Raw genomic sequence first — 57,671 nt, 5'->3', positions numbered from 1 at the left:
CCACTGGTTCGCGCCCGCGCGGTATGGCTGTGGTCGCGTCGGCGAGGCATTGTCGCGGGGCTCTCGGCTGCCGCTGTCCACGGTGCCGAATGGGTGGACGCCACCGCGCCGCTTGACCTTCTGCATACCAACAGAAACCCGTCACCGGGATTGCGAATCCACAGTGACCGGATAGAAGACGATGAAGTAAGTCTGATCAGCGGCGTACCCGTGACGACGCCGGCCCGGACCGCTGTCGACTTGGGATGCTGGTATCCGCTTGACGACGCCGTGGCCGCGATCGACGACCTGCTCCGCGTGACCGACTGCAAGGTGGCTGAGGCTCAGTCGCTCGCCGAGCGGTATCCGGGCAGACGCGGAATTCAATCGGCGCGCAACGCGATCGGGCTCGCGGATGCCGGCGCGCAATCGCCTAGGGAAACGTGGCTGCGACTTTTGCTCACACGGGCGGGCTTGCCAAGAGCACAAACGCAGATCCCGGTTAGCGACGAGTTCGGCGACATAACTTACTACCTCGATATGGGCTGGGAGGATCTAAAAGTCGCTGTCGAGTACGACGGCGAGCAACACCGGCGAAATCGCCGACAATACACGTGGGATATCAGGCGGCGTGAAACCCTTGAGCGCTTGGGCTGGATTGTCATTCGAGTCGTTGTGGGGGATCGACCCGCCGAAATCATCAGCCGGGTACGAGGCGCCTTGGCGCGGCGAGTGTCGCGCTAGCGTGACGCTCGCTTGCGGCGGTCACGCTAGCGTGACGCTCGCCCAAAGACACTTGACGCCTAGCTGGTCTCGCGCGCCGCGGCCTTCTCCAGGTCGGTCAACGCCGGCTCGATCCGATCGGCCATGTCGTCGATGTCGTTGGCCACCTCGGGCGTCGTCACGAAACCGAAGTCCAGGTAGTCGGTGTAGGAGAAGCAGGTGATGTTCAGCGCGACGTCCATCACCGGCGGCCCCAGCGGCACCAGCGAATCCAGCTTGGCGCCGGCCATGTACAACGGGAACGGCGGGCCGGGCACGTTGGAGACAACCAGGTTGATGGGAGCCAGGTTTCGCGACAGCCCGCTGGCCGTGTAGGCCCGCGCGGCCAGCCCCAACAATCCCGGCGGCGTGGTCTCGGTCAAACCCATGATCTGATGCGCCGACAACGCCTTGGCCATCAGCTTGGCGTTCTGGGTGCTCTCGTGAATGGCCCGCAGCCGCTCCCCCGGATCGTCGACATCGGTGGCCAGCGAGACCGTCATCGAGCTGACCTTGTTGCCGACGTCGTCCTTGTCATCGTCGGTGCGGGTGGAGACGGGGATCTGCGCGATCAGCGGTTTGGCCGGCAGTTCACCGCGTTTCTGGAGATAGTCGCGGACCGCCCCGGCCACCAGCGCGAGCACGACGTCGTTGAGCTTGACGCCGTAGGCGTCCTTGACGACTTTGGCGCGGGCCAATTCGACGCGGCAGCCGGTGACGCGCCGGTGCGGCGAGACCGGTGCGTTGAAACGGGTTTTGGGCGCCTCGAAGTAGCGCGGCGGCCTGCTGCGCACACCCAGGGTGGCGATCTGCTGGCGCACGGTCTGCTCCATCAGCCGCGCGATGCGGAACGGCGTCTTGACGCCGACGTTGATCAGGGCGCCCACGGCGCGCCGTTCTAGTCCCGGGAGCTGGAAGCCCACCAGCGATCCCACCGTTTCCTGTTGCGGCGCACGGGGTTCCGGTGTGACGTCCAGCAGAATTTCGCCGAGCCCGGCGCCCGAGACCCCGTCGACGATGGCGTGGTGCATCTTGGTCAGCGTCGCGATCCGCCCGCCCTCGACGCCCTCGATCACCCACATCTCCCACAGCGGCCGGGAGCGATCCAGCTTGTAGGACATCAGCCGCCCTACCAACTCCTCCAGCTCGCGGCGGCCGCCCGGTGCGGGCACACCGATGCGGCGGACGTGGAAGTCCACGTCGAGCTCCTCGTCTTCGACGAACCACGGCCGGTCCAGTCCCAGCGGCGCGCCGGTGACCCGCCACCGCAACTGCGGGAGCTCAGGCAGGCGCTCGATCAATAATTGACGGAGACGTTGAAAGCTGTACTCGGAGCATTCCTTCGGGTCGCAAATCGCCAGCGCCCCCACGTGCATGTGCCAGCCCGCAGTTTCTGCAGACCAAAACGCCGCGTCAACACTCGAAAGCCGTTTCATCACCTGACCGTAGCCCCCCAACCCCAGTCGCCACCAGCAATGGCAAACAAACTACCGGTTGGCTCGGCCGAGGAGGCGTTCGCGTGGTCACCAGCCGGAGTCGCGATCTCATTGGCTTCGATCAACGGGAGCCGCTTGGGGACTCGGCGACGTCGGGCGCGGCATCGATCGAATCCACGCCTGCGGAACCGACAGAACTCCGATCGCCGCCCCGCTACCGAGGCTCGCACGTGGCGCCGCCTGATCCGTGCGGCCCCCGCCGGGCCGCAGAGACCACATGGCCGCGGCCCTCTTCAACGCGGTGGCCTTGTTGAGGGCACTCAGGTGGTTGAGTGCGAAGTCCAGCGGCGCCGACAAAGCACTCAACCTGGACAGAGGCGCCGTTATCGACGACAGGGACGCGTCGAAGGTCGCCAGCGGGGAGGAGGACAACGCATCGAGCGCCTCGGAGATGGTTGAGATCACTTGACAGCCAGTCGCTATGACCTCCGGTGCCACCGTCAGACGCCACTTGCGCGCCGGTGGAGTGACCCCCGCGAGCTCGCAGGGGCCGGTGGAGGGCGGGGGCGAATTGAACGTTGTCAGCTTCCAGATACCGGCAGAGGCGCGGGCATAGGCATACATGGCGGCGGCGTCTTCAGCCCACATCCTTTCGTAGTCAGCCTCGGCCTCCGCGATAGCCGCACTGCTCTGTCCTAGGCAGTTCGTCGCGGCCAGCGAGATCCGCTGCAGCCGGTTGGCATTGATCACCTGAGGCGCCACCACCGCCGCCAGCGTCAAACCGTAGGCGCTCGCGGCCTCCTTGGCCTGGATTGCCGTCTGCCGGGCCTGGGCAGCGGTAGCGTCGAGCCACGCGATATAGCCCGTGAAGGCTTGGTTTATCGCCGTGGCCGAGGCACTTCCCTGTTCCGAATCCAGCGAGGAGATCGCCGCCCGACAGGTCGCTGCCATGTCACTGAGCTGGGTGCCCAGCACACCCCAAGCCTTGGCGGCGTCCATCATTGACCCGGCGCCGGGGCCCGAATGCATCCGCCCGGAATTACTTTCCGGCGGTAGCGTACCGAAATCCATCACCAACCCCAGCTCAGCGGCGGGCGAATTGTGCTGCAACATCAGGCTTTTCTCTGAGGAGGAGTGAAGGAGATTGCTGTGGGTGATCATGCTTGTCGTGTAGTCGCGGATTATATTGCGGCGGTTGGCCTTCTGCGGCTCAGCCGCTTTTGGCACCAGGTCCCGCGGAAGCGTCGAGCTGTCGTGGGCAATACGCCTTCGCTGATATCGTCGCGAACTGGGCGGCGCCGTTGGTGGTCAGTGCGGGGTTGTTGTCCCGCAGATCGTTGAGGAGTTGCAGGCCGGATACACCCCGGGCGAGCAAGCCGCAGACCGCTTTCCCGGCGCTCACGGCTTGGCCCGGGTCCTGAAAGCTGATGCCCACCGTGTGTAGGTCGGCGATGAAGGCTTCGTTGTTGTCGTCGCCGGCCGCCTCATCCTCGCCTGGCATGGCGTGCGCGGGCACCGCGGTAACGATCGCCAGCAATACACCGAGTAGCGCTAACAGCAGTTTCATGCATCCTCCTTCGATGCGTCCGTTGATGGCGGTTTTCCCTGTTGAGGTGTGTGTCATCCTGAGTGGCAGCGGCGCGAAAACCATTGCGCTACCCCAGCTTCGATTCGGACGGCCCGACGCCGATCTCCTCGCCCTCGGTCACATGCACGGCGTGTACGCCGGGTGTTGTTCTGAGCTTGGCGACCAGGTCATCGAGGTCGGCCTCATCGACGTTCCAGTGCTGTACTTGATCGGGCATCTCCTGAAGTTGGGCAATGATGCGGTCCAGCTTGACCGGCCCCCTGCGGCGCTCACCGGTGATTGCACGGGCCTCGATGCCGGTCGAGCTGACGACCCGCGCCGCCGGGCTGCCCAGCGCGCCGCCCGCCAAACTGCCCAGGGTCGCCTCGTTGATGAGACCGGCGGGGATTTCCGCCGCAGCGGCCGCGGCCACGCTGGTGGCCGGTAGCGCGGTGGAGGCCACCGCGGTCGCCGGGGTGGCCGTTGCCCAGCTGGCGGGCACCGACAACTTGCCCACCGTCGGCGCGTTGCCCACCGCCGCCGATACGGCCTTGACCGGGACGGCGGTGGCAACATGCCCCGGAGACGACAGACCGGCGCCCAGCGACGTTTTCGCCATCGCGGCGCTCCACGGCGCATAGATGAAGAAGTTCTTCCACTGCGAGACGCCCAGGCCCGTACTGGCATTGACGACGTTGGTCCACGTCGCTTGCGTGCCGAATTGCGAAATGGTCGAATACAGCGTCTCCCAGAAGGGTGCTATCTCCGTACTCCCCGTAGCCCCCCCGATCAAGTTCTGCCAAAACTTGGTGTATTGGCCCGTGAGCGAGGTGATGTAGTCCTCGATCTGTTTGAGCCACGACGACAACGACTGCGACTCCGAGGCGGCGACGGCGGCAGCCTGGGCCGCCGAACCGGTGTCATTGGTGGTCGCTGGTGCCTCCTCGAACGGGGTCAGCTCTCCAGCGGACTCCGACGCGCCGGCATAACTGAACATGGCAGCGACATCTTGGGCCCACATCTGGCCGTACTCGGCTTCGGTGGCCGCGATCGCCGCGCCGTTCTGCCCCAAGATGTTGGTCTGCAACAGTACGGCCAATTGGCTGCGGTTCGCCGCGACGATCGCCGGCGGCACGGTGGCCGCCAACGCGGCCTCGTACGCGCCGGCCGCGGCGCGGGCCTGGGCGGCGCTCTGCTCGGCCTGGCCCGCCGTGGTCGATAGCCACGCCGCGTACGGTGCGGCCGCGGCGGCCATGGACTCCGATGACGAGCCTTGCCACGACTCGCCACTCAGCTCCGAAATCACCGATGCGTACGAAGCTGCGGTGGCGTGCAATTCGGCGGCCAGCCCGTCCCACGCCGCCGCGGCGGCCAGCAACGGCCCCGCGCCCGGGCCCGTATAGATCTGGGTGGAGATCACCTCCGGTGGTAGCGCTGCGAAATCCCCGAAAACCATTGCGCACCTTCCTTATTTCGCGTTCGGTGGTATCACGATGACGGTGGACGTGGTGGCGATGTCGTCGACGGCCACAGCGCCGGGCACGCGAACGGTTGACCCCACGGCGGCGCGAGTGGCGGTCGCGCCGACGGCGCGTCCCGCCAAACTGGACAGGGCGGTCGGGCCGAACATGCCTTGTTGACCGTTCACGGCCATCGCGGGAGCGGCGTCCAGCATGGTCTCGGGCAGCTCGGCGGCAAGCGTCCTGACCGCCGGGACCGCAGAGGCCCAGTTCGCCGGGACCGACAACGACCCAACCAGGCCGGCGCGGCCGGCCGTCGCCGAAACCGTCCCGGCACCCGACAGCGCGCCCGAACCGGTCAGCAGATCGCTATGCAGCAGCGGCGCCAAAACGCCGAGAAGCGGTTTCGGGTGAAGCAATGGACCAATGCCTTGGATTCCGGTACCCAGACTCGGAATGCTGATGGCGATCTGGTACCAGTTCTTCATCAGGTTCCCCAGGCCAAGCGGCGTGTACGGTCCGGAGACAACCCCCATGACACTGTTGAAGGTCTTCAGAATCCCGGTTATGTCCGTCAGGCTCAGCGGCAGGCTTGCAGCAGCCGTCACCGCATTGGCGTTCACGGCGAGGGTTTGCGCCGCTACCGGAGCTTGCGAAACCGACTGTGACAGAGCAGATTCGACGCCGGATGCCGTCGACGACTGTAGCGCGGAGCTGACGGCGGCCGACTGGTCGGCCACCGCATTGGCGTCGGCGGTCGTCGGTGGTACGCCGAACGGGGTCAGCCGGGTCGCGGCCGCCGAGGAACCGGCATAGGCATACATCGCGGCGGCGTCTTGGGCCCACATCTCGGCGTATTGGGCCTCCGTGGCCGCGATCGCCGGAGTGTTCTGGCCCAGAAAGTTGGTCGCGATCAGTGACGCCAACAGCGCCCGGTTGGCCTCGATCAGCGGCGGCGGGACAGTGGCCGCGAAAACGGCTTCATAGGCCGCCGCCGCCGCCGTGGCTTGGCCGGCCGTCTGTTCGGCCTGCACGGCGGTGCCGTCGAGCCACTCGATGTAGGGTGCTGCGGCGGCGGCCATCGCTGCGGACGACGGCCCACGCCAGGTGGTTCTCAACTCCGAGATCGCCGAACCGTAAGACGCTGCAGCCGAATGCAATTCGGCCGCCAACCCATTCCAGGCAGCAGCAGCTGCCAGCAACGGCGCCGACCCAGGCCCTGAGTAAACCCTGCCGGAGTTGATCTCCGGCGGCAACAACCCGAAATCCATGCCTTCCCTCCGCCTCTGACCCTGTGAGCACCGCCGGCCCCTGCGCCCCTACTTCCGCCGAATCGGATGCGAGTTTGCTGGGCGACGGGCATCCCTACGTGTAGACGAGACACTAGCCAGCGCTGACCGAAACGCCTTCCGCCAAAATCGGCCCGGATCGGCGACGGCGCAGCGTTGCAATGCGAGGGCTGCGAGTCGGCGTTTCAGCGAGCAGGCCGCCGATAAACGCCTCTACCTCGCGCAAATCCGACAAGACGACGCGGTGAATAAGCGATGAAACTCCAGAAAAGGCGCCGTCGAGTAGCCGTCCGTGAATAAAAATCTCCCCATCCAAAAATGATTTGGCGGCGGATGGCCTTAGCCAGAAACCCTCCCGGCCGGCGGCCCGCCTGATCATCCGGACGCAGGCCGCAGTCATAGGGAAGACGAAAAACAAGGGGTGAAGCGCCCGTTGCGGATAACACGGTCAATACGTCCTCGACTCATACCCTCCTCAAAGAGGGTATGCAACCGCTATGAATTTGCCACTGAAGAGCTTCCGCAACGAAGAAGTACCTTAGAATGCCGAATTTGCGTATCCACTCGCGGGCACGCACCTATAAATAGACTATGCGATTAAGCAACTCATATCCAACGTAAAGAAATCATGTAATTCATAGAATGTTGTACTGCAGGGACACGACACGACCGCGGAGCCGGGCTCAGCGCGGCCACGCTCGTCAAAACTTCTGGCCGACCGGGCAACGCGAGCGGCGCCGCCGCGGCGCGTCAGCGCTCCGCCAGGGCTTTGCCAGAGGCGGTCGGGACTAAGCGTCCTCCAACAAATCCGGCGTGACCGCCGACTCGGTATCGGGAATGCCCTCGACCTTCGCCTTGCGATCGGCCATCGACAGCAGCCGCCGAATACGGCCCGCCACAGCATCTTTCGTCATCGGCGGGTCGGCGAGGCGGCCGAGCTCCTCCAGCGACGCCTGCCGGTGCTCGACGCGCAGCTTGCCGGCCGAGGCCAGATGATCGGGGACGGTGTCGCCCAGGATCTCCAGCGCCCGCTCCACCCGGGCCGCGGCCGCGACCGCCGCACGCGCCGAGCGGCGCAGGTTGGCGTCGTCGAAGTTGGCGAGCCGATTGGCCGTCGCCCGCACCTCGCGCCGCATCCGGCGCTCCTCCCACACCAGCCGGGTGTCCTGGGCGCCCATCCGGGTCAGCAGCGCGCCGATCGCCTCGCCGTCGCGCACCACCACCCGGTCGGCGCCGCGCACCTCGCGGGCCTTGGCGCTGACACCGAGCCGTCGCGCCGCGCCCACCAACGCCAGCGCCGCCTCCGGGCCGGGGCAGCTGACTTCCAGCGCCGACGACCGCCCCGGCTCGGTCAGGGACCCGTGCGCCAGGAAGGCCCCTCGCCAGGCGGCCTCGGCGTCGCCGACGCTGCCGCCCACCACCTGCGCCGGCAATCCGCGCACCGGGCGGCCGCGGTTGTCGAGCAGGCCGGTCTGGCGCGCCAGCGCCTCACCGTCGTTGGCCACCCGCAACACGTACCGGGTGCTCTTGCGAATCCCGCTGGCCGACAACACATGTACAACGGCGTTGTATCCGTAGAGCTCGAAAATGTCCTTGCGCAACCGGCGCGCGACGTTGCCCAGATCCACCTCGGCCTCGACCACGACGCGGCCACCGACGATGTGCAGCCCGCCGGCGAACCTCAACAGGGACGTGACCTCCGCCCGGCGCGCGCTGACCGATTTCACGATGAGGCGGCTCAGTTCGTCTTTGACTTCGGTCGTCATCGCCACGCGTCGTCACCCCTTGGTCCGCTGCCGGCCGGTCCACTCCCCCCGGCTGGTGGGCTTGTACCGTCGACCCGAATATCCGCGGTGGCCGTGACCGAAGACGCTCCCGGAGCCTTGTGGGCCGCCCGGACCCCGTCCAGGGCCGCCGCGAGTTTGCCTGGATCATGTAAAGGTGTACCAGGTCTGGCCACGTCGGCGAAGTGGACCTCGGCCGAAAGCAGTGTGGCGGTACGGCGCAGTTGATCGCGTTCGCGCTCACTGGGCACCCGTTCGGCGTCGATGATGATGTCGTGCACGCTGAATTCCGGTGCGTGCTGGGCCAGCACGTGCAGATGACGCTCGACGGAGAAGCCGGCCGTCTCCCCCGGCTCGGCCACCAGATTGAGCACCAGGGCGCGCCGCGCGGTGGTCGCCCGCAGCGCCGCGGCCAGCCCGGGCACCAGCACATGCGGGATCACGCTGGTGAACCACGAGCCGGGGCCCAGCACCACCAGATCGGCGGCCATGATGGCGTCGACGGCCTGGCGGGTCGCCGGGGGGTTGTCCGGCAGCAGCCGGACGCGGCGCACCTTGCCCGGAGTGGTCGCGATAGCCACCTGGCCGCGGATCAGCCGGAACATCCGCGGGTCGCCTTCCAGACCGGAGACGTCGGCCTCGATCTGCAGCGCGATCGGGCACATCGGCAGCACCCGGCCCTTGACGCCGAGGATGCGTCCGAGCTCGTCGAGGGCGGCCACCGGGTCGGCCAGCACCTCGGACAGGCCGGCCAGCATCAGGTTACCGATCGGATGCCCGGCCAGCGCGCCGCTGCCGCCGAACCGGTGCTGAAGGATGGTCGCCCACAGCCGACCGTGTGGGCTGTCGGATGCCAAGGCCGCCAACGCCATTCGCAGATCACCCGGCGGCACCACGTCCAGTTCGCTGCGCAGCCGGCCGGAAGAACCACCGTCGTCGGCGACGGTGACCACCGCGGTGACGTGCGGAGTCAGCCGGCGGGCCGCCGACAGCGTCGCGTATAGGCCGTGTCCGCCGCCCAGCGCGACGATGCCCCGGTTCATCGGCTCGGTCATTCGCGGCCCAGATCCCGGTGCAGCACCCGCACCGACAGTTGCGCTTCACCCTTCTGGGCGTTCAGCAACTGCATCAATGCCTCCGCGATCGCGACGCTGCGATGCTTGCCGCCCGTGCAGCCGATGGCGACCGTCATATAGCGCTTGCCCTCCCGGCGGTAGCCGTCGACGACCAGAGACAGCAATCGATGGTAGGCGTCGAGGAACTCCGCCGCGCCGGGCTGGCTCAACACGTAATCCCGCACCGCGGGGTCCTGCCCGGTGCGGGGACGCAATTCGTCGACCCAGTGCGGGTTCGGCAGGAACCGCACGTCCATCACCATGTCGGCGTCCATCGGCAGGCCGTACTTGAAGCCGAAGGACTCGACCGTGACGCTGGTGGTCGCGCTGGCGACGCCGCCGAAGGCCCGCTCGATGGTCTCGCGCAAGCCGCGCACCGACAGCGTCGAGGTGTCGATGATCAGGTCGGCGGTGGCGCGAACCGATGCCAGCATGCGGCGCTCGGCGGCGATCCCCTCGGCCAGCGTCTGATCGCCCTGCAGCGGGTGGCTGCGCCGGTTCTGTTCGTAGCGGCGCACCAACATGTCGTCGGATGCTTCCATGAACACCACGCGCGGGGCGATGTTTCGGGTGGCCAGCTCGGTGCGCACCGAGTCCAGGTCGCCGGTGAAGCCGCGCGACCGGACGTCCATCACCACCGCGAGCTGGGTGATCCGCGAGCCGGCGGCCAGACCGAAATCGACCATCCGGGTGATCAGCTGCGGGGGCAGGTTGTCCGCCACATACCAGCCGAGGTCTTCGAGCACCTTGGCTGCGGTACCCCGCCCGGCGCCGGATAATCCGGTCACCAGAACGACATCGATACCGGCCGGGGCATCCACCGAGTGGCCGCCCGCGAACTTACCCGGGCCCGTCACCGGGCGGCCTCGGACTGATCGGGTCGCAGCGCCTCGAGGACGGCGGTGGCGGTTGCCACCCCGATGCCGGGAACGGCGGTGATCTGGTCGACGGTGGCCTCCTTGAGGCGGGCTATCGATCCGAAATGGCTTACCAGTGCCTTGCGGCGATGTTCTCCCAATCCTGGCACCGAATCCAGCACCGATGCCGTCATTCGCTTGGAGCGCTTGCTGCGATGGTAGGTGATGGCGAACCGATGCGCCTCGTCGCGGACGCGTTGGAGCAGATAAAGTCCCTCGCTGTTGCGCGGCATGATGACGGGATCGGGCTCCGACGGCACCCACACCTCTTCCAGCCGCTTGGCCAGGCCGATCACGGCGACGTCGGTGATGCCGAGTTCCTCCAGCACCGCGCTGGCCGCGTTGACTTGCGGCGCACCGCCGTCGACGACGTACAGATTCGGCGGGTAGGCGAACCGGCGAGACTTCCCTTCCGGCGAAAGCATATTCGGGTCGTTTTGTTCACTCAGGTGCCGCGCGAAGCGGCGCCGGGTCACCTCGGCGATGGAGGCGACGTCGTCGGAGCGTCCCTGTCCCGCGGCCTCCCGGATGGCGAAGTGCCGGTAGTCCGATTTGCGCGGCAAGCCGTCCTCGAACACCACCAGCGAGCCCACCACGTCGGTGCCCTGGACATGGCTGATGTCCACGCATTCGATGCGCAGCGGCGCGTCGGACAGGCCGAGGGCCTCCTGGATGTTCTGCAGCGCAGCGGATCTGGCGGTGAAGTCGCCGGCGCGCCTCAGTTTGTGTTGTTGCAGCGCCTCTTTCGCGTTGCGCTGCACGGTTTCGGCCAGCGCGCGCTTGTCGCCGCGCTGCGGCACCCGCAGCGCCACCCGGGATCCGCGCAAGCCGGACAGCCAACTGGTCAGCTCGCCGGCATTCGACGGCAGGCAGGGCACCAGCACCTCGCGGGGCACCGGGTTCACCGATTCGTCTGCGGCGCCGCCCAATTCGGCCTGCTCACCGTAGAACTGGGTAAGGAACTGCTCGACCAGCTGTTCCTCACCCGAATCACCGGGGTCGGCGGACTTTTCGACGATCCAGCCGCGCTGGCCGCGGACCCGGCCGCCGCGGACGTGGAACACCTGCACCGCGGCCTCGAGCTCGTCGTCGGCGAACGCCACCACATCGGCGTCCGTGCCGTCGCCGAGGACGACGGCCTGCTTCTCCATCGCCCGCTTCACCGCGCCCAGGTCGTCGCGCAGCCGCGCGGCCCGCTCGAAATCGAGCTGCTCGGCCGCGGCGTTCATCCGCTGTTCCAGCTCCCGGGCGAACCGGTCGGTCTTGCCGGACAGGAAGTCGCAGAAATCGTCCACGATCTGGCGGTGCTGCTCCGCGCTGACCCTGCCGATGCACGGCGCCGAGCATTTGTCGATGTAGCCGAGCAGGCAGGGACGGTCGATCTGCTTGTGCCGCTTGAACACTCCCGCCGAGCAGGTGCGGGCCGGGAACACCCGGGTGAGCAAGTCCAGCGTTTCCCGGATGGCCCACGCGTGCGAGTACGGCCCGAAATACCGCACCCCTTTCCGGCGGGGGCCGCGATAGACCATCAGCCGCGGGAACTCCTCGTTGAGGGTCACCGCCAGCACCGGGTAGGTCTTGTCGTCGCGGTAGCGGACGTTGAACCGCGGGTCGAATTCTTTGATCCAGTTGTATTCGAGCTGCAGCGCCTCGACTTCGGTGTTGACCACCGTCCACTCGACCTTGGCCGCGGTGGTCACCATCTGCCGGGTTCGCGGGTGCAGGCTGGCGATGTCGGCGAAGTATGACGTCAGCCGGCTGCGCAGGCTCTTGGCCTTGCCGACGTAGATGACTCGCCCGTACGGATCCCGGAATCGGTAGACGCCGGGCTCGACCGGGATGGACCCGGGGGCGGGGCGGTAGGTGGCGGGATCGGGCACAGATCCAGGCTAGTAGCCGCCGGCGTGGTGCCGAGAAAGGCGGGGCGCGTGCGGGTGCCGGTCTAGTGTGGTGCACACCGGTCGCCACGATGTTTGAGGGGGATTACCGTCGAGTCCTCGCTAGCCTGGTTGCTGCAGCCCCTCGGTGTCGACACCTTCCTCGACGAGATCTGGGCGAGCCGGCACCACCACATACAGCGCTGCCGGCCGGGCTACTTCGACCGGCTGCTGCCCGGGCCTTCGGCCGTCGACGAACTCCTCGAGCATGTGCAGCCGGAACCGTCGGCCGTACGGCTGGTCAAGGGCGGCGAGGACAAGGATCCTGCGACCTACCGCGGCGCCGGCGGCGGTCTGGACCCGGCCCGGGCACGCGACGGCCTGGCCGAGGGCTACACGATCGTCATGAATGGGGTGGAGCGCTATCTGCGCACGATCGCGTCGTTGTCCCATTCCATCGAGGTCGAACTGAACTTCCCCACCCGGGTGAACGCCTACGTCACGCCACCGGAGTCGACCGGCTTTGCGCCGCACTACGACCCGCACGACGTGCTGGTCCTGCAGATCCAGGGATCCAAGACGTGGCATGTATCCGACGGGGCCGCCGTGCCGCCGCACGAGATCCAGCGGCGCCGGGGCGTGGGGACGGACGGGATCACGTCGTCGACCGACGTGTTCCTGGAACCCGGCGACGTGCTGTATTTGCCGCGCGGCCAAGTGCATTCGGCCGAAACGCGCGCCGAGCCGTCGGTCCATCTGACGATCGGGCTCCATGCGCCCACCGTGCTCACGCTCCTCACCCACGAGCTGTACGCGCTGAGTCTGCGCGACCCGCGGGTGCACGCCCGCTTATCGCCACGGCACCAAAATGACGCAGCCGCCCGCGCCGGCCTGGGCGAGCTCGTGCGCGACAGCCTGCGCGCCCTCGAGGATCCCGAGCTCCTCACCGAAAGCCTCGACGCGCTGGCCGACGTCCTGGTCCGGCGGGGCCGATGCCCTCCGGTCGGGCGGGTGAGCGACACCGTCGGGATCGACGGGCAAACACTGGTCGCGAAGTATGAACCGCTCTATGCGCGGGTGGCCCACGTCGACGGCCGCGTCGTTTTGCAGTTCGCACAGCTGTCGGTGGGCGCCGGCGCCGACCATGAGGCGGCGATGCGGTTCCTCGCCGAGAGCACCGAGCCGTTTCGGGTCGGCGACCTGCCCGGGTTGAGCCCGGTGCAGCAGACCGGGCTGGCGCAGACGCTGATCCTGAACGGATTCTTGGTCCGGCTGTCCAAAAGCTGACAGTTAGCTTCGCATCTCCGGTGAAACGCCCGATTTCTATCCGTATTTGCGGATACTTTGAGCGTGAGTTCCGGTATATGCGGGTCGCTGCCTGCGCGGCCGCCGAGACCGCAACGTCGGATCGCTGAAAAACGCTGAAAACCACTGAGAGGCCGGGACAAAGCGCTTCCTTCGCGTGACTGATCTGGCCGCCGCCCGCCGGCCACGCGGGACCGCTGACCGGTTCGTCGGGAGGAGCGCAACATGGCAGCACGGGCACGCGCGGGTGACCACCGATGACGATGCCGATCTGGGCCGCCTTCCCGCCGGAAGTGCATTCGGCGGCGCTGTCCAGCGGCCCGGGGCCCGGATCATTGCTGGCGGCGGAGCAGGCGTGGCAGGCGTTGAGTGCCGAATACGACTCGGCGGCCCAGGAACTCGGCGACTTGTTGGCGGCGGTGCAGGCCGGGACGTGGCAGGGCCCCAGCGCCGAGGCGTACGTGGCGGCCCATGTGCCGTATCTGGCATGGCTTTTGCAGAACAGCGCCAACAGTTCGGCAGCCGCCTTAGAAGCCGACACCGTGGCGGCGGCCTACACAGCAGCGCTGTCCGCCATGCCGACGCTGGAAGAGCTGGAAGCCAACCACGCCACCTTCGCCCAACTGGTGGCGACGAATTTCCTTGGTGTGAACACGATTCCGATCGCGCTCAACGAAATGGACTATCTGCGGATGTGGCTGCAGGCGGCCACCACGATGGCGATCTATGAAGCGGTGTCACAGACCGCGCAGACATGGGTGCCGCCGACCGCCCCGCCCCCACCGATCCAGCTGGCCAATCCGCCCAACCAAGACGCGGGCGGCGGGGCAGATCAGCTGAGCTGGTGGGTGACTCGCGTGCAGGAAGTCGCCCAGGAACTGAACGCGGACCTGAGCCAGTCAGGAGGGTCCAACCCGTCGTCGGTCCTCAACAGTCTCATGACCGACCCGCTGCTCGCCGCCAAGGTTCCGCACTGGGCGGGCGAGGCGCTCTACACGTTCCCGACGACCCAGGTGCCGCAACTGGCGCAGCTCTCCGTCGGCCTGATCGCCCCCTTCATCCCCGTCGCCGGTGCGACGGGTCTGGCCGGGCTGGCCGGGTTGGCCGGCGTGGCACCACCCGCCCCCACGCTGCCGGGCGCGGTGGCCGCCCCGGCTCCGTCGCACGCGGGGGCGCCTGTCGCGATGGCACCCGGTCTCGGCACACCCGCTCCGGCCCCGGCCACCGCGCCCGCGGCCGCCCCCGCGCCCGCTGCGGCATCGGCAGCGCCTGCTGCCGCGCCGGCGCCGCCCGCACCCGGCGTCCCGGCTTTCAGCTACCCCTATGTGGTCGGCCCTCCCGGCCTCGGGGCCGGCACGAGCATGAGCCTCGGCTCGCGCGCCGGCCAGAAGTCACCCGCGCCCGACACCGTCGCGGCGCCGGCCCCCCCGGCCCGGCGGGAACAGGTCCGGCGTCGCCGGCGCCCCCGGCCGGGTCTTATCGATCCCGGGCGCCGCTACGAATACCTCGACCAAGGTTCGGACGCGGAATCCGCCCATGCGACCGCGTCGGATCGGGGCGCGGGGCAAATGGGGTTCGCCGGCACCGCTCCCGAGTCGGGTGCCGCTCCAGTGGGCTTGATCACAGTTGCCGGCGCTTCTTTGGACGACAGCCCGAGCCTGCCGCTGTTGCCGAGCAGTTGGAGCACCGAAACCGAAGAAGGAACAACTGGGCAGGTAGAAGGCCCGTAGCGGGCCCCGCGCGCGGTCGCGGCGGTTTGGGCGGCTCCCGATCCGGCTACCAAGCTTCTAGCTCAACGTTAGAGTGGGGGCACAGCAATGGAGGGAGTCCGTAAATGATGAAGCGCTCGTTGGCCAAACTGGCCGTCACGGTGGGCGGTCTGGCATTGGCGTCGACCGCTGGGGCCGGGGTCGCGTCGGCTGATCCCGATTACGGTCCGATGATCCACACCACCTGTAGCTACGACCAGGCAATGCGGGCCGTGCACGCGGAGAACCCGATGGCCGCCCAGTACCTCGACCAGTCGCCGCCGAACCAGCAGTTCTTGCAGCAGTACCTGGCGTCGTCGCCCGATCAGCGGGTGAACCTGCTGCACGCGATCGAGCACAACCAGGGGGCCCAGCAGGCGCTGCCGATCTTCCAGCAAATGATGACGGACTGCACTCGGTACTGAGTGCCTCCGACCCGGGCTTCCCGGCCCACCAGATGAACCACCAGGCGGCGGGCCACCGCGTCCAAGCGGTGCGCCCGTCGACCTGTGCCCGTCGTTTCGCCGGCTAGCCCGCCATGGGAAGCCGCCTGCGCTCAGTGCGTCGGCAGGTCCGGCCGATAGCGCGCCAGCAACGACCGGACCGTGTCCATAGCGTCCACCGCGCGTCCCTTGTCGACGGCCTGGATGGCCATCACCGGGATGTACTCGTCATCCGGCAGGTCGATGCGCGCCCAGCGGTGACCCACCGGAAACGACACCCCGGCAACATCCGGCCACTCGATCAGCTTGTCGCCCAACAGATTTCTCACCGAAACGCCCGCCGGTCCCACTCGCAGCCGCGGCCGCGCGAACAACAGCACGACGCCGGCGATGACCAGACCCAGCACCGCGATCGCCACCTGATCGGAGGTCTGAAAGACCACCCCGGTGGACCTCACCTTGAGAAGCAGGCCCACCGCGATATGCGCCGCGGCGATGAGAAACGCCGCCCCGTAGGCGAATAACGGTGTGCGATGGGGACGCAACACCGCATCCCAGGACTCGCGGTCCGGCGGAGACGTCACGACTGAGCGCGCAACTCACGCAGGGTGAGCGCGGTGGTCAGGGCCGCCAGAGTGGCTTGGGCCCCCTTGTCCTCGGCCGATTCCGGAAGGCCGGCCCGGTCCAGGGCCTGCTCCTCGGTGTCGGTGGTGAGCACGCCGTTGGCCACCGGTGTGGAGGTATCCAACGACACCCGGGTCAGGCCCTGCGTCACCGCGTCACACACGTATTCGAAATGCGGCGTCTGCCCGCGGATCACGACGCCCAGCGCGACGACGGCATCGTGCTTGCGCGTGAGTTCCTGCGCCACCACCGGGATTTCGATCGCGCCGATCACCCGGATCACCGTCGGGTCGTCGATACCCGATTCCGAGGCCACCTTGCGGGCACCCGCCAGCAGTGCGTCGCAGATTTCGCTGTGCCAGGTACTCGCAACCAGAGCCAGTCGCAGGCCGGATGCATCGAGCGGCGGAACCTCCGGCACACCGTCGGCAGGGCTCATCGGCGCCACTCTCCCCCGCAAGCGGGCGGTACCCCCGCGGCATCACTTCGTTCTGCATCGTCGCCGGCGCGGCTCACAAAGCACCGCCGAATTCACCTGGCAGGTGGACGGATTCGTGAAAATCGTCCAGCCCGGCCAGGTCGTGGCCCATCTTGTCGCGCTTGGTCATCAGGTATCGGATGTTCTCCGCGTTGGCGCGCACCGGCAGCGGCACCCGCTCGATGATGTGCAGGCCGTAGCCGTCCAGCCCGACCCGCTTGGCGGGGTTGTTGGTCAGCAGCCGCATCGAACGCACCCCGAGGTCCACCAGGATCTGCGCGCCGATACCGTAATCCCTTGCGTCGGCGGGCAATCCGAGCTTGAGGTTGGCATCGACGGTGTCTTCACCGGCGTCCTGCAGCTGGTAGGCCTGCAGCTTGTGCATCAGCCCGATGCCGCGGCCCTCGTGGCCGCGCATGTACAGCACGATGCCGCGTCCCTCGCGGGCGACCATCGCCATCGCGGCGTCCAGCTGGGGCCCGCAATCGCAACGGCGCGAACCGAACACGTCACCGGTCAGGCATTCGGAGTGCACGCGCACCAGCACGTCGTCACCATCGGAGTTCGGCCCGGCGATGTCCCCGCGCACCAGCGCGACGTGTTCGACCTCTTCGTAGATGCTCGCGTAGCCGATGGCACGAAACTCGCCGTGCCGCGTCGGTATCCGGGCTTCGGCGATCCGGGCGATGTGCTTCTCGTGCTTGCGGCGCCACTCGATCAGGTCGGCGATGGTGATCATCGCGAGGTCGTGTTCGTCGGCGAACACCCGCAGTTCGTCGGTCTGCGCCATCGAGCCCTCGTCTTTTTGGCTGACGATCTCGCAGATGGCACCCGCGGGCTGCAGCCCGGCCAGCCGGGCCAGGTCCACGGCGGCCTCGGTGTGACCGGGACGGCGCAACACGCCACCGTCCTTGGCGCGCAACGGAACCACGTGCCCCGGCCGGGTGAAGTCGTCGGCGACGCTGGTGGGATCGGCCAGCAACCGCATCGTGGTGGCCCGGTCCGAGGCCGAAATCCCGGTGCCCACACCCCGCCTTGCGTCGACGGTGACCGTGTAGGCGGTGCCGTGCTTGTCCTGGTTCACCGCGTACATCGGCAGCAGGCCCAGCCGGTCGCAGACCTCGCCGTCCAGCGGCACGCACAGGTATCCCGAGGTGTAGCGCACCATGAACGCCACCATCTCCGGCGTCGCCTTCTCGGCGGCGAAGATCAGATCGCCCTCGTTCTCGCGGTCCTCGTCGTCAATGACGATGACGGCCTTACCGGCCGCAATGTCGGCAACCGCCCTCTCGACGGAGTCCAACCTCGTCATCTTTTGCTACCTCGCCGTTCCCGCTCTCCGGCGGGAACACTGTCGAAACGGCTCACACGAGAAGCCCACGTGTTGCATTCAGTATGAACCACGGCGGCGCCGCCGTTATTGCCACGGCTTGATCAGTGGGACGGTCCCGAATCGCGTTGCGCCACCGGATGGGCTGGCAACGCTAGCGGCCTGACCACGTCCGATCAGCGCGCACTTATCTCGCCCCCACGGACCCCCGCGGCCTGCCGGCGTCGGATCGGGCCTCGCGAACGCCGTAATCGTTGCCGGGATCACAGTTTTCGCCGTCCCGGCGCCGGACCCGACGCGAGGAGCCCTTTTCGCGACGGAAAGGCACCCGGGCGATTTCGGACTCTAGCTAATCCGCAAACAGGATATCGTCGCCAATAATGGATTGCTTAGCGCGCGATATCGTCACTTGGTGTCAAAAATAACCCGATGACAGGCCCGTATACGCCGAAACCCTTTGCGCCAGATATGTGTCGGCTGTGCCCAATATTTGTCACGAGCAAACGGCAAAATCGGGTTTCGGGGACATTATTGGGGAAATACCAGCCGAATGAATACCAACACAAGAACACGACCGTGGATCCGGCTGTGTACCGGCGCGCTCACGGCCGGCGGCTTGGCCATGTCCGCCCTCGGACTGTCCACCGGCACCGCCACGGCGGCGCCTCCTCCTCCGCCTATGTATCACCACCACTGGTGCCCGGGCGAGCAGTGGGACCCGGGCTGGGGTCCTTACCAGAATTGGAACGACTGCCGTGACTGGGACGACAACTACGGCGGTCCGGCGGGTTATGGCGGAGCCCCGCCGTGGGCCCCGCCGCCGCCGGGACCGCCGCCGTGGGCGCCGTGGGCTCAGGTCGTCTGGAACCCCCAGGCGAATGGCTGGGGATATTGGCAAGGCCCCGTGTGGATGCCGCTGTAATCCAGCCCTGACCGTAAAGCAGGCCGTTGTCGTGGCGGGAGACGCCGCGACGAGCGGCGTGCCGGCCTCAATAGCTCGACACTTGAACGCTACGAGCCCTCTTCGGCGGGAGAATCGCCGTCTTTGGCCAGGTGGCGCAGGACGCGCTCGTTGAGGGCGGCGAGCATGTCGAGCTCAGCCGGGGTGAGCAGGTCGATGAAGTTCCGGCGGACGTCCTCCACATGCTTAGGCGCCGCCTTCTCGATGGCGGCGCGGCCGGCCGGCAGTAGGCAGACCATAGTGCTGCGGGCGTCGTCGGGGTTGGGCTCGCGGCGGATCAGCCCGTCCTGCTGCATGCGCCGCACTTGGTGGGAGACGCGGCTCTTCTCCCAACCCAGTGCATTGCACAGCTCGTGCGCGGGCATGCGATCAGCGTCGTGCTCCGAAAGCACCGCCAGAACCTGGTAGTCGGCCCCGGACAGGCCCGATTCCTGCAGGCCCCGGTTCAGGTGCACGGCGAGCTGATGGTTCGCGTGCTGGAAGGCCCGCCAAGCGCGGTCTTCACGAGCGTTCAGCCAATTCGGTTCCATCACCTGGGATGTTATCTGATTAGTTGACGCATCAACAAACATATGCCTAAGGTTGAGTAGTCAACCTTTTCGGTATCAAGTCAGGACGGACACCTCATGAGCAGCATCAGCATCATCGGCACCGGGAACATGGCCCGCGCCATCGGCGCGCTGGCGGTCGCGGGCGGCAACACCGTCCAGGTCATCGGCCGCGATCAGGCCAAGGCCGCTGACCTGGCCCAGGAGCTTGGCGACGGCGCGACGACGGGAGAGTTCGGCGCCGTCCCGGCCGGGGACATCGTCATCGTTTCCGTGTTGTACGCCGACGTCGTTCCGGTGGTCACCCAGTACGGCGACGCCCTCGCGGGCAAGGTCATCGTCGACATCAGCAACCCCTTCAATGCCGAGGCCGACGGGCTGGCCATCCCCGATGACACCTCGGTCGCGCAGGAAGTTGCCAAGGTCGCCCCGGCCAGCGCCGGCGTGGTGAAGGCGTTCAACACCATCTTCGGTGTGGTCCTGGCCCAGGGCCGGCCGCTCGACGTCTTCATGGCCGGCGACGACGCGCGCGCCAAGGCGGGCGTGGCGGAGTTCATCGAGAGCCTCGGGCTGCGCCCGCTAGACGTCGGCGGCTTGAACATGGCGCACTGGCTGGAAGCAACGGGCCTGGTCATGATGGGCCTCGCCCGCCACGGGGTGGGGAACTTCGACTTCGCCCTGGGCGCCGCCGTTCCCGGCTGAGCCACGCCGCCGCGCCCAGACAATGGTTGATGGATCACCGAAAGGAGCCGCTATGAAGCTCGGTTTCGCACTTCCCATCGTCGGTCCCGCTATCAGCAGCGCCGCTGGTCTGAGCGCGTTCTGCCGCGGACTCGAGGACCTGGGCTACGACACGCTGTGGGTCGGCGATCGCCTGGTCACGCCGGTTGATATGCACAGCACCTATCCGGGCAAAGAGCAGCCGTACCCGCCGCAGATGACCCGCTACCTCGATCCGGTGCTGTTGTGGACGGTCGCCGCGACGGCGACCAGCCGGGTGCGGCTGAACGCCAGCACGCTCAGCACGTTCTACTACGAGCCGGTGCACCTGGCCCGGCTGCTGACCACGCTCGACGTGCTCAGCGACGGCCGCCTCGACGTTGGCGTGGGCATCGGGTGGATGAAGGACGAGCACGACATCGCCCGCGGCGCGGACTGGCGCCGGCGCGGGCGGATGCTCGATGACCTGCTGGCGTTCCTGCGCGAGTGGTGGACGACCACCCCGGTGTCCTGGGACAGCGAGTTCTTCTCGCTGCCGCCGGTCCATGCCGACCTGCGCCCGGTCCAGGCCGGCGGTCCGCCGATCTGGATCGGCGGTGTCAGCGAGGCCGCGATGCGCCGGGTCGGCCGCAGCGGCACCGGCTGGCTCGGGGTCGAGGGGCTGCAGGACGAGGTCACCGACCGCTTGTGGTCGATTGCGCGCCGCGCGGCGCAGGACGCCGGCCGCGATCCTGACGCGCTGAAGACGGCCATGCGGATCAACCTCGAACCGGGAACGTCCGTTGACTCTGTTATCGACAGGCTCGAGCGCGTCGCCGGGTCCGGTGCTGATGAGGCGATCGTGGATGCCTTCGCAATGTTCCCCAGCCTTGACCAGATGCTTGACTTCGCCGGCCAGCTGATCGCCCGACGAAGTGAGCATGCGAAAGCTTGACGGCCCCAGATGCTCTGAGCCTATTTAGCGGGCCATCAACCGCTCGACGTATTTCGCGATCACGTCGACCTCGAGGTTGACCTGTGTGCCGACCGGAGCGCGGCCCAGAGTGGTCAATTCGCGGGTGGTGGGGATCAGCGAGACCTCGAACCAGTCCCCCGGCTCGCCGCCCAGCCCCGACACCGTCAACGAAATGCCGTCGACGGTGATCGATCCCTTTTCCACGACGTAGCGGGCCACCTCGGCCGGCATCTGGATGCGCACCACTTCCCAATGCTCCGACGGTGTCCGGCCGACGATGCGCCCGGTCCCGTCGACGTGCCCCTGCACGATGTGCCCGCCCAGCCGGCTGTTGACGGCCGCGGCGCGCTCCAGGTTGACCCGGCTGCCGACCTGCAATTCGCCCAAGTTGGACCGGTTGAGCGATTCGGCCATCACGTCGGCGGTGAACTGGCCGCCGGGCAGCAGTTCGGCGACGGTCAGGCACACGCCGTTGACGGCGATCGAATCGCCATGGCCCGCGTCGGCGGTCACGACGGCGCCGCGGATGGTCAGCCGCGCCGCGTCCGAAAGGACGTCGCGAGCCGTCACCTCGCCGAGTTCCTCGACAATTCCGGTAAACATCCTCTTAGGCTAATTGCCCCTCACGCACGCGGATGAGCAGGGCAAACGCCCGCGCCCGGACGACACTGGCACCCCGCGTTCACCAGGGCAGTCACCCACACCCTCTACGATGCAGAGTATGCAGACCCGCCGCCGTATATCGGCCGTCATCGCATCCCTGACCCTCGCCACCGCCTTGATCGCCGGCTGTTCGTCGGGCTCAAAGCAGAGCGGCGCGCCACTTCCCGACGGCACGACCTTGGTCAAGCAGTCGGCCGACGCCACCAAGAAGGTGACGAGCGCGCACATCGCGCTGAGCATCCAGGGCAAGATTCCGGGGCTACCCATCAAGACGCTGACCGGTGACCTCACCAACGCACCGGCCACCGCCGCGTCGGGCAACGCCACGATCACCCTCGGCGGTTCGGACATCGACGCGAATTTTGTGGTGCTCGACGGAACCCTGTACGCCACCCTCACCCCGAACAAGTGGAGTGACTTCGGCAAGGCCGCCGACATCTACGACGTCTCGGTGCTGCTGAACCCCGACAACGGGCTGGGCAACGCGCTGGCCAACTTCAGCAACGCCAAGGCCGAGGGCCGCGAAAACATCAACGGGCAGAACACCATCCGCATCACCGGCAACGTCTCGGCGGACGCGGTGAACAAGATCGTGCCGCAGTTCAACGCGACGCAGCCGGTGCCGAGCACGGTGTGGGTCCAGGAGACCGGTGACCACCTGCTGGTCCAGGCCAACCTGCAGAAGAGCTCGGGCAACTCCGCCCAGATCACCCTGTCGAACTGGGGCGAGCAGGTTCAGGTCAGCAAGCCCCCGGTGAGCTCGTGACCGCGGAGACCGCACCCCCGACCGGGCATCAAACCGGGCGCCGCGTAGCGATCAGCGCGGGCAGCCTGGCGGTCCTGCTCGGCGCCCTGGACGCCTATGTCGTCGTGACGATCATGCGCGACATCATGACCGACGTTCACATCCCGATTAACCAGCTGCAGCGCATCACCTGGATCATCACGATGTACCTGCTGGGCTACATCGCCGCCATGCCGCTGCTGGGCCGCGCCTCCGACCGGTTCGGCCGCAAGCTGGTGCTGCAGGTCAGCCTGGCGCTGTTCATCGTCGGCTCGGTGGTCACCGCGCTGGCCGGCCACTGGGGCGACTTCCACCTGCTGGTCGGCGGCCGCACCATCCAGGGTGTGGCCAGCGGCGCGCTGTTGCCGGTCACCCTCGCCCTGGGCGCCGATTTGTGGGCACAGCGCAACCGCGCCGGCGTGCTCGGCGGCATCGGTGCCGCTCAGGAGCTCGGCAGCGTGCTGGGCCCGCTGTACGGGATCTTCATCGTCTTCCTCACCCACGACTGGCGCTACGTGTTCTGGATCAACGTGCCGCTGACCCTCATCGCGATGGCGATGATCCAGTTCAGCCTGCCCTCACACGAACGGGTGGAGGAGCCGGAGAAGGTCGACCTGATCGGTGGCGTGCTGCTGGCGGTCGCTTTGGGCCTCGCCGTGATCGGTCTGTACAACCCGCAACCCGACGGCAAGCAGATCCTGCCGAGCTACGGGCTGCCGCTGGTCATCGGCGCGGTTGTGGTCGCGGTGTTGTTCCTGCTCTGGGAGCGTTTCGCGCGTACCCGGCTGATCGAACCGGCGGGCGTGCGTTTCCTACCCTTCCTGGCGGCGCTGGGCGCCTCGCTGTTCGCCGGCGCCGCGCTGATGGTGACGCTGGTCGACGTGGAGCTGTTCGGCCAGGGCGTGCTGGGACAGTCCCAGACGCAGGCCGCCGGGTTGCTGTTGTGGTTCCTGATCGCGCTGCCGATCGGAGCGGTGCTGGGCGGGTGGATCGCCACCCGGGCCGGTGACCGGATCATGGCCTTCGCCGGGCTGCTCATTGCGGCCTACGGCTACTGGCTGATCCACTTCTGGCGCCAGGACGTGCTGAGCCAGAAGCACAATATCTTCGGTGTGTTCAGCGTGCCGGTGCTGCACGCCGACCTGCTGGTGGCCGGCATCGGGCTGGGCCTGGTGATCGGGCCGCTGACCTCCGCCGCGCTGCGGGTGGTGCCGTCCGCTCAACACGGCATCGCCTCGGCGGCGGTGGTGGTGGCCCGGATGACCGGCATGCTGATCGGTGTCGCCGCGCTCAGCGCGTGGGGCCTGTACCGGTTCAACCAGATCGTGGCGGGCCTCACGGCCGCGATCCCGGCCAACGCCACCCTGCTGGAGCGCATCGCCGCCCAGGGCACCATGTACCTCAAGGCCTTCGCCCAGATGTACGGCGACATCTTCTCGGCCACCGTCTGGATTTGCATCGCGGGAGCGCTGCTGGGTCTGCTAATCGGCGGTCGCAAGGAACACGCTGAGGAGCCGGAAGCCGCTGAGCCGCAAGCAGTCCCGTTGGGTGAGCGCTAGCCGCTGCGCGGCACCAGGCTGAGCAGCAGGTCGGGCCCGACCCGGTCGACGCCGTCGAACTGCCAGCGCAGCGCCCGCGCGATCGTGGACACGCCCACGTCGTCGACCGCGGTGACGGGACCGCCCAGCAGCGTCGGCGCGACGTAGGCCAGGATCCGGTTGACCAACCCGGCCCGCAGGAAGGCACCCGCCAGCGTCGGGCCGCCCTCCAGCAGCACGTCGGTGCGATCGGACACGGCCTTGAGCACCTCCATCGGGTCGTGCGTACGGATCAGCATGGTTCGCGAATCGTCGTTGAGAACCTTTGCCTCCGAAGGTATTTCACGCATCCCGACGACCACTCGTAGCGGTTGCCGGTCGGCCAGCGAGCCGTCGGGCAGTCGGGCGGTCAGCGCCGGGTCGTCGGCCAGCACGGTGCCGGTGCCCACCACGATCGCGCCGGCGACCGCGCGCCGGCGATGCAGATCCAGCCGCGAGGCCTCGCTGGAAATCCACCGGCTGGAGCCGTCCGCGGCCGCGCTGCGGCCATCGACGCTGCTGGCGTATTTCCAGGTCAGATGGGGCAGCCCGGTCCGTTGCTTGTGCAGCCACTCCCGTAGCGGGCCGCCGGTCACCTCGTCGGCCAGCACCCCGGACCGCACCGCGACGCCGGCCTCCCCGAGCCGGTCCGCCCCACCGGCGGCCTCCGGGTTCGGGTCGGCGACGGCGTACACCACGGTGCCCACCTTCGCGTCGAGCAGGGCGTTCACACAGGGCGGGGTTTTGCCGTAGTGGTTGCACGGCTCGAGGGTGACCACCACGGTGCCGCCGACCGCCAGATCGCCGCCCCGCGGCAGCGCCAGGATCTCGGCGTGATCGCCACCGGCCGGTTCGGTGGCGCCGACGCCGACCACCTCGCCACCGGCGTCCAGGATGACCGCCCCGACCGGTGGGTTCGGATACGTCGTTCCCTTGACGTGGTTGGACTGGTCGATCGCCAAGCGCATCGCCGCGTCAAGGCTGTCACCCGGCGGAAGCGTCATCGACGCAGGTGCGGGGATGCGCCGGCGGCCTGGCGCCGCAACGCGTCGATCGCGGCCTCCGGGTCGTCGGCGCCGTACACGGCCGACCCGGCGACGAAGCAATCGACGCCGGCCTCGGCGGCCTGCTCGATGGTGTCGGCGTTGATGCCGCCGTCGATCTCGACGAGGATCGTCAACTCCCCCGCCTCGATGAGCTTGCGCGCGGTGCGCACCTTGCTCAGCACCTCGGGGATGAAGCTCTGGCCGCCGAAACCGGGCTCCACCGACATGATGAGCAGGGTGTCGAACTGCGGCAGGATTTCCAGGTAAGGCTCCAGCGGGGTCCCCGGCTTGACGCTGATCCCCGCTTTGGCGCCGGCGGCACGGATATCGCGGGCCACGCCGATCGGATTCTGGGTGGCCTCGGCGTGGAAGGTGACGTTGTACGCTCCCGCCTCCGCGTAGGGAGGCGCCCAACGATCGGGGTCCTCGATCATCAGGTGGCAGTCCATCGGGATGGTGGTGGCGGCCAGCAGGCTCTCCACCACCGGCAGCCCGAAGGTCAGATTCGGCACGAAGTGGTTGTCCATCACGTCGACGTGCAGCCAGTCGGCGCCGGTCACGGCGGCGGCTTCGTCGGCGAGCCGGGAGAAGTCAGCGGCAAGGATCGACGGCGCGATCAGCGGCCCGTGTGACGGTTCCGGGTTGCGAGGCATGAGCGCCAGACTACTGAGCCGCGCGGCCCGCTTCACATTCGGCGCGGCCCCGGCTACCCCGCCTCGCGGCGCAGCGCGGCTGCGAACATCGCGTCGGTGCCGTGCCGGTGCGGCCACAGCTGGACGTGCGGCCCGTCGCCCAGGTCGGCGACGGGCTCGAACAACGGCCGGGTGTCCAGCGCGCTCACCGGGTGGCGGCGCAGCGCGTCGGCGACCACGCCGACGGTCTCGGCCAGGTGCGGCGAACAGGTGGCGTAGAGCACCACGCCGCCGGGGCGGGTCAGCGCGATCGCGGCGCCCAGCAACTCGCGTTGCAGCTTGGTCAGCGCGGGCACGTCGGCGGGTTGCCGCCGCCACCGGGCCTCCGGCCGGCGGCGCAGCGCCCCCAACCCGGTACACGGCGCGTCGACGAGCACCCGGTCGAACGTCGGATCCAGCTCCGTCTGCCGCCCGTCGACCCGTAGCACGTCGACCGGCAGGCCGCGGGTGTTCTCGGCGACCAGGTCCGCCCGGCGCGGCGCCGGCTCCACCGCGGTGAGCCGAAATCCGGATTCCGGATGCTGCTGCAGGCCCAGGGACGCCAGCAGCGCCGTCTTCCCGCCCGGCCCGGCGCACAGGTCCAGCCACCGGCCGGTGTCGCCGTCGACCGGGGCCAGGGTCAGCGCCCGGGCCACCAGCTGGCTGCCCTCGTCCTGCACCAGCGCGACGCCGACGCGCACCGGCGCCAGCCGCCCGGGGTCGCCGCCCGCCAGGTACACCGCGTACGGCGAATAGCGGCCGACGGTCCCGTCGACCGCGTCGGCCAGTTCGGCCGCTGTCAGCGCGCCGGCGCGGGCGGCCAGGTGCACCTGGGGCCGCTCGTCGTCGCTGGCCAGCACCGCGTCGAGTTCGGTTGCGGCGGCACCCAGCGCATCGGCGAAGGCCTGGGCGATCCACCGGGGGTGGGCGTGCACGAACGCGGCGTGCCCGATCGGATCCTGCGCCGGATCGGGGGCCAGCTCGGCGACCCAGGCCTGCTCGTCGCGCCCCGAGATGGTGCGCAGCACGCCGTTGACGAAACCCGCTCGCGCCGAGTCGAATTCGATTCCCGCCTGCTCGACGGTGGTGGACACCGCGGCGTGCGCGTCGACCCGGGTGCGCAGCAACTGGTACGCGCCGAGCCGCAACAGGTCGAGCAACACCGGGTCGATGGCCTGCGGCGAGCGCCCCGCGGCGGCGCCGATGACGGCGTCGAGCAGGCCCCGGGTGCGGCAGGTGCCGTAGGTGAGCTCGGTGGCGAATGCCGCGTCGCGGCCGGTGATTCCGCGTTCGCGCAGCAACGCGGGCAGCGCCAGGTTCGCGTAGGCATCGCGTTCGCTGACCGCCCGAAGCGCGTCGAACGCGGCGGCGCGGGCCGGGTCCAGGGGCCGCCGTGGCGGTCGGCGGTCGCGCTGCTGGCGCTGGACGTCGCGCTGCTGGGGTCGCGGCGGCTTGCGCTCCGGGCGGCCGCGCTGCGGTCTGTCTCGCCCGGTGCTCATGTCGCCCGCACCGCGGGGTCTAGCCGGGCGCCGCGCGCCCAGTCCACCGCGTTCATGAATTTCTTTCCGGGCGGCTGGATTTGGTCCAGCCGCACCGGGTCGGAGCCGGTGCCGACCCAGACGCTCTTGCGGTCGACGTGAATAGCGCCGGGCGGCAACGGTTCTGACGGCCCTGGCAGCTCGGAGGCCCCCGCTACCTGTACCGGCCCCAGTTTGATGCGCAGGTCGCCGATCAGCGTCCACGCGCCGGGGTTGGGCGTGACGGCGCGAATGCGGCGATCCACGACCAGCGCCGGCAGGTCCCAGCGCACCCGGGCCTGCTCGACGGTGATCTTGGGTGCGATGCTGACCCCGTCGGCGGGCTGCGGCACCGGTGTCAGCGTCGCGTCGGCGATGCCGTCCAGCGTGGTCGACAGGAGTGCCGCGCCCGAAACAGCAAGTCGCTCAAGCAGTTCCCCGGCCGTGTCGGTCGGCCGGATCGTCTCGGTCACGACTCCGAAGATCGGACCGGAGTCCAGGCTCGGCTCGATCTGGAACGTCGAGGCGCCGGTGATGCTGTCGCCCGCGGCGATGGCCGCCTGTACCGGCGCGGCGCCGCGCCACGCGGGCAACAGCGAGAAGTGCAGGTTGATCCATCCCCGCGGGGGCACGGCCAGCAGGCCGTCGCGCAGCAGCGCGCCGTAGGCCACGACCGCGCAGCAGTCCGGCGCCAGCTGCGACAGCTCCGCGACGAACTCGTCCGCGTTCGGCCGCGATGGCCGCAGCACCGGAATTCCGCGATCGAGCGCTTCGCGGGCCACCGGCGACGGCTCCGGTTTGCCGCGCCGTCCGACGGCGGCGTCGGGCCGGGTCAGCACCGCGATCACCTCGTGACGCGGTGAGTCGATGAGGCGGCGCAGTGCGGGTAGCGCGGGTTCGGGGGTTCCGGCGAAGACAAGGCGCACCGGCCCAGTCTAGGAAGCGGCGGACGCAGGCCCGACCCGCCCGAGCCGGGCGAAAGTGCGCGCGTACACTATTGCCCATGGCTACTATTTCCGGAAGCCATCAACTGCCGGTGTGAACCGCACTGCCGATTCATGTCGACAACGAGGTCGAAAGACAACCCCTTCCCCCCTCCCAAGGAGGTCTAGATGACCCTCGATACCCCGATCAACGACGCTTCGGCCGCCGCAACGTCCCGCGTGGTGTGGGCGTTGGGCGACTACGCCCTGATGGCCGAGGAGGTGATGGCTCCCCTGGGCCCCGCGCTGGTCGAAGCCACCGCTATCCGGCCCGGCGTGCGGGTCCTCGACGTCGCCGCCGGCTCGGGCAACATCTCACTGCCGGCGGCCGCTGCGGGCGCCACCGTCGTTTCCACCGACCTCACCCCGGAGTTGTTGCAACGGTCGCGGATCAGGGCCGAGGCCCGGGGCCTGACCATCGACTACCGAGAGGCCAATGCCCACGCGCTGCCGTTCGGCAACGGCGAGTTCGACGTCGTCCTGTCGGCGATCGGCGTGCAGTTCGCCACCGATCAGCAGCGCGCCGCCTCCGAACTGGTCCGGGTCTGCCGGCCGGGCGGCACGATCGGCGTGATCAGCTGGACCCCCGAGGGATTCTTCGGCCGCATGCTCGCCACCATTCGGCCCTACCGCCCGAGCCTGTCGCACCCGGTGCCGCCCGCCGCGCTCTGGGGACGCCCGCGCTACGTCGCGGCGCTGCTGGGCAACCAGATCGGCCACATCACCACGACGCGAGGCATGTTGGCGGTCAACCGGTTCGACAGCGCCGAGGCCGTGCACGCCTACTTCAAGCGGCACTACGGCCCGACGATCGAGGCGTACGCGAACATCGGCCACAACCGGGTGCTCACGGCCGAGCTGGACGCTCAGCTCGTCGAACTCGCCCAGCAGCACCTGGCCGACGGCACGATGGAGTGGGAGTACCTCCTGCTGACCGCCCGAAAGCGGACCGACTAGACCCGATGGTGGCGACCCGCTTCGCCCGGCTCCGCCGCGCTCGCGATCGCCAGCCGACTACAGGTCGATGTCGGCGTCCAGGTGGACGTCGGGCTCCCCGCCGGCGGCGGTGAACGCCGTCAGGGCCCGCACCAGCCCGTGCCGCTCCGGCGGCGGCATCTTCGCCACGATGGCCGCGATTTCGGCGCGCCGGTGCGCGGTGACCTGGTGGACGACGTCGCGGCCGCGCGTGGTGAGCGCGGCGAGCAACTCGCGCCGCGAGGTCGGGTGCGGCAGGCGGTCGATCAGCCCGGCGGCGACCAACCGGTCCACCATCCGGCCGGTGGCCGACGGCTGCACGCCCAGCAGACCGGCCAGCGTGGCCAGGTTGACCGGTCCGCGATTGGACAGGATCACCAGCGTCCGGAATTGCGCGATGGTGATGGTCTCGTCGACCTGCCCGACGGAGCGAGCCGAGATGGCCATCAGCAAACGGGAGGCCGTCAGCAGGGCATCGGTGATGACGTCCAATGACTCGTCAACTGTGGCGTTGTCGGGTGCCATATCGCCCCTTCCCGGATGGTTTCCGAACCACTCGGCGGCTAAGGATTAGAAAGTGTAGCAACACTCTAATGTCGTAAGAAGTGATTATTGCATGTACATATTGTCGCCTAGGGTAATCGTTGGTGAAGGTTAGCCGATGTGCAGGGGGTCGATCTGCACCCGGGCCGGCTCATGGGCCTGCCGGGCGCTGAGCACACCGACGCCGCGCCGCAGCGCCGCCGCCAGCGCCAGGCCCTGCTGACGGGGCACGCGCACCAGCATCCGCGTCACCGGGGCCCCAGCCGGCGTTCCGGCCGGGCGGCGCACACCGGCCGGAAGGTCCACCGGCCCAAGCAAATCCGCGTGCAAGGAGTCCTGGTCGGACAGCCGGGCCTCGTCGAGCAGCGCGGTCACGGCGCCGGCCGTGCCGTCGACGGCGGCCATGTGCACGCTGGGCGGCAGGCCGACTTCGGCCCGCGCGGTCACTTCGGCCTCCGCATGCCCCACCGGATCCCAGCGGATCAGCGATTGCACTGTGGGAAGCGAGGATTCGGCGACCACCATCACCACGCCACCGTCGCCGCGGGCGCGCACCAGGGCGGCGGCCGACATCCATCGCCACAGCGCGTCCTCGGCCGCGCGCAGGTCTTGGCGGCCCAGCAGCGCCCAGGTGTCCAACAGCAGCGCCGCCCCATAACCGCCGGCCGCCTGCGGCGCGGCGCCCGGGGTGGCCACCACCAGCGCCGGGCCGGCCGCGACCTCGGGCACCACGCCGTCACCCGACGACGTGATCACCGACGTGCCGGGAAACGCGCGTCCGAGTTCTTCCGCGGTGCGGCGCGCCCCGCCGACGACGGCGCGCACCGCGTCCGACCCGCAGCGCGCACACCGTCGCGTCGGGTCGACGCGGCCGCACCAGCGGCACAGCAGCGCCGCGCCGCCCTCCTGCAACGACAGCGGGCCCGTGCAGTGCCGGCACCGGGCGATGGTCCGGCACCGCGCGCAGGCCAGCGACGGGAGGTACCCCCGCCGCGGCACCTGCACCAGCACCGGCGCCCCGGCCTGCAGCGCCGAGCGGGCGGCCCGCAGCGCGATGGAAGGAATGCGCGCCGTGCGCGCCGCCGGGTCGCGCTCGTCGGCGTAGCCGGTGTCGTCCAGGGCGATCACCCGCGGCGCGCCGGCCCGCACCACGGGCCGCGCCGCGACGATGTCGTGGGCCCAGCCGCTGCGCACCAGCGCGTGGGCCTCGGCGGTGCGCGCGTAGCCGCCGATCAGGGCCGCGCACCGGGCCTGATGCGCGCGCAGCATCGCCACCTCGCGGGCGTGCGGGTACGGCGCCCGCGGCTCAGCCAGGCTGTCGTCGGCGTCGGCCCACACCATGACCAACCCGAGATCGCTCAGCGGCGCGAACACCGCGCTGCGCGTGCCGATCACCAACCGCGCGGAGCCGCGCAGCGCCGCCAGCCAGCGCCGGTACCGGGCCGCCGGCCCCAGGCCGGCCGACAGGGCCACCACGCTGCCCTCGTCGATCCGCGCCGTCGCGGCCTGCCACAGCGCGTCCAGGTCGCGCTGGTCGGGGACGATCGCCAGCACCGATCGGCCGGTCCGCACGGTTTGTGCGGCGGCCTCGGCGAAGCGGTCCGTCCACGACTCGCCCGGCAGCGCCTGCCAGACGGCCCGGGCGGCCCGCGATTCGGCCAGGGCGGCCAGGAATTGAGCGCCCCTGGCATAACCGTCCCAGCCCGACGGGTCGACGGGCTCCGGGACCGCCGGATCGCGGCTGACCAGGGCTTCCCGCTCCACCCGGGCGTGCCGGGCCGGCACGGCCAGGCGCAGCACGTCGGGGCGGGTGCCGGCGTAGTGCGCGGCCACCGCGTCGACCAGCCGGCGGATTTCCGGGGTGAGCACCGGCTCGGCCGACACGACGCGATCCAGCCAGCCCAGCTTGCCGGGGTGATCGGTGTCGTTGCGGCGCTCCAGCACGAACCCATCGACCAGCCGGCCGTGGAAGCGCACCCGCACCCGCACCCCGGGCTGGGCGTCGTCGGACTGCTCGGCCGACACCAGGTAGTCGAACTCCCGGTCCAGGTGCGGGACCGACAGCATCGGCAGCACCCGGGCGATGGGCTCCACCTCGACGGGCGTAGGCGCGCTGGGGCTCACCGCGTCCCCGGGCCGCGAATCATGTTGTCATCCAATGTGTTTACCGTCCGGACCGCAGCGTACCGGGCACGGGCGACAATCAGTCCTCGGCGGGCGCCGGGGCGTCCCCGGCGGCGTCGGCGGGAAGCTCGCGGCCGAAGAAGAATCCGGCCGTGATCAGGATCTCGGCCGCCGCATACGACCACCAGATCGGCACCGCCAGCGCCTCATTGCCCAGGATGAAGCGGGCGATGGCGATCATCGAGTCCGAGGCCGCGAAACACACCGCCCCCACCGCCGTCCAGATCGTCGGCAGTTTCGCCAGCAGGGCCGTGCACACCATCGCGGTCAGCACCACGATGTAGACCGTCACCGGAAGCGTCAGCTTCTCCGCGCCCAGGTGGGGCCAGAACCAGGCCAGCAGGGCGATCGACACCGCACACATCAGGACCACCGCAACGATGCGCACCGTCGACGGCCGCGCATCCTTCGACGCCCCCGAGAATGCCGGCACCAGCGGCAGCAGCGCGGCCAGAAAACACAAGTGCGCCAACAGGAATGCCGCCAGGCCCACCACGAAGGACAGCGTCCACCACGGGATCGCCAGCACCCAGTCGCCGATGGCCGAGAGCAGCAGCGCCGGCATCAGCCACCGCCGCTCGCGGACGACGGCGTGCCCCGCCGCGGCCAGGGTCAGCAGCAACGCCATCGACGCCTTGAACGCCGGCTGCAGCACCCAGTGCCCGGTCAGCTCGATGCCCGGCGGCGAGCGCAGCGCCAGCACGGTCAGGTAGATGCCGTAGCCGAGGGCCACCCAGCCGGCCACCACCCAGCCGCCGGCCACCAGACGAGGTGCGTACGGTACGTCCATGCCCAGCTTGGATAACACAGCCGACGAGAAACCCGCTATCGACCCCATCCTGCAGAAGGTACTGGATGCGGTTCCCTTCCGGCTATCCACTGAGGACGGAATCGATGCGGCGCGCCAGCGGTTCCGCGATCTGCCGCGCCGGCCGCTGCACCCCGAGCTGCGGGTCGAGGACCGCACCATTCCCGGGCCCGCGGGGGCCATCGCTATCCGGATCTATTGGCCGCCAAGCCATTCCGACGGACACCCGGAGGGCGCCCCGGCGCCGGTCGTGCTGTATTTCCACGGCGGCGGGTTCGTCATCGGCGACCTCGACACCCACGACGGCACCGCCCGTCAGCACGCGGTCGGCGCGGAGGCGATCGTGGTGTCCGTCGACTACCGGCTGGCGCCTGAGCACCCCTATCCCGCCGCGGTCGAAGACGCTTGGGCCGCAACGCTTTGGGTCTCCGAGCACGCCGCCGAGCTGCACGGCGACCCGAACCGGATCGCCGTCGCCGGGGATTCGGCCGGCGGCACCATCTCGGCCGCGGTGGCGCAGCGGGCGCGGGACAACGCCGCCCCGCCGATCGTGTTCCAGCTGCTGTGGTACCCGTCGACCATGTGGGACGCGTCGCTGCCGTCGTTCACCGAGAACGCCATCGCACCGATCCTGGACGTCAAGGCGGTCGCGGAGTTCTCTCGTTGGTACGCGGGCGAAGTCGACATGTCCGATCCGCCGTCGGACATGGCGCCGGGTCGGGCGAAGGACCTGAGCAACCTGGCGCCGGCCTACATCGCGGTGGCCGGATACGACCCGCTGCGCGACGACGGCATCCGCTACGGCGAATTGCTGACCGCCGCCGGCGTCGACGCCCGGGTGCACAACGCCGAGACGCTGGTGCATGGCTACCTGGGCTATGCCGGCGTGGTGCCCGCCGCCACCGCGGCCCTCGAGGGCGGACTGGCCGCGCTGCGAACCGCCCTGCACCGGTGACCCCGCGGCGTACGGTGAACGCATGAGCGAGCCGACCACCGCCCGGCCCGGGATCGACCCGACATTCAAGGCGTTGCTCGACGCCTTCCCGATGACCTTCCGCGAGGCCGACGGTGTCGAGGTCGCCCGCTCGCGGCTCCGGCTGCTCAAGGTGCCGCCGAAAATGCTGCCGAACCTGCGGATCGAGGACCGCACGATCGCCCACGGCGAGCGCACCGACATCCCGGTGCGCATCTACTGGCCCGACAGCGACGTCAGCCCGCTGCCCGTGGTCGTCTTCTACCACGGCGGCGGCTTCTGCCTGGGCGACCTGGACACCCACGACCCGGTCGCCCGCACGCACGCCGTCGGCGCCGAGGCCATCGTGGTGTCCGTCGGCTATCGGCTGGCCCCGGAGTATCCGTTTCCGGCCGGCGTGGACGACTGCTGGGCGGCCCTGCAATGGGTCGCCGAGAACGCGGCCGAGCTCGGCGGCGACCCGGACAACATCGCGGTGGCCGGCGACTCGGCGGGCGGCAACCTCGCCGCGGTGACGGCGCTGCTGGCCCGCGACAACGGCGGCCCGGCACTGCGCTTCCAGCTGCTGTGGTACCCGACGGTCACCGCGGACCTGTCCCTGCCGGCCTACACCGACAATGCCGAGGCCCCGATCCTGAATCGTGAGGTCATCGACGCGTTCCTGTCCTGGTACGTGCCCGACCTCGATATCACGGACCCGACGGCGCTGCCCACCACCATGGCCCCCGCGAACGCCGCGAACCTGTCCGGGCTGGCGCCCGCCTACATCGGCACCGCCGAACACGATCCGCTGCGCGATGACGGGGCCCGTTACGCCGAGCTGCTGGGCGCCGCCGGCGTGCCGGTGGAGCTGAGCAACGAACCCACCCTCGTGCACGGATTTGTCAGTTTCGCCCTGGCGATACCCGCCGCCGCGGAGGCCACCGAGCGCGGCCTGACGGCTCTCCACAAGGCGCTGCACCCCTAGGCAGGCAACGATGGTGACGCACGAAGACGAAACCCCCGACTATCACACGCTGATCATCGGCGCCGGGTTCTCCGGCATCGGTGCGGCGATCAACCTGGACAGGGCCGGGCTGCCCGATTACCTGGTGATCGAGGCCGGCGACGGGGTCGGCGGCACCTGGCACTGGAACACGTATCCCGGTATCGCCGTGGACATCCCATCGTTCTCCTACCAGTTCTCGTTCGAGCAGAGCCGGCACTGGTCGCGGACCTACGCACCGGGCCGAGAGCTCAAGGCCTACGCCGAACACTGCGCCGACAAGTACGGCATCCGCTCGCGGATCCGGTTCAACACCAAGGTGCAGACCGCCGAGTATGACGACGAGCGCGGCCTGTGGCGGGTGCAGACCGACCCGGCTGGAGCAATCACGGCCCGGTTTCTGATCAGCGCCTGCGGCGTGCTGACGGTGCCGAACCTGCCCGACATCGACGGCGTGGACTCGTTCGGCGGCATCACCATGCACACCGCGCGGTGGGATCACGGCCAAGATCTGCGCGGCAAGCGCGTCGCGGTGATCGGCACCGGCGCCTCGGCCGTCCAGGTGATTCCCGAGATCGCGCCAATCGTGTCGTCGCTCACGGTATTTCAGCGCACCCCGATCTGGTGCTTTCCGAAGTTCGACATCCCGCTGCCGGCGCCGGCGCGCTGGGCGATGCGAATTCCCGGTGGCAAGTTCCTGCAGCGCCTGCTCAGCCAGGCCTACGTGGAGCTCACCTTCCCCATCTCGGCGCACTACTTCACGGTCCTCCCGCTGGCCAAGAGGATGGCCTCGCTGGGGAAATCCTATCTGCGGCAACAGGTTCAGGATCCGGCCGTGCGCGAACAGCTCACCCCGCGGTACGCGGTCGGCTGCAAACGCCCCGGCTTCCACAACGGCTACCTCGCCACGTTCAACCGCGACAACGTGCGGCTGGTCACCGAACCGATCGACAAGGTCACGCCCGACGCGGTGGCCACCACCGATGGCGAGAACCACGAAATCGACGTACTGATCCTGGCGACCGGCTTCAAGGTGATGGATCCCGACAACGTGCCCACCTTCGCGGTGACCGGGAGCGGCGGAAAGTCGTTGAGCCGTTTCTGGGATGAGCATCGGCTACAGGCCTACGAGGGCGTCACGGTGCCGGGATTTCCCAACCTGTTCACCGTGTTCGGCCCGTACGGTTACGTCGGCTCTTCGTATTTCGCGCTGATCGAGGCGCAGACGCATCACATCGTGCGCTGCCTCAAGCGGGCCAAGCGCGTCGGCGCGACCCGGGTCGAGGTGACCCAGGAGGCCAACGACCGCTACTTCGCCGAGATGATGCGCCGGCGGCCCAAGCAGATCTTCTGGCAGGACAGCTGCCAGCTGGCCAACAGCTACTACTTCGACAAGAACGGTGACGTGCCGCTGCGTCCGGGCACCACCCCGGAGGTGTACTGGCGCAGCCGGCGATTCGATCTGGACGACTACCGGTTCACCCGGTAGCGGCTACGCTGCACCCGTGGCGAAGGAATTCGAAAGCATCGACGGGTCGCTTCACGACTTCATCCGGGAGCAGGCCGTATTCTTCGTCGCCACCGCCCCGTCCGACGGCGGGCGGATCAACCTGTCCCCCAAGGGATATCGCGACACGTTCGCGGTGCTCGACGAACACACCGTCGCCTATCTGGACCTGTTCGGCAGCGGCGTGGAAACCATCGCCCATCTGCGCGACAACGGCCGCATCACCGTGATGTTCTGCTCGTTCACCCGCAACTCGCGGATCCTGCGGCTGTTCGGCACCGGACGGGTGATCCGCCCGGACGACAGCGAATTCGCCGCTCTGATGCCACATTTCGGCGACCAGCACGCGGGGGTCCGCGCCATCATCGTGGTCGATGTGGAGCGGATCGCCGACGCCTGCGGATTCGCGGTGCCTTACTACGATCTCGTCGACGAACGGCCGGTTCTCGACGCCGCGCACCGTAAGGCCACCGACGACCAGTACGGGCGGCTGGTCGATCGCAACCGGCGCAGCATCGACGAGTTGCCCGCGTTGGACGCGGACCACCCCCTGCCGCGTTAGATCGCGCGCTTGAGCTCGTCGACCTTGTTCAACTGCTCCCAGGGCAGCTCGATGTCGGTGCGGCCGAAGTGCCCGTACGCGGCGGTCTGCGCGTAGATCGGGCGCAGCAGGTCCAGGTCGCGGATGATCGCGCCGGGCCGCAGGTCGAACACCTCGGGCACGATCTTCTCGATCTTGACCGGATCGACCGTCGCGGTGCCGAAGGTCTCGATGAACAGGCCGACCGGGGCCGCCTTGCCGATGGCGTAGGCCACCTGCACCTCGACCCGTTCCGCCAGCCCGGCGGCGACGATGTTCTTGGCCACCCAGCGCATCGCGTAGGCCGCCGACCGGTCCACCTTGGACGGATCCTTGCCGGAGAAGGCGCCGCCGCCGTGGCGGGCCCAGCCGCCGTAGGTGTCGACGATGATCTTGCGGCCGGTCAGGCCGGCGTCGCCCATCGGGCCGCCGAGGACGAACTTGCCGGTCGGGTTGACCAGCACCCGGGTCGCCGACGAGTCCAGGGTGTCGTGGGCCAGCTCCTCGAGCACGGTCTTGAGCACGTGCTGCCGGATGTCGGGATCGAGCGTCTTCTCCAGGTCGATGCCGTCGGCGTGCTGGGTGGAGACCACCACGGTGTCCAGGCGGACCGGAACGTCGTCCTCGTACTCGATGGTGACCTGCGTCTTGCCGTCCGGCCGCAGGTATCCCAGCGTGCCGTTCTTGCGGACCTCGGTCAGCTTCCGCGACAGCCGGTGGGCCAGCGCGATCGGCAGCGGCATCCGCTCGGGGGTGTCGTTGATCGCGTAGCCGAACATCAGGCCCTGGTCGCCGGCGCCCTGCAGGTCCAGCGGGTCGGCGGCACCCTCGACGCGGTGCTCGTGGGCGGTGTCGACGCCCTGGGCGATGTCGGGCGACTGCTTCCCGATGCCGATGTTGACCCCGCACGTGCTCCCGTCGAAGCCCTTGTCCGAGGAGTCGTAGCCGATGTCGAGGATGCGCTCGCGAACCGTGTTGGTGATGTCGGCGAACGCCTCCTTGGCCGTGGTGGTCACCTCACCGACCACGTGCACCTGTCCCGTGGTGACCAGCGTCTCGACGGCGACACGTGAACGGGGGTCCTGCGTCAGGAGGGCGTCGAGGACCGAGTCGCTGATCGCGTCACAGATCTTGTCGGGATGTCCCTCAGTCACCGACTCACTGGTAAACAGGCGACCCTTTTCGCTCACAATGACAATCCTTCCAATTAGTTAGTTAGCCGAATTATATCGGCTCGCGTCGGCCCGGCCAGCACCTGCCCCGGTGCCGCGAAGTACTCGACCGTTCTATCCGCTGTCCCCGTGCAGGAAGGCGGCGATCGCATCCACGATACGACTGGCCATCAAGGTCTTGGAGCCGTGCTGCAGCGCCGACTCGGTACCGTCGGCCGCCAGCAGCCAGCCGTCGTTGCTGTCCACCTCGAAGGCCCGGCCGTCGCCGACCGCGTTGACGACCAACAGGTCGCAGCCCTTGTTGCGCAGCTTCGCCCGGGCGTGAAACAGCACGTCCCCGTTGGCGTCACCGGTCTCGGCGGCGAATCCCACGATGGCACGCATGTTGGGCAGCTCGCCGTTGGCCCGCGCCCGCACCGCGCCCGCCAGCACGTCGTCGTTGCGGACCAACTCGATCGTGGGCGGCTGGTCTTGCTCCTTCGGGCCCTTTTTGATCTTGGCGGCCGCAACCCGGGCCGGCCGGAAGTCGGCGACTGCGGCGGCCATCACCAGCACGTCCGCCTCGGCCGCGTGCTTGGCGACGGCGTCGCCCAGTTGCTCGGCCGAGCTGACGTGGACCACCTCGACGCCGGCGGGGTCGATCAGCCCGGCGGTGTGCCCGGCGATCAGCGTGACCTCGGCGCCGCGCTGGGCGGCCACCCGCGCCACCGCATAGCCCTGCTTGCCGGAGCTGCGGTTGCCGATGAAGCGCACCGGGTCGACCGGTTCACGCGTGCCCCCGGCCGTCACCAGCACCTTGCAGCCGGCGAGGTCGTAGGGCAGCGCGTCCTGGCGTTCCAGCAGCAGGTGAGCCAGCGTGGTGATCTCCTCGGCCTCCGGCAGTCGGCCCGCGCCGCTATCCGTCCCGGTGAGCCGCCCGGCGGCGGGTTCGAGCACCACCGCTCCCCGGCGGCGCAGCGTGGCCACGTTGTCGACGGTGGCCGGGTGCAACCACATCTCGGTGTGCATCGCCGGCGCGAACAGCACCGGACATCGCGCGGTGAGCAGCGTAGCTGTCAGCAGATCGTCGGCGCGGCCGTGCACCGCCCGGGCCAGCAGGTCCGCGGTGGCCGGCGCCACCACGACCAGGTCGGCCTGCTTGCCGAGTTGGACATGCGGAACCTCCGGCACGTCGTCGAAGACGCCGGTGTGCACCGGCTGGCCGGAGAGCGCCTCGAAAGTGGCGGCCCCGACGAAACGCAACGCGGACTCGGTCGGGATGACGCGGACCGAATGACCGGCCTCGGCGAGCTGACGAACGACGGTGCACGCCTTATAGGCGGCAATACCGCCGGAGACGCCGACGATTACTCTCTTCGCGACCCGATCGCGGTTGTCCACAGCGCGCCCGGCCCGGCCCTGTTACTCGCCCTCGGTGTGCTCGAGGAGGTCGCCGTGGATCTCGCGCATAGCGATCGAAAGCGGCTTTTCCTGCAGCCCCGGCTCGACCAGCGGACCGACGTATTCGAGGATGCCCTCACCGAGCTGGTTGTAGTAGTCGTTGATCTGACGCGCCCGCTTGGCGGCGTAGATCACCAGGGCGTACTTGCTCGAGACGCGGTCCAGCAGCTCGTCGATGGGCGGGTTGGTGATGCCCAGCGGGGTGTCGTAGGCGCCCGGTCCCCCGGCGGACGGATCGAACCGGTCGGGGACGGCGGCCAATGCCGCGTCGGACTGCGGAATACTCACTTAGGTCAATCTCCTGGCGGATTGGAGCGGCTCATCGCCGCTGAAAGAAACTAAAAAATTTCGGTGGTCAATCTTGCTGGGAAGTGGTCCGGCCTCTGGACCGGCCCGACGGGTCATGCCGGCCCGGCGCAGTTCCCACCAGCAAGGATACCAATTCGGAGCACGCTGACTCCAATTCACTGTTCACGACCACCCGGTCGAAGTCATTTTGGGCCGCCATTTCGATGCGGGCGGTCTCCAGACGCCGCTGCATTACCTCCGGCGTCTCGGTGCCGCGGCCGACGAGCCTGGCCCTGAGGTCCTCCCAGCTGGGCGGCGCCAGGAAGACCGCGAGGGCCTCGGGCATCGCCTTCTTGACGGCCCGGGCCCCGGCCAGATCGACCTCGATCAGCACCGGGAATCCGCGGGCCGTGGCGGCCCGGACCGGCTCGGCCAGGGTGCCGGATCGGTGTAGGCCCGAGTGGATTTCGGCCCACTCCAGCAGCGCGCCCTCGTCGATGAGCTGCTGGAAGCGGGCCGGGGTGACGAAGTGGTAATCGACGCCGTCGACCTCGCCGGGCCGCGGCGCCCGCGTCGTGGCCGAGACGCTGAAATGCAGGTCCGGGACCCGCTCACGCAGGCATCGGACCACAGTCGACTTACCGACCGCGGAGGGACCGGACAGCACGACCACACGTCCGTTACCCGATGGTTCAGGACGTGTCCCGTGCTGGACGTCCGGTCCCCCGCCGGCGCTCACAGGCGCTCCTTGGGCCGGTGCGCCCACGGCTCGGTTAGGAGCCGAACTTTTCCAGCAGGGCCTTGCGCTGACGATCGCCAAGACCGCGCAGACGGCGGGTCGGGGCGATCTCCAGCTCAGTCATGATCTCCTGCGCCTTGACCTTGCCCACCTTGGGCAACGCCTCGAGAAGCGCGGAAACCTTCATCTTGCCCAGGACTTCATCGGTCTCGGCGTCCTTGAGGACCTGGGTCAGGTTGGTGCCGCCACGCTTCAGGCGGTCCTTGAGCTCTGCTCGCGCTCGACGTGCGGCAGCCGCCTTCTCCAACGCGGCCGCGCGCTGCTCGTCGGTCAACTGGGGAAGGGCCACGATTCCTCCGTATCTGATCAATCAATTTCAATCGATCTCATTTTGTCTCGCCGGTACTTCTGCCAGCGGAGACGACCGTACTCAGGCCTTCTGACGAAATCTAACCCGACCCCCTGCTAAAGCGGGCAAAGTCCCAGCATGCACCGGCGTCTGGGCGGCCAAAGCGGTGCTTTCGGCGGGGTTCACGACGGCCGCGCCGAGCGCCGTCCGAGTGTCGGCACCGGCTCGTATCCGGTTCGCCAATGGGCCTTCTACCTGCGGTTTTGTCTCCCGGCGATGGCGGCGGCCGCGGCGATCGTGCCGTCCGGAATGCCGCCGGTGGGCCGCCGTCACGCCTGGTGCGAGGGATCACGGATTTATTGCGGCGTGTCGCGCGTGTCGCGTCGCCGGTCAAACGCCAGGCCAACACCGGCGTTCGGCCCGCGCCCCGGTCCTGACGGCCGCCGTGGGGCCCTCGAGGTGGCCTTGTGGCCCCGAAACCTGGCGTTTGGCCACCATGGACGGTCCGTCCAGCTCCCGCGCCCGGGGAGGCGCCCTGGGCAGCCTTCCGCAGGTCACGCGTGGATCGCCCCAGCAACCAACGACACCGCCGCCGGGATTGGTCGTCGAAGCCGCCCCGGGCGGCCTGTCGTGTCACGACGACCCCACGTTCGGCGGTGGGCGTCCGGGCGTGCGTCGCAGCCGAACCATGTGGGACGTGATCAAGATCCAATCGCCTGAACGACTCATGAACTTTCGCCAACCATCAAGGGCCGCAGCGCCGTTGGCCGCCCTGGATTCGCCGCCGCGCCGGACGGGCCCGGGCGATGACGGCCGCTCGTTACCGCGGAACCCAAGCAATTTGGTCGGCGATTTCCGCACACGCGGGCTAAAGATCGTGACGCTTCCGTGATTGCGGGACAGCGGCGCCATCGGGTCCGATTTCAGCTAATCGGGGCCCCGGAATCCGATACGATCGAGAAGTGTCCAACCTGCGAATTCGCCAGGCAGCTGAGCTGCTTGGGGTCAGCGACGACACCGTGCGGCGCTGGATCAACCAGGGCACACTCGCGGTCAGTCACGACGCCGCCGGCCGCAAGGTGATCGCGAGCGAGGACCTCGCCCACTTCTCCCGCACCAATGCGCCCGCCCCGCCGGCGGACCCGCTCAGCATCGGCAGCTCGGCGCGCAACCGGTTCGTCGGGCTGGTCACCTCAGTGGTCAGCGACAAGGTGATGACCCAGGTGGAGATGCAGTGCGGCCCCTTCACGGTGGTTTCGCTGATGAGCACCGAGGCCGCCGACGAACTGCAGCTGCGCCCCGGCAGCGTCGCGGTGGCCGTCGTCAAGGCCACCACCGTCATCGTCGAAACCGCGCGGCCCAGCACCGCGGTGGCGTCGGACTAGCGCCCGCTCACACCGCCAGGTAGGCGACCGCGTCCAGCATGCGATCGGCCGCCGCGCGCAGCTCCGCCACGCCCGCCTCGGCCCGCAGCACCTCGCGGGCCACCGCGGGCAACAGCTGCCCGGGTTCCGCGCCGCCCAGCCCCGCGAGGGCCTCCGGCCGCCCGCCCTGGACGCCGAGCCCGGGCACCAGGACCGGACCGCCCAGCGCGCTGAGGTCGGGTGCCTGCAACACCGTCGCGCCCACGACCACGCCGACATATCCCGGCCCGGACGGGGTCGCGGAACGATTCACCACCGCCGCCTGGTCGACGACCAGCTGGGCCACCGTCCGGCCGTCGAAGGAGGCACGCTGCACGGTGGAGCCCTCCGGGTTGGACGTGGCCGCCAGCACGAACACCCCGCGGTCGTGCGCCGCGGCGGTCTCCAGCAGCGGCCGCAGCGAGCCGAAGCCCAGGTACGGGGTGGCCGTCACGGCGTCGGCAGCCAGCGGTGAATCACCGGCCCAGGCGGCGGCGTAGGCCGCCATCGTCGTGCCGATGTCGCCGCGTTTGGCGTCGGCCAGCACCAGCACCCCGGCCGATCGCAGGGCCGCGATGGTGCGTTCCAGCACCGCGAATCCCGCTGCGCCGTAGGCCTCGAAGAACGCGACTTGCGGTTTGACGACGGCGAATCCGGAGAACGCCTCGATGCAGATGTCGCAGAACGCGGCCAGGCCGTCGGCGGTCGTGGGCAGGTCCCAGGCGCGCAGCAGCTCCGGATGCGGATCGATGCCCACGCACAGCGGCCCGCGTTGCGCCTTCACGTCCGCCAGGCGGACGCCGAACCCGGTCACCGGGAACCGTTACCGGGCAGGCCGCCCTGACCGATCTGGCTGTGCAGTTCTTGCAGGCTGCGCACGCCGATGTCGCCGCGGATGCCCGCTTCGATGCCCTGGACGGCGGCCGAGGCGCCCTGCACCGTGGTGACACAGGGGATGTTGACCGACACTGCGGCCGAACGGATTTCGTAGCCGTCGATGCGCGGGCCGGAGTTGCCGTAGGGCGTGTTGATCACCATGTCGACCTCGCCGGCCTTGATGACGTCGACGGCCGACGTCTCGGGACGACCCGGCTGCGGGTCCTCAAAATGCTTGCGCACCTCGTCGCACGGAATCCCGTTGCGGCGCAACATCTCCGCGGTTCCCTCGGTGGCGAGCACGCGGAATCCCAGGTCGGCCAGCCGCTTGACGGGGAACACCAGCGAGCGCTTGTCCCGGTTGGCCACCGACACGAAGATGGTGCCCTGCGCGGGCAGCGACCCGTAGGCGGCGGTCTGGCTCTTGGCGAAGGCGCTGCCGAAGTCTCGGTCGATGCCCATCACCTCGCCGGTGGATTTCATCTCCGGGCCCAGCAGCGAGTCGATGGCGGCGCCGTCCACGCGCCGGAAGCGGTGGAAGGGCAGCACCGCCTCCTTGACCGCGATCGGGGCGTTCTGTGCGGCGTGGGCGCCGTCCCCGGACGCCGCCAGCATGCCCTCCTCGCGTAGCTGGGAGATGCTGGCGCCCAACATGACCCGGGCGCACGCCTTGGCGAGTGGGATCGCGGTGGCCTTCGACACGAACGGCACCGTGCGGCTGGCGCGCGGATTGGCCTCCAGGACGTAGAGCACGTCGTCCTTGAGCGCGTACTGCACGTTGAGCAGGCCCACCACGCCGATGCCGTGCGCGATGGCCTCGGTCGCGCGGCGCACATTCTCGATGTCGCTGCGGCCCAGCGTCACCGGCGGCAGCGCGCACGCCGAGTCACCGGAGTGGATGCCGGCCTCCTCGATGTGCTCCATGATGCCGCCGATGTACACCTCGGTGCCGTCGCACAGCGCGTCCACGTCGATCTCCACCGCGTCCTCGAGGAAGCGGTCGACGAGCACCGGGTGCTCGGGTGAGAGCTCGGTGGCGCGGGTGATGTAGCCCCGCAGCGTCTCCTCGTCATAGACGATCTCCATGCCCCGGCCGCCCAGCACGTAGGACGGCCGCACCAGCACCGGGTAGCCGATGTCCTCGGCGATCCGCTGGGCCTGGTCGAAAGTGGTTGCGGTGCCGTACTTCGGCGCGGGCAGGCCGGCCGCGGTGAGCACGTCGCCGAAGGCGCCGCGGTCCTCGGCCAGGTCGATGGCCTCCGGCGGGGTGCCGACGATCGGCACGCCCGCGTCGGCCAGGCGCTGCGCCAGCCCGAGCGGGGTCTGGCCGCCCAGTTGCACGATCACCCCGGCCACACCCGGGCCGTCACCGGCGGACTGCTGCTCGGCGCGGAACACCTCGAGGACGTCCTCGAACGTCAGCGGCTCGAAGTACAGCCGGTCGGCGGTGTCGTAGTCGGTGGACACCGTCTCCGGGTTGCAGTTGACCATCACGGTCTCAAAACCGGCCTGCGACAACGTCGTTGCCGCGTGCACACAGCTGTAGTCGAACTCGATGCCCTGCCCGATGCGGTTGGGGCCGGACCCCAGGATCAGCACCTTGGGCCGCTGCGTCTGCGGCGCCACCTCGGTCTCGGCGGCGGGATCCAGCTCGTAGCTGCTGTAGTGGTACGGCGTCTTGGCCTCGAACTCGGCCGCGCAGGTGTCGACGGTCTTGTACACCGGGTGCACACCGAGGCGCTCACGCAGCGACCGCACGCCGTTCTCACCGGCCAATTCGGGCCGCAGCGCGGCGATCTGGCGGTCCGACAGCCCGCTGTGCTTGCCGCGACGCAACAGGTCGGCGTCGAGCACCGGGGCGGCGATCAGCTCCGCCCGCAGCTCGATCAGCTCGCCGATCTGGGCGACGAACCACGGGTCCACGCCGCTGGCCTCGGCCACCTGTTCCACCGACGCGCCCAGCCGCAGCGCCAGTTCGATGTCGTAGAGCCGGCCCTCGGTCGGGGTCCGAAGCCGGGTCAGCACCTCGCCGATGTCACCCTCGGCGTCGGGTTTGGTCCAGAAACCGGCGCGGGTGGTCTCCAGCGAGCGCATCACCTTGCCGAGCGCCTCAACGAAGTTGCGGCCCAACGACATCGCCTCGCCGACGGATTTCATGGTGGTGGTCAGCGTGGGATCGGCGCCCGGGAACTTCTCGAAGGCGAAGCGCGGCGCCTTGACCACCACGTAGTCCAGGGTGGGCTCGAAGCAGGCCGGCGTTTCCTTGGTGATGTCGTTGACGATCTCGTCGAGCGTGTACCCGATGGCCAGCTTGGCGGCGATCTTGGCGATGGGGAAACCGGTCGCCTTGGACGCCAGCGCGCTGGACCGCGACACCCGGGGGTTCATCTCGATGACGATCAGCCGGCCGTCGACCGGGTTGATCGCGAACTGGATGTTGCAGCCGCCGGTGTCCACCCCGACCTCGCGCAGGATCGCGATGCCCAGGTCCCGCATCCGCTGGTATTCCCGGTCGGTCAGCGTCATCGCCGGCGCGACGGTGACCGAGTCACCGGTGTGCACGCCCATCGGGTCGAAGTTCTCGATCGAGCAGACCACGACCACGTTGTCGTTGCCGTCGCGCATCAGCTCGAGCTCGAATTCCTTCCAGCCGTAGATCGATTCTTCGATCAGCACGTTGGCGCTGGGGCTTTCGGCCAGCCCGGCGCCGGCCATCCGGTCGACCTCCTCGACGGATCGCGCCATCCCCGAACCCAGGCCGCCCATGGTGAAGCTGGGCCGCACCACGACCGGCAGGCCGAGCTCCTCGACCGTCTCGCGGACCTCTTCCATGGTGAAACACACTCGGCTGCGGGCGGATTCACCGCCGACCTTGGCGACGATGTCCTTGAACATCTGTCGGTCCTCGCCGCGCTGGATGGCGTCGAAGTCGGCGCCGATCAGCTCGACGCCGTGCCGCTCCAGCGCGCCGTTCTCGTACAGCGCGACAGCGGTGTTCAGCGCGGTTTGGCCGCCCAGGGTGGCCAGCAGCGCGTCGATCTTGTTGCCGCGCTCGGCCTGCTGGGCGATCACCTTCTCCACGAAGGCGGCGGTGATCGGCTCGACGTAGGTGTGGTCGGCGTACTCCGGGTCGGTCATGATGGTGGCCGGGTTGGAGTTGACCAGGCTGACCTGAAGCCCCTCCGCGCGCAGCACCCGGCAAGCCTGGGTTCCCGAGTAGTCGAACTCGCAGGCCTGACCGATGACGATCGGCCCCGAGCCGATCACCAGCACGTGGTTGAGGTCGGTGCGACGTGGCACTAGCGGCCCTCCCCTGCCATCAGCTCGATGAATTGGTCGAACAGATACTCCGCATCGTGCGGTCCGGCCGCGGCCTCCGGGTGGTACTGCACCGAGAAGGCTTGCCCGTCTGCGAGTTTGACGCCTTCGACCACTCCGTCGTTGGCGCAGGTGTGGCTGACGATCGCTTGGCCGAACGGCGTGTCGAAGGTCTGGCCGGCCTCGCCCTCGAGCGCGAAGCCGTGGTTTTGGGCGGTGACGGCCACGCGCCCGGTGGCGTGGTCGATCACCGGGATGTTGATGCCGCGGTGGCCGAACACCATCTTGTAGGTGGACAGTCCCAGCGCCCGGCCCAGGATCTGATTGCCGAAGCAGATGCCGAACAACGGGATTCCGGCGCCCAGCACCTCGCGGGTGACCGCGACGATGTGGTCGGCGGTGGCGGGGTCGCCGGGGCCGTTGGACAGGAAGACGCCGTCGGGCTTGAGGTCGGCGATCTGCTCGTAGGTCGCCGACGAGGCCAGCACGTGGGTGCGGACGCCGCGGCGGGCGAAATTGCGCGGCGTGTTGGTCTTGATCCCCAGGTCCAGCGCGGCCACCGTAAACCGCGGTGAGCCTTCGGGTTCCACGATGTAGGTGTCCGGCGTGCTGACCTCGCCGGCCAGGTCGGCGCCCAGCATCGACTGCTGCCCGCACACCCGCGCCAGCAGTTCGTCCGCATCGGCGAGCGCGTCACCGGAGAACACGCCCGCCTTCATCGAGCCGCGGGTGCGCAGATGTCGGACCACCGCGCGGGTGTCGATGCCGGCGATGCCCACGATGTGCTGGCGGACCAGTTCGTCCTCCAGGGTGCCGGTGGACCGCCAGCTGGACGGGCGCGGCGACGGATCGCGCACCGCGTAGCCGGCCACCCAGATCTTGTCGCCGCGACTCTCGGCGTCCTCGCCGTTCCAACCGGTGTTGCCGATCTGCGGCGCGGTGGCCACCACAATCTGCCGGTGGTAACTCGGATCGGTCAGCGTCTCCTGGTAGCCGGACATTCCGGTGGAAAACACGGCCTCGCCCAATGTTTGGCCGATCTTGCCGAACGGTGTGCCGGTGAAGACGCGCCCGTCCTCGAGTACCAATTGCGCCTTAGTCACGAGCGCCGCTCCTCCTCATCGATTCGCTCCGCATCGTCGACTGCGGGGCTCACGTGCCGCCCCTCGTCTTGCTGCGATTCGAGCCAGCCGTCGTATTCGTCACGGTGGTTCGCCCGAAAGCCGGTGTCGATCTCGACGCCCGACGGCAGCCGCCAGCGGATCGCCAGGATCCCGATCCGGCCCGTCATCCTGCGCTCCATCCGGATGTGCGTGATCGAGTCCCGGGGAATCCAGATAGGTTGGGCCCGTACGCGTTCCACCATGATGCCGCCCGCATAGCGGGTCAGCACCGCCCTGCTACGGAAACCCAGATCACCGGCCGCGATCCGCTCGGTCCAGCCCGGCGCCATCATCGAGCCGCAGTAGTGCCCGCGGGTGGTGATGGTCGCCGCCCCCACCCGGTCCGGGATCTCGGGCAACGCCCCGATCAGCTCCGCCTGCCGCTGCGAGCGACGATGCCAGGTCCGCATCATCAGCTGGATCACCACTGTGATCACGACCACCACCGCGGCCGCGAAGATCAGCGATCCCACCAGCGTGCCCGAATTCATGCCGGGGACTTCCCGTCTCGGGCGGTGACCTTGCCGCGCAGCAGCGTGGCCGTCACGATGGCGGGCAGCGTCATCGCCTCGTAGGGCGTGTTGGACGACCGGCTGGCCAGGCCGGATCCCGCGACGGTCCACGACGTGGTGGGGTCCACCACCGTGAGGTTGGCCGGCTCCCCCACCTCCAGCGGCCGGCCGTGATCGGGCAGTCCCGCGATGCGCGCGGGGTTTTCGCTCATCACCCGGGCGACGTCACGCCAGGTCAACAGCCCGGGGGTGACCATCGTCTGCACCACGATCGACAGCGCCGTCTGCAACCCCAGCATGCCCGGGCGCGCCGCGGAGAACTCCACGCACTTCTCGTGCTCGGCGTGCGGGGCGTGATCGGTGGCCACACAGTCGATCACGCCGTCGGCCAGTGCCTGGCGCAGCGCCACCGCGTCGGCCGCCTCACGCAGCGGCGGGTTCACCCGGTTTTGCCCGTCGTAACTGGCCAGCCTGCTGTCGTCGAGCATCAGGTGGTGCGGGGTGACCTCGGCGGTGATCGAGATCCCTTGTTCCTTGGCCCATTTCACGATCTCGACGGTGCCCGCGGTGGACGCGTGGCAGATGTGCACCCGGGCGCCGGCGTCGCGGGCCAGCAGCGCGTCGCGGGCGACGATGGACTCCTCGGCGGCCCGGGGCCATCCCGCCAGGCCCAGCCGGGCGGCGGTGGGCCCCTCGTGGGCGACGGCGCCGACGGTCAGCCGGGGCTCCTCGGCGTGCTGGGCGATGAGCACGCCCAGACCGGTGGCGTATTCCAGGGCGCGGCGCATCACCAGCGGGTCGTGCACGCAGATGCCGTCGTCGGAGAACATCCGCACCTGCGCGGCCCCGGCCGCCATCATGCCCATCTCGGTGAGCTCTTTGCCGGCGAGCCCGACGGTGACGGCGCCCACCGGGTGCACGTCGACCAGGCCGACCTGTTGGCCTCGATGCCACACGTGGTCGGTGACCACCGGGCTGTCGGCGACCGGGTTGGTGTTGGCCATCGCGAACACCGCGGTGTAGCCACCGAGAGCCGCTGCGGCCGAGCCGGTTTCGATGTCCTCGGCGTATTCGCGCCCGGGTTCGCGCAGATGCGTGTGCAGGTCGACGAGGCCCGGCAGCAGCACCTGATCGGTGGCGTCGATCACGTCGAGGTCCTTTTCGACACCTCCGGCCTCGACCAACCCCTGGCCGATGTCGGCGATCTGGCCGTCATCGACCAGCACATCGACCCGATCGCCCTCGCCGTACAACCGAACCCCGCGCAGCAGCACGCTCACGCCGCACCCTCTTCTCCGGCCAATTCGGTGCCGACCAGCACGTGGAACAGCACCGCCATCCGCACGTGGACACCGTTGGAAACCTGTTGCAGCACAGCCGATTGCGATGAGTCGGCCACCGACGAGGCGATCTCCATGCCGCGCAGCATCGGCCCGGGGTGAAGCACCACGGCGTGGCCGGGCAGCATCGCCTGGCGGCGATCGGAAAGCCCGTACAGCGAGGAGTATTCGCGCACCGAGGGGAAGAACCCGCCGTTCATCCGCTCGGCCTGCACCCGCAGCATCAGCACCGCGTCGGCGGCGGGCAGCTCGGCGTCGAAGTCGTTGGACACGGTGACCGGCCAGCCCTCGACGCCGACCGGCAGCAGCGTCGGCGGTGCGACCAGCACCACCTCGGCGCCCAGGGTGTGCAGCAGCATCACGTTGGACCGGGCCACCCGGCTGTGCAGGATGTCGCCGACGATCACGATGCGACGGCCCTCGATGCCGCCGAGCCGCTGGCGAATGGTCAGCGCGTCGAGCAGCGCCTGGGTCGGGTGCTCGTGGGTGCCGTCGCCGGCGTTGATCACCGACGGCCCCCCATCGTCGTTCGCCGCGGTCCAGTCGGCGAGCAGGTGCGCGGCGCCGGACGCCGGGTGCCGGATGATCAGCGCGTCGGCGCCGGCGGCGCGCAGCGTGAACGCGGTGTCGCGCAGCGACTCCCCCTTGCCCACCGACGATCCGGACGCACTGACGTTGATCACGTCGGCGCTCATCCACTTGCCGGCCACCTCGAACGACACCCGGGTGCGGGTCGAGTTCTCGTAGAACATCGTGACGATGGTGCGCCCGCGCAGCGTCGGGAGTTTCTTGATTTCGCGGCCCACCAGCGCCTGCGCGAACCGGTCGGCGTCGTCGAGGATGGCGGTGGCGTCATCGCGGCTCAGGTCGCCGGCCGCCAGCAGATGGCGCGTCATCGTGAGATCACCACCCCGTCGTCACCGTCGTTCTCGCTCAGCAGCACATGCACGCTCTCGCCGCGTGAGGTCGGGACGTTCTTGCCCACATAGTCGGCGCGCAGCGGTAGTTCGCGGTGGCCGCGGTCGACCAGCACCGCCAGCTGCACCACCCGCGGCCGGCCCACGTCGCGCAGCGCGTCCAGCGCGGAACGCACCGAGCGGCCGGAGTACAAGACGTCGTCGACCAGGATCACCAATGCGTCGTCGATGCCGCCGGCCGGAATCGAGGTGGCTTCCAGCGGCCGCGGCGGTTTCTGCATCAGGTCGTCGCGGTAGAGCGTGATGTCCAGGGCGCCGTGGCCGACCTCGACGCCGCTGTATTCGCCGATGTTGGTGGCGAGCCGGTTGGCGAGGATCACACCGCGGGTCGGGATGCCGAGCAGCACCACCCGTGGCGCGTCGGGACCGTCCAGCGCGGTCTTTTCGATGATTTGATGCGCAATGCGGGAAATGGTGCGGCCCACGTCGGCCGCCGACATCAACTCCCGGGAATCGCTGCCTAAGCCGGTGTCGCCCGCAGCACCCATAACGAAACTTGACCTCCTTCTCCGCCTCGCCGGACGGATCGTTAAAGGATGTCGACTGCGACGCAGCGTAGCACTTATTTCGAGTGCGATGCCGCCAGGCACGTGCCCGCCGCACAGCGACAGCTCGCGGCCGCACCGCCGCGGGGCGAGATGGAGCGATTTGTCGCTGAAAGGGGCGCACGAATCATGCCCGGTCCGCCAGCGCATGGATTCGGCGAAAGCGAACGTCGAGTTTCGAAACGGAAGTCTTATTGCGGAGGCGGAGGGGGCGGCGAGGGCACAGGCGAGGTGCGGCGCGGTTTGATGGGCCCACAGTTCAGGCCGATTTTGCAGTCCCAGCCGCTTGCCTGGGTTGGGGCGTATCGCTGCAAACGTCATCCGGCGATGTGGGCGTGGGCTCCACGGTCGTCACCGGGTCCGTCATGTTGGTGCGCGGCGCCGGAACACCGCCGATTCCACTTAATGCCAGGGCAAATACGGCAGCACCACCGCACACTGCGGCTATCGTCCTGGCCGATTGATGGCCATGACACATGAGTCTAATTTCGTCGCGCCGAATGTATCGGGCTGCGGACCCAATCGTCGAATTCGGCCGGATTACTCGGAGTCTCGCAGCAGCGCGACGTCGGACACCAACTGAATGTGTTCGGCCATCGCGCGCGAGGCCTCCTCTGGGTCCTGCCGGCGCACCGCGTCGGCGATCCGACGATGGCCCTCGAGCGAGACGCGCGGCCGGTTCTCCTGCGACAGCGACTCAATGCGGGTTTCCCTGATGAATCCGGAGATTTCGCGCATCAGCTTGGCCAGTAGTGACGAGTGCGCCGCGGCCGTGACGGCCTCGTGAAACATTTCGTCTCCCACGACTCCCCTGTCACCGGCCTCGATTTCTGCCGCCATTTTGGCGATCGCCGCGTCGATCGCGGCCATGTCCGCGTTGCTGCGCCGTGCGGCGGCCAGGGCCGCGAGTTTCACCTCGAGGGCTTCGCGGGCCTCGATCACCTCGGGGATCCGGTCGGCATGTTCTCGCAGCGCTTCGATGGCGCGTTCCTCGGTCGGGCGGCGGACGAGGATGGCACCGTCACCGTGCCGCACCGACAGCACGCCTTGGACCTCGAGCGCCACCAACGCCTGGCTGAGTGAAGCCCTGCTGACACCGAGCCGGGCAGCCAGATCCCGCTCGGCGGGCAGGCGGTCCCCCGGAGTCATTTCCTTGTCGGCGATATACGCGCACAGTTGCTCGACGATGACCTCGTACAGCCGGGGCCGCGTCACGGGGCGAAGTTGCTCAACCACTCACTCACCTACTCTCTCTACCAACCATAACGACCCCACGACCGGCACCGTGGGCGCCGTCACGTACATCGTTTGACAGTGATTACCCTCACTGCTTTACTGACTAGGCCAATATGCCACTAGGTCACCGCTGACCGTTCGGCGGGCCGCGCCCGCGCCGGCGCTCCATCACCGCGGCGCGAACCGAGGAATCGAGATTCACCGTGACGCTCAGTCAAGATCGGCCGCAAGTCAATGGCGCCAGCACCGCGGGACGCAACGCCGAACCGGTCCGTCTGACCACAGCGCAGCGCCGTGCGTTCTGGGGCTCGTTCGGCGGCTGGGCCATGGACGGCTTCAACTGGACCGTGTTCGGACTTGTCCTCGCCCCGACGATGGCCACCCTGCTCCCGCGCGCGGGCATCGCGGCCACCGCCGCCAATGTGGGCTGGTACGGGCAGATCAGCGCCGCCATCTTCCTGCTCGGCTGGGGATGCTCGGCCGTCTGGGGGCCGATCGCGGATCACTTCGGACGCAAGCCGGCCATGACCGCGTCGATCCTCATGTATGGCATCTTCACCGCCCTCGCCGGCACCGCGAGCAACGTCTGGGAATGGAACGGCTACCGCTTCCTAACCGCCATCGGCGTCGGCGGCGAGTGGGCCATGGCTGGCACGCTGCTGGCCGAGGTGCTGCCCGAACGGGTGCGCGCTCGCTTCGGCGGCGCCATGCACTCGGCTGCATACGTCGGCGTGCTGGTGGTGTCGGCGTTGTACCTCGTGGCCGGACCCCAGCTCGGCTGGCGGGGCATGTTCCTCGTCGGCGGGATCCCCGCCATGGCGGTCTTCATCATCCGGCGCACCACACCGGAACCCGAACGCTGGCAACAGCGCGCCGACGACGCGCACCGCCGCTCGTTTTTCCAACCCGTGGTCGAGATCCTCACCCCGCCCTACCGGGCGCGCACCATCGGCAACCTGCTGCTGCTCGCCGTCTGCGTGATCGGCCTGTGGGCCGGGGCCACCTACGTCCCCACCGCCATGGCCACGCTGGCCCACTATGCCGGCTTCGGGCATGACGCCGCCCTGCGGCTCGCCGGCATCTCCGCGATGACGGTCGCCGCGTTCACGATCATCGGCTGCTTCATCGTGCCGCGCCTGGCCGACCGATACGGGCGGCGCCGGACGTTGGCGGCCCTGTTCGCACTGATGATTGTCGGCGCCGTCGGCACCTACGGCGTGGCCTACCCGCTGCAGTCGATCGTGCTCGCCTTCACGTTTCTGCCGATCCTGGGCTTGGGCGGCGCCAACTTCGCCGTCTTTACTATCTGGCTTCCCGAGCAATATCCGACCCGGATGCGGGCGACCGCGTTCGCATTCGCGACCACGCTCTCACGATGGTTCGCCGCGATCGGCACCTTCCTGATCGGTTACGGCATCCACGCGACCGGGTCACTGGCGATCCCCATCAGCCTGACCGCCGTCGTCTTCGCCCTCGGTATCGCCATGGTGCGCATGGCCCCCGAGACCCGCGGGCAAGCCCTGCCGGACTGAGCGACTGCGTCGGCCCGCGCTGCCCGACCACTGCTTGACACCGCTGGTCCAAATCTGGTTCGATAATTGGATAGTCCACTAGGTCACTAGGCCAAGGCGGTGTTATGGCATCTACAGTCCCAACCGCTATGCGACCCGAACCGCTCGGACCACTTGCGGGCCTCGTCGTCGTCGATCTCACCCGCGCCCTCGCCGGTCCGCACGCGGCGATGATGCTGGGCGACCTGGGCGCCGACGTGATCAAGGTCGAGAACCCCGTCGGCGGCGACGACACGCGCGGTTGGGGCCCGCCGTTCGTCGAACCGGCCACCGGGGGCGACCGGGAGTCCACCTACTTTCTGTGCGCGAACCGCAACAAACGGTCGGTGACCCTCGATCTCAAAGACGCCGCCGGCACGGCCGCGTTGCGCGCCCTGCTGCACCGAGCGGATGTCCTGATGGAGAACTTCCGTCCGGGAGTCCTTGATCGGCTTGGCTTTTCGCTACAGCAGATCGCCGAGATCAACCCGCGGCTGGTGGTCTTGTCCATCAGCGGTTTCGGTCACGACGGACCCGAAGCGGGTCGGGCCGGGTACGACCAGATCGCCCAGGGCGAGGCGGGGCTGATGTCGGTCACGGGCTCGGGGCCCGACGACGTTCAGCGCGTTGGCGTCCCGATCGCCGACCTGCTCGCGGGCATGTATGGCGCCTTCGGAGTTCTCGCCGCGCTGCTGGAACGCGAGCGCACCGGGCGCGGCCAGGTGGTGCGCTCGTCACTGCTCGCCGCTGTCGTCGGAGTGCATGCGTTTCAGGGAACCCAGTGGACGGTAGGCGGCCAGGTCGGTCAGCCCACCGGGAACCACCATCCGTCGATCTGCCCGTACGGGATGTTCGACGCCGCCGACGGCGCCGTGCAGATCGCCGTGGGCAGCGAGGGTCTGTGGCAGAGGCTCTGCGCGGGTTTCGGCTTCGATCCCGCGGTGCCGGGAATGGCGTCGAACCCGCAGCGTGTGGCCAACAGCAAGCGGGTGCACGAGATGGTGCAGGCGTCGTTCGCGCTGTACCCGACCGACGAGTTGTTGGCGAAGCTGGACGCGATCGGGGTGCCCGCCGGCCGGGTTCGCAGCGTCCGCGAGGTCTACGAGTGGGAGCAGACCCGCTCCCAGGGGCTCCTGGTCGAGGTCGAGCACGCGACCCTGGGACGCATTGCCCTGCCCGGTCCGCCGCTGCGGTTCTTCGACACCGACGGATCCGAACACACGCGCCGGCAACATACGGCTCCCCCCGTGCTGGGCGCCGACAATGGCCGGATCGCGGGCCTGATCGCGGCGATGCCGGCCGAACCACGATGACCCGGCTCGGCGCGCGCGACGTCGTCACACTGGTCACCGACCCCGGATCGTGGCAATCCTGGGACCAACCAGCCGTCGAGGTCGCGGGCGATGCGGAGTACGCCGCCGACCTAGGACGCGCGCGTGCCAAGACCGGGCTCGACGAAGCCGTAATCACCGGAGTCGCAACCATCCTCGGTCGGCCTTGCGCAATGTTGTTGTGCGACTTCGGTTTTCTTGGCGGCTCGATCGGAGTCGCGGCAAGCGATCGCCTGACGGCGGCCATCAGGCGGGCCACCGCCGAGCGGCTGCCGTTGCTGGCGTTGCCGACATCCGGAGGCACCCGGATGCAGGAAGGAACCACCGCGTTCCTGCAAATGGTCAAGATCACCGCGGCCCTGGTCGACCACAAATCCGCGCACCTGCCATACCTGGTGTACCTTCGCGATCCCACCACCGGAGGGGTGTTCGCGTCCTGGGCGTCGCTGGGCCACGTCACCTTCGCCGAACCCGGCTCCCTGATCGGCTTTCTCGGCCCGCGGGTGTACGAAACCCTTTACGGCCATCCCTTTCCCACCGGCGTGCAGACCGCCGAAAACCTTTACAAATGCGGGCTGATCGACGCGGTTGCCCCTCTGGACGGACTCGCGGGCATGGTGAATCGTGCGCTGGCCATCATCGCCCGCCGCTCCCCCGCAACCGCTTCGCCGGTGCCGGTGCATCCCGCGCCGGCTGACATCCCGGCATGGCAGTCGGTGACGGCATCGCGCCGTCCGGACCGGCCAGGCGTTCGTGAACTGCTCCGGCACGCCGCCATCGACGTGCTGACGCTCAACGGGACCGGCCAGGGCGAGAACGATCCCGGATTGCTGCTGGCGCTGACCCGGTTCGGGGATATGCCCTGCGTGCTGCTCGGGCAGGACCGTCACGGCCAGACCCCCGACACCCCGCTCGGGCCGGGAGCGCTGCGGCAGGCCCGTCGCGGTATGCGGCTGGCCACCGAACTGGACCTGCCGTTGGTCACGGTGATCGACACTGCCGGGGCGGCGCTGTCGCGCGAAGCCGAAGAAGGCGGCCTGGCCGGCGAAATCGCCAGGTGTATCGCCGACCTGATTTCACTCGAAGTGCCAACTGTGTCAATACTTCTCGGCCAAGGCACCGGCGGCGGGGCGCTGGCGCTCGTACCCGCCGACCGCATCCTCGTCGCTCAACACGGGTGGCTCTCGCCGCTTCCGCCCGAGGGGGCCAGCGCGATCCTGTGCCGCGACCTGCGCCACGCTCCCGCCATGGCGGCCAAACAAGGAGTCCGGTCGGCGGACCTGTTGGCGCACGGGATCGTCGACTACGTGATCGCCGAATACCCCGACGCCGCGGCCGAGCCGGAACCCTTTTGTCAACGCGTCGGCGCCGCCATCCACAGCGAACTCGCGGCGCTCGTGGGATCCGACACCGCGCACAGACTCGCCGAACGACGACTCCGATTCGACCGGATCGGGCGGCTTCGGGCCCTCGCGCCGGCCGGCTAGCGTGGCTTTGCCCACCCTTGCGGCACCGTTCGGCGCGCCGACCATTAACCTGACCAGGTGAATCGCTCGACCCTTAACGGCAATGCGGCCTCCGTCCGCGAGGTCTGCGACGCCGGCTTGCTCGCCGGTGCGGTGACGGTGGTCTGGCAGCGCGGAGACCTGCTGCAGGTCAACGAAATCGGCTACCGCGACGTGGACGCGGGTCTGCCGATGCAGCGCGACACGCTGTTTCGCATCGCGTCGATGACCAAGCCGGTGACGGTGGCGACGGTGATGAGCCTGGTCGACGACGGCAAGCTGACGCTCAAGGATCCGGTCACCCGCTGGGCGCCTGAGTTGGCCGACGTACGGGTGCTCGACGACCCGCACGGCCCGCTCGACCGGACGCACCCGGTGAACCGCACCATCCTGATCGAGGATCTGCTCACCCACACCAGCGGGTTGGCCTACGGCTTCTCGGTGTCCGGGCCGATCTCCAAGGCCTACATGCGGCTGCCCTTCAATCAGGGCCCGGACGCCTGGCTGGCCGAGCTGGCCAAGCTGCCGCTGGTGCATCAGCCCGGTGACCGGGTCACCTACAGCCACTCCATCGACCTGCTGGGCGTCATCGCCTCCCGCATCGAGGGCAAGCCGTTTTACGAGGTGCTCGACGAACGGATCCTGGGCCCGGCGGGCATGACCGACACCGGATTCTTCGTCTCACCCGAGGCGCGGCGCCGCGCCGCGACCATGTATTCACTCGACGAACAGAGCCGGCTGCATCACGGCGTGATGGGTCCACCGCACATCACGCCGCCCTCGTTCTGCCTGTCTGTTATACACATCTGACGCTGCCGACGAACATACGCGTG

The 57,671-nt window shown here is 68.9% G+C and carries 53 protein-coding genes and 1 pseudogene (1 of these 54 running past the window's edge); 19 read left to right on the top strand and 35 right to left on the bottom strand.

Translation table 11 applies throughout. The annotated features are described in order from the left end of the window. Positions 1–723, top strand: partial view of a DUF559 domain-containing protein gene (locus A5732_RS21125; RefSeq protein ID WP_076103202.1) — the 3' portion only. It extends 123 nt beyond the left edge of the window; the window shows 723 of its 846 coding nt (coding positions 124–846); the start codon falls outside the window, past its left edge; it ends in the stop codon at positions 721–723. 59 nt (positions 724–782) lie between these two features. On the opposite strand, the gene A5732_RS21120 is transcribed toward A5732_RS21125, so the two are convergent. From A5732_RS21120 to uvrC, 10 genes are all read right to left on the bottom strand, one after another. Next, on the bottom strand, positions 783–2,177 hold the full coding sequence (locus A5732_RS21120; RefSeq protein WP_076053327.1) for a WS/DGAT/MGAT family O-acyltransferase: 1,395 nt from the start codon (positions 2,175–2,177) through the stop codon (positions 783–785). A gap of 108 nt (positions 2,178–2,285) precedes the next feature. After that, the gene (locus A5732_RS21115) at positions 2,286–3,404 is read right to left on the bottom strand and encodes a PPE family protein (RefSeq protein WP_253189094.1); all 1,119 of its coding nucleotides are present in this window, start codon (positions 3,402–3,404) and stop codon (positions 2,286–2,288) included. Continuing rightward, positions 3,388–3,744 carry a DUF732 domain-containing protein gene (locus tag A5732_RS21110; RefSeq protein WP_065074784.1) on the bottom strand — a complete coding sequence of 119 codons (357 nt, stop codon included), beginning with the start codon at positions 3,742–3,744 and terminating at the stop codon, positions 3,388–3,390. The genes A5732_RS21115 and A5732_RS21110 overlap by 17 nt, the downstream gene beginning before the upstream one ends. Before the next feature lie 88 nt (positions 3,745–3,832). Further along, positions 3,833–5,200, bottom strand: a complete 1,368-nt coding sequence (locus A5732_RS21105) for a PPE family protein (protein ID WP_076103201.1) — start codon at positions 5,198–5,200, stop codon at positions 3,833–3,835. A gap of 12 nt (positions 5,201–5,212) precedes the next feature. Continuing rightward, positions 5,213–6,475, bottom strand: a complete 1,263-nt coding sequence (locus tag A5732_RS21100; protein WP_076103200.1) for a PPE family protein — start codon at positions 6,473–6,475, stop codon at positions 5,213–5,215. 112 nt (positions 6,476–6,587) lie between these two features. Further along, positions 6,588–6,893 carry a hypothetical protein gene (locus tag A5732_RS27395; protein WP_171975065.1) on the bottom strand — a complete coding sequence of 102 codons (306 nt, stop codon included), beginning with the start codon at positions 6,891–6,893 and terminating at the stop codon, positions 6,588–6,590. Between the two features lie 388 nt (positions 6,894–7,281). Further along, on the bottom strand, positions 7,282–8,259 hold the full coding sequence (gene whiA / locus A5732_RS21090; protein ID WP_040631623.1) for a DNA-binding protein WhiA: 978 nt from the start codon (positions 8,257–8,259) through the stop codon (positions 7,282–7,284). After that, positions 8,256–9,320 carry a uridine diphosphate-N-acetylglucosamine-binding protein YvcK gene (yvcK, locus tag A5732_RS21085; RefSeq protein WP_139334671.1) on the bottom strand — a complete coding sequence of 355 codons (1,065 nt, stop codon included), beginning with the start codon at positions 9,318–9,320 and terminating at the stop codon, positions 8,256–8,258. Before yvcK ends, whiA begins: the two co-directional genes overlap by 4 nt. A gap of 8 nt (positions 9,321–9,328) precedes the next feature. Continuing rightward, a complete protein-coding gene (gene rapZ / locus A5732_RS21080) occupies positions 9,329–10,249 on the bottom strand; it encodes an RNase adapter RapZ (protein ID WP_064952932.1) in 921 nt (306 codons plus the stop codon). Then, positions 10,246–12,189 carry an excinuclease ABC subunit UvrC gene (gene uvrC, locus A5732_RS21075; RefSeq protein WP_076053187.1) on the bottom strand — a complete coding sequence of 648 codons (1,944 nt, stop codon included), beginning with the start codon at positions 12,187–12,189 and terminating at the stop codon, positions 10,246–10,248. The genes rapZ and uvrC overlap by 4 nt, the downstream gene beginning before the upstream one ends. 102 nt (positions 12,190–12,291) lie before the next feature. On the opposite strand from uvrC, the gene A5732_RS21070 reads away from it, so the two are divergent. The 3 genes from A5732_RS21070 (at position 12,292) to A5732_RS21060 (ending at position 15,664) form a co-directional block, all read left to right on the top strand. Beyond that, positions 12,292–13,473: a cupin domain-containing protein gene (locus A5732_RS21070; RefSeq protein ID WP_076103261.1), complete on the top strand. Its 1,182-nt coding sequence runs from the start codon at positions 12,292–12,294 to the stop codon at positions 13,471–13,473. A gap of 275 nt (positions 13,474–13,748) precedes the next feature. Further along, positions 13,749–15,221, top strand: coding sequence for a PPE family protein (locus tag A5732_RS21065; RefSeq protein WP_076103199.1), 1,473 nt, complete (start codon positions 13,749–13,751; stop codon positions 15,219–15,221). 104 nt (positions 15,222–15,325) lie between these two features. Continuing rightward, positions 15,326–15,664 carry a hemophore-related protein gene (locus tag A5732_RS21060; RefSeq protein ID WP_065074765.1) on the top strand — a complete coding sequence of 113 codons (339 nt, stop codon included), beginning with the start codon at positions 15,326–15,328 and terminating at the stop codon, positions 15,662–15,664. Positions 15,665–15,795: 131 nt separating this feature from the next. On the opposite strand, the gene A5732_RS21055 is transcribed toward A5732_RS21060, so the two are convergent. The 3 genes from A5732_RS21055 to A5732_RS21045 form a co-directional block, all read right to left on the bottom strand. Continuing rightward, positions 15,796–16,266, bottom strand: coding sequence for a PH domain-containing protein (locus A5732_RS21055; protein ID WP_076053191.1), 471 nt, complete (start codon positions 16,264–16,266; stop codon positions 15,796–15,798). After that, the gene (ribH, locus tag A5732_RS21050) at positions 16,263–16,745 is read right to left on the bottom strand and encodes a 6,7-dimethyl-8-ribityllumazine synthase (RefSeq protein WP_076103198.1); all 483 of its coding nucleotides are present in this window, start codon (positions 16,743–16,745) and stop codon (positions 16,263–16,265) included. The genes A5732_RS21055 and ribH overlap by 4 nt, the downstream gene beginning before the upstream one ends. 73 nt (positions 16,746–16,818) lie before the next feature. Continuing rightward, positions 16,819–18,096: a bifunctional 3,4-dihydroxy-2-butanone-4-phosphate synthase/GTP cyclohydrolase II gene (locus tag A5732_RS21045; protein ID WP_064952937.1), complete on the bottom strand. Its 1,278-nt coding sequence runs from the start codon at positions 18,094–18,096 to the stop codon at positions 16,819–16,821. A 640-nt stretch (positions 18,097–18,736) separates the two neighbouring features. Here A5732_RS21045 and A5732_RS21040 point away from each other — a divergent pair. Next, positions 18,737–19,036: a hypothetical protein gene (locus A5732_RS21040; RefSeq protein WP_253189093.1), complete on the top strand. Its 300-nt coding sequence runs from the start codon at positions 18,737–18,739 to the stop codon at positions 19,034–19,036. A gap of 89 nt (positions 19,037–19,125) precedes the next feature. On the opposite strand, the gene A5732_RS21035 is transcribed toward A5732_RS21040, so the two are convergent. Continuing rightward, positions 19,126–19,605, bottom strand: coding sequence for a MarR family winged helix-turn-helix transcriptional regulator (locus A5732_RS21035; RefSeq protein WP_076053195.1), 480 nt, complete (start codon positions 19,603–19,605; stop codon positions 19,126–19,128). A 96-nt stretch (positions 19,606–19,701) separates the two neighbouring features. Between A5732_RS21035 and A5732_RS21030 the strand changes: the two genes are divergently transcribed. After that, a complete protein-coding gene (locus A5732_RS21030) occupies positions 19,702–20,325 on the top strand; it encodes an NADPH-dependent F420 reductase (protein ID WP_076103196.1) in 624 nt (207 codons plus the stop codon). Positions 20,326–20,377: 52 nt separating this feature from the next. Beyond that, a complete protein-coding gene (locus A5732_RS21025; protein ID WP_076103195.1) occupies positions 20,378–21,277 on the top strand; it encodes a TIGR03619 family F420-dependent LLM class oxidoreductase in 900 nt (299 codons plus the stop codon). 24 nt (positions 21,278–21,301) lie between these two features. Here the strand turns inward: A5732_RS21025 and A5732_RS21020 are convergent, their stop codons facing one another. Further along, complete coding sequence (locus A5732_RS21020; RefSeq protein ID WP_076053200.1) at positions 21,302–21,901, bottom strand: riboflavin synthase; 600 nt, start codon at positions 21,899–21,901, stop codon at positions 21,302–21,304. 118 nt (positions 21,902–22,019) lie between these two features. Here A5732_RS21020 and A5732_RS21015 point away from each other — a divergent pair, with 118 nt between their 5' ends. Then, entirely contained in the window at positions 22,020–22,727 is a 708-nt protein-coding gene (locus A5732_RS21015; protein WP_076053202.1) for an LppX_LprAFG lipoprotein, read from the top strand. Continuing rightward, positions 22,724–24,304, top strand: a complete 1,581-nt coding sequence (locus A5732_RS21010) for an MFS transporter (protein WP_076053204.1) — start codon at positions 22,724–22,726, stop codon at positions 24,302–24,304. Before A5732_RS21015 ends, A5732_RS21010 begins: the two co-directional genes overlap by 4 nt. Here the strand turns inward: A5732_RS21010 and ribD are convergent. The 4 genes from ribD to fmt are packed head-to-tail and all read right to left on the bottom strand — an operon-like array spanning position 24,301 to position 28,482. Next, complete coding sequence (ribD, locus tag A5732_RS21005) at positions 24,301–25,326, bottom strand: bifunctional diaminohydroxyphosphoribosylaminopyrimidine deaminase/5-amino-6-(5-phosphoribosylamino)uracil reductase RibD (RefSeq protein WP_076103194.1); 1,026 nt, start codon at positions 25,324–25,326, stop codon at positions 24,301–24,303. The genes A5732_RS21010 and ribD overlap by 4 nt on opposite strands. Continuing rightward, on the bottom strand, positions 25,323–26,021 hold the full coding sequence (gene rpe / locus A5732_RS21000; RefSeq protein ID WP_065056281.1) for a ribulose-phosphate 3-epimerase: 699 nt from the start codon (positions 26,019–26,021) through the stop codon (positions 25,323–25,325). Before rpe ends, ribD begins: the two co-directional genes overlap by 4 nt. 53 nt (positions 26,022–26,074) lie before the next feature. Next, on the bottom strand, positions 26,075–27,538 hold the full coding sequence (locus A5732_RS20995) for an RsmB/NOP family class I SAM-dependent RNA methyltransferase (protein ID WP_076103193.1): 1,464 nt from the start codon (positions 27,536–27,538) through the stop codon (positions 26,075–26,077). Further along, on the bottom strand, positions 27,535–28,482 hold the full coding sequence (gene fmt / locus A5732_RS20990; RefSeq protein WP_064952917.1) for a methionyl-tRNA formyltransferase: 948 nt from the start codon (positions 28,480–28,482) through the stop codon (positions 27,535–27,537). The genes A5732_RS20995 and fmt overlap by 4 nt, the downstream gene beginning before the upstream one ends. A gap of 186 nt (positions 28,483–28,668) precedes the next feature. Here fmt and A5732_RS20985 point away from each other — a divergent pair, with 186 nt between their 5' ends. Next, complete coding sequence (locus A5732_RS20985; protein WP_076103192.1) at positions 28,669–29,496, top strand: class I SAM-dependent methyltransferase; 828 nt, start codon at positions 28,669–28,671, stop codon at positions 29,494–29,496. 57 nt (positions 29,497–29,553) lie between these two features. Here A5732_RS20985 and A5732_RS20980 read toward each other — a convergent pair whose 3' ends face one another. The 3 genes from A5732_RS20980 to A5732_RS20970 all read right to left on the bottom strand — a co-directional run bounded on the left by A5732_RS20980 (position 29,554) and on the right by A5732_RS20970 (position 33,031). Next, the gene (locus A5732_RS20980) at positions 29,554–30,039 is read right to left on the bottom strand and encodes a MarR family winged helix-turn-helix transcriptional regulator (protein WP_064952915.1); all 486 of its coding nucleotides are present in this window, start codon (positions 30,037–30,039) and stop codon (positions 29,554–29,556) included. 129 nt (positions 30,040–30,168) lie between these two features. Then, positions 30,169–32,124 carry a primosomal protein N' gene (locus A5732_RS20975; protein WP_076103260.1) on the bottom strand — a complete coding sequence of 652 codons (1,956 nt, stop codon included), beginning with the start codon at positions 32,122–32,124 and terminating at the stop codon, positions 30,169–30,171. Positions 32,125–32,260: 136 nt separating this feature from the next. Further along, entirely contained in the window at positions 32,261–33,031 is a 771-nt protein-coding gene (locus A5732_RS20970) for a lysoplasmalogenase (protein WP_076103191.1), read from the bottom strand. On the opposite strand from A5732_RS20970, the gene A5732_RS20965 reads away from it, so the two are divergent. Genes A5732_RS20965 through A5732_RS20950 form a run of 4 tightly spaced genes read left to right on the top strand, consistent with a single transcriptional unit; the run spans position 33,030 to position 37,076 of the window. After that, positions 33,030–34,004, top strand: coding sequence for an alpha/beta hydrolase (locus A5732_RS20965; RefSeq protein WP_076053213.1), 975 nt, complete (start codon positions 33,030–33,032; stop codon positions 34,002–34,004). The genes A5732_RS20970 and A5732_RS20965 overlap by 2 nt on opposite strands. Before the next feature lie 22 nt (positions 34,005–34,026). After that, positions 34,027–34,989: an alpha/beta hydrolase gene (locus A5732_RS20960; protein WP_076103190.1), complete on the top strand. Its 963-nt coding sequence runs from the start codon at positions 34,027–34,029 to the stop codon at positions 34,987–34,989. Between the two features lie 10 nt (positions 34,990–34,999). Beyond that, on the top strand, positions 35,000–36,496 hold the full coding sequence (locus A5732_RS20955) for a flavin-containing monooxygenase (RefSeq protein WP_076103189.1): 1,497 nt from the start codon (positions 35,000–35,002) through the stop codon (positions 36,494–36,496). 16 nt (positions 36,497–36,512) lie between these two features. After that, positions 36,513–37,076: a pyridoxamine 5'-phosphate oxidase family protein gene (locus A5732_RS20950; protein WP_076103188.1), complete on the top strand. Its 564-nt coding sequence runs from the start codon at positions 36,513–36,515 to the stop codon at positions 37,074–37,076. On the opposite strand, the gene metK is transcribed toward A5732_RS20950, so the two are convergent. The 5 genes from metK to mihF all read right to left on the bottom strand — a co-directional run bounded on the left by metK (position 37,073) and on the right by mihF (position 41,082). Further along, entirely contained in the window at positions 37,073–38,284 is a 1,212-nt protein-coding gene (gene metK, locus A5732_RS20945; RefSeq protein WP_076053220.1) for a methionine adenosyltransferase, read from the bottom strand. The two genes, A5732_RS20950 and metK, sit on opposite strands and share 4 nt — an antisense overlap. 96 nt (positions 38,285–38,380) lie before the next feature. Next, the gene (gene coaBC / locus A5732_RS20940) at positions 38,381–39,646 is read right to left on the bottom strand and encodes a bifunctional phosphopantothenoylcysteine decarboxylase/phosphopantothenate--cysteine ligase CoaBC (protein ID WP_064951920.1); all 1,266 of its coding nucleotides are present in this window, start codon (positions 39,644–39,646) and stop codon (positions 38,381–38,383) included. 21 nt (positions 39,647–39,667) lie between these two features. Then, on the bottom strand, positions 39,668–39,994 hold the full coding sequence (gene rpoZ, locus A5732_RS20935; protein ID WP_007774376.1) for a DNA-directed RNA polymerase subunit omega: 327 nt from the start codon (positions 39,992–39,994) through the stop codon (positions 39,668–39,670). A gap of 67 nt (positions 39,995–40,061) precedes the next feature. Then, entirely contained in the window at positions 40,062–40,733 is a 672-nt protein-coding gene (gene gmk, locus A5732_RS20930; RefSeq protein WP_142248464.1) for a guanylate kinase, read from the bottom strand. A 34-nt stretch (positions 40,734–40,767) separates the two neighbouring features. Beyond that, positions 40,768–41,082: an integration host factor, actinobacterial type gene (gene mihF, locus A5732_RS20925; protein ID WP_007171927.1), complete on the bottom strand. Its 315-nt coding sequence runs from the start codon at positions 41,080–41,082 to the stop codon at positions 40,768–40,770. A gap of 962 nt (positions 41,083–42,044) precedes the next feature. On the opposite strand from mihF, the gene A5732_RS20920 reads away from it, so the two are divergent. Beyond that, positions 42,045–42,467, top strand: coding sequence for a TOBE domain-containing protein (locus tag A5732_RS20920; protein ID WP_064885700.1), 423 nt, complete (start codon positions 42,045–42,047; stop codon positions 42,465–42,467). Between the two features lie 7 nt (positions 42,468–42,474). Here A5732_RS20920 and pyrF read toward each other — a convergent pair whose 3' ends face one another. The 8 genes from pyrF to A5732_RS20880 all read right to left on the bottom strand — a co-directional run bounded on the left by pyrF (position 42,475) and on the right by A5732_RS20880 (position 52,452). After that, positions 42,475–43,299, bottom strand: a complete 825-nt coding sequence (pyrF, locus tag A5732_RS20915) for an orotidine-5'-phosphate decarboxylase (protein ID WP_076103186.1) — start codon at positions 43,297–43,299, stop codon at positions 42,475–42,477. Continuing rightward, positions 43,296–46,661: a carbamoyl-phosphate synthase large subunit gene (carB, locus tag A5732_RS20910; protein ID WP_076103185.1), complete on the bottom strand. Its 3,366-nt coding sequence runs from the start codon at positions 46,659–46,661 to the stop codon at positions 43,296–43,298. Before carB ends, pyrF begins: the two co-directional genes overlap by 4 nt. Beyond that, positions 46,661–47,782 (bottom strand): glutamine-hydrolyzing carbamoyl-phosphate synthase small subunit, encoded by a 1,122-nt coding sequence (gene carA / locus A5732_RS20905; RefSeq protein ID WP_076103184.1) that lies wholly within the window; start codon positions 47,780–47,782, stop codon positions 46,661–46,663. Before carA ends, carB begins: the two co-directional genes overlap by 1 nt. Next, positions 47,779–48,333, bottom strand: a complete 555-nt coding sequence (locus A5732_RS20900; RefSeq protein ID WP_076103183.1) for a PH-like domain-containing protein — start codon at positions 48,331–48,333, stop codon at positions 47,779–47,781. The genes carA and A5732_RS20900 overlap by 4 nt, the downstream gene beginning before the upstream one ends. After that, positions 48,330–49,634, bottom strand: coding sequence for a dihydroorotase (locus A5732_RS20895; protein WP_076103182.1), 1,305 nt, complete (start codon positions 49,632–49,634; stop codon positions 48,330–48,332). Before A5732_RS20895 ends, A5732_RS20900 begins: the two co-directional genes overlap by 4 nt. Beyond that, positions 49,631–50,590 carry an aspartate carbamoyltransferase catalytic subunit gene (locus A5732_RS20890; RefSeq protein WP_075234524.1) on the bottom strand — a complete coding sequence of 320 codons (960 nt, stop codon included), beginning with the start codon at positions 50,588–50,590 and terminating at the stop codon, positions 49,631–49,633. Before A5732_RS20890 ends, A5732_RS20895 begins: the two co-directional genes overlap by 4 nt. Continuing rightward, entirely contained in the window at positions 50,587–51,159 is a 573-nt protein-coding gene (pyrR, locus tag A5732_RS20885; protein ID WP_076053232.1) for a bifunctional pyr operon transcriptional regulator/uracil phosphoribosyltransferase PyrR, read from the bottom strand. The genes A5732_RS20890 and pyrR overlap by 4 nt, the downstream gene beginning before the upstream one ends. Before the next feature lie 597 nt (positions 51,160–51,756). Then, entirely contained in the window at positions 51,757–52,452 is a 696-nt protein-coding gene (locus A5732_RS20880) for a FadR/GntR family transcriptional regulator (protein ID WP_076053234.1), read from the bottom strand. Between the two features lie 203 nt (positions 52,453–52,655). Between A5732_RS20880 and A5732_RS20875 the strand changes: the two genes are divergently transcribed. The 4 genes and pseudogenes from A5732_RS20875 to A5732_RS20860 form a co-directional block, all read left to right on the top strand. Beyond that, entirely contained in the window at positions 52,656–53,984 is a 1,329-nt protein-coding gene (locus A5732_RS20875; RefSeq protein ID WP_081389541.1) for an MFS transporter, read from the top strand. Between the two features lie 104 nt (positions 53,985–54,088). Further along, positions 54,089–55,315, top strand: a complete 1,227-nt coding sequence (locus tag A5732_RS20870) for a CoA transferase (RefSeq protein ID WP_081396067.1) — start codon at positions 54,089–54,091, stop codon at positions 55,313–55,315. After that, positions 55,312–56,820, top strand: a complete 1,509-nt coding sequence (locus tag A5732_RS20865) for a carboxyl transferase domain-containing protein (RefSeq protein WP_076103180.1) — start codon at positions 55,312–55,314, stop codon at positions 56,818–56,820. The genes A5732_RS20870 and A5732_RS20865 overlap by 4 nt, the downstream gene beginning before the upstream one ends. A gap of 57 nt (positions 56,821–56,877) precedes the next feature. Beyond that, positions 56,878–57,627: pseudogene (locus A5732_RS20860) on the top strand (serine hydrolase domain-containing protein); the annotation flags it as partial. Between the last annotated feature and the right edge of the window lie 44 nt (positions 57,628–57,671).

Origin of the sequence: Mycobacterium colombiense, from assembly GCF_001953985.1 — a bacterium.
In the GTDB taxonomy this organism is placed as follows: Bacteria; Actinomycetota; Actinomycetes; order Mycobacteriales; family Mycobacteriaceae; genus Mycobacterium; species Mycobacterium colombiense_B.
Note: the sequence above shows the minus strand (reverse complement) of the source record. Positions and strands in the feature narration are given on the sequence as shown.

Coding starts and splice junctions, on each gene's coding strand:
- A5732_RS21120 (WP_076053327.1), bottom strand. CDS start 2,177: ATGAAACGGCTTTCGAGTGTTGACGCGGCGTTTTGGTCTGCAGAAACT.
- A5732_RS21110 (WP_065074784.1), bottom strand. CDS start 3,744: ATGAAACTGCTGTTAGCGCTACTCGGTGTATTGCTGGCGATCGTTACC.
- A5732_RS21105 (WP_076103201.1), bottom strand. CDS start 5,200: ATGGTTTTCGGGGATTTCGCAGCGCTACCACCGGAGGTGATCTCCACC.
- A5732_RS21100 (WP_076103200.1), bottom strand. CDS start 6,475: ATGGATTTCGGGTTGTTGCCGCCGGAGATCAACTCCGGCAGGGTTTAC.
- A5732_RS27395 (WP_171975065.1), bottom strand. CDS start 6,893: ATGACTGCGGCCTGCGTCCGGATGATCAGGCGGGCCGCCGGCCGGGAG.
- whiA (WP_040631623.1), bottom strand. CDS start 8,259: ATGACGACCGAAGTCAAAGACGAACTGAGCCGCCTCATCGTGAAATCG.
- yvcK (WP_139334671.1), bottom strand. CDS start 9,320: ATGAACCGGGGCATCGTCGCGCTGGGCGGCGGACACGGCCTATACGCG.
- A5732_RS21065 (WP_076103199.1), top strand. CDS start 13,749: ATGACGATGCCGATCTGGGCCGCCTTCCCGCCGGAAGTGCATTCGGCG.
- A5732_RS21060 (WP_065074765.1), top strand. CDS start 15,326: ATGATGAAGCGCTCGTTGGCCAAACTGGCCGTCACGGTGGGCGGTCTG.
- ribH (WP_076103198.1), bottom strand. CDS start 16,745: ATGAGCCCTGCCGACGGTGTGCCGGAGGTTCCGCCGCTCGATGCATCC.
- A5732_RS21045 (WP_064952937.1), bottom strand. CDS start 18,096: ATGACGAGGTTGGACTCCGTCGAGAGGGCGGTTGCCGACATTGCGGCC.
- A5732_RS21040 (WP_253189093.1), top strand. CDS start 18,737: ATGTCCGCCCTCGGACTGTCCACCGGCACCGCCACGGCGGCGCCTCCT.
- A5732_RS21035 (WP_076053195.1), bottom strand. CDS start 19,605: ATGGAACCGAATTGGCTGAACGCTCGTGAAGACCGCGCTTGGCGGGCC.
- A5732_RS21030 (WP_076103196.1), top strand. CDS start 19,702: ATGAGCAGCATCAGCATCATCGGCACCGGGAACATGGCCCGCGCCATC.
- A5732_RS21025 (WP_076103195.1), top strand. CDS start 20,378: ATGAAGCTCGGTTTCGCACTTCCCATCGTCGGTCCCGCTATCAGCAGC.
- A5732_RS21020 (WP_076053200.1), bottom strand. CDS start 21,901: ATGTTTACCGGAATTGTCGAGGAACTCGGCGAGGTGACGGCTCGCGAC.
- A5732_RS21015 (WP_076053202.1), top strand. CDS start 22,020: ATGCAGACCCGCCGCCGTATATCGGCCGTCATCGCATCCCTGACCCTC.
- ribD (WP_076103194.1), bottom strand. CDS start 25,326: ATGACGCTTCCGCCGGGTGACAGCCTTGACGCGGCGATGCGCTTGGCG.
- rpe (WP_065056281.1), bottom strand. CDS start 26,021: ATGCCTCGCAACCCGGAACCGTCACACGGGCCGCTGATCGCGCCGTCG.
- A5732_RS20995 (WP_076103193.1), bottom strand. CDS start 27,538: ATGAGCACCGGGCGAGACAGACCGCAGCGCGGCCGCCCGGAGCGCAAG.
- A5732_RS20985 (WP_076103192.1), top strand. CDS start 28,669: ATGACCCTCGATACCCCGATCAACGACGCTTCGGCCGCCGCAACGTCC.
- A5732_RS20980 (WP_064952915.1), bottom strand. CDS start 30,039: ATGGCACCCGACAACGCCACAGTTGACGAGTCATTGGACGTCATCACC.
- A5732_RS20975 (WP_076103260.1), bottom strand. CDS start 32,124: ATGCTGTCGGTCCCGCACCTGGACCGGGAGTTCGACTACCTGGTGTCG.
- A5732_RS20965 (WP_076053213.1), top strand. CDS start 33,030: ATGCCCAGCTTGGATAACACAGCCGACGAGAAACCCGCTATCGACCCC.
- A5732_RS20970 (WP_076103191.1), bottom strand. CDS start 33,031: ATGGACGTACCGTACGCACCTCGTCTGGTGGCCGGCGGCTGGGTGGTG.
- A5732_RS20960 (WP_076103190.1), top strand. CDS start 34,027: ATGAGCGAGCCGACCACCGCCCGGCCCGGGATCGACCCGACATTCAAG.
- A5732_RS20955 (WP_076103189.1), top strand. CDS start 35,000: ATGGTGACGCACGAAGACGAAACCCCCGACTATCACACGCTGATCATC.
- A5732_RS20900 (WP_076103183.1), bottom strand. CDS start 48,333: ATGAATTCGGGCACGCTGGTGGGATCGCTGATCTTCGCGGCCGCGGTG.
- A5732_RS20890 (WP_075234524.1), bottom strand. CDS start 50,590: ATGACGCGCCATCTGCTGGCGGCCGGCGACCTGAGCCGCGATGACGCC.
- pyrR (WP_076053232.1), bottom strand. CDS start 51,159: ATGGGTGCTGCGGGCGACACCGGCTTAGGCAGCGATTCCCGGGAGTTG.
- A5732_RS20870 (WP_081396067.1), top strand. CDS start 54,089: ATGGCATCTACAGTCCCAACCGCTATGCGACCCGAACCGCTCGGACCA.
- A5732_RS20865 (WP_076103180.1), top strand. CDS start 55,312: ATGACCCGGCTCGGCGCGCGCGACGTCGTCACACTGGTCACCGACCCC.